This is a genomic window from Curtobacterium sp. MCBD17_026 (assembly GCF_003234895.2).
Lineage (GTDB): Bacteria > Actinomycetota > Actinomycetes > Actinomycetales > Microbacteriaceae > Curtobacterium > Curtobacterium flaccumfaciens.
This window is the reverse complement of record NZ_CP126281.1, coordinates 2,110,861-2,166,957: the sequence shown is the minus strand read 5'-3', so window position 1 is coordinate 2,166,957 and position 56,097 is coordinate 2,110,861. Positions and strand designations below refer to the sequence as shown.

The 56,097-nt window shown below is 71.6% G+C and carries 55 protein-coding genes and 1 riboswitch (2 of these 56 cut by a window edge); of the genes, 36 read left to right on the top strand and 19 right to left on the bottom strand.

Annotated elements, in window-relative coordinates; genetic code table 11:
• Together DEI85_RS10210 and DEI85_RS10205 are read left to right on the top strand one after the other, a co-directional pair.
• Window positions 1-1,071 carry the end of a proline dehydrogenase family protein gene (locus DEI85_RS10210; RefSeq protein ID WP_111123922.1) on the top strand. The gene continues 2,406 nt to the left of window position 1, outside the view, so only the last 1,071 of its 3,477 coding nucleotides appear in the window; its start codon lies off the left edge, out of view; the stop codon is at window positions 1,069-1,071.
• 50 nt (window positions 1,072-1,121) lie between these two features.
• The gene (locus DEI85_RS10205) at window positions 1,122-2,498 is read left to right on the top strand and encodes an RNA/DNA-binding domain-containing protein (protein ID WP_111123923.1); all 1,377 of its coding nucleotides are present in this window, start codon (window positions 1,122-1,124) and stop codon (window positions 2,496-2,498) included.
• 165 nt (window positions 2,499-2,663) lie between these two features.
• Here DEI85_RS10205 and DEI85_RS10200 read toward each other — a convergent pair whose 3' ends face one another.
• Both DEI85_RS10200 and DEI85_RS10195 read right to left on the bottom strand, forming a co-directional pair.
• Window positions 2,664-3,107 (bottom strand): acyl-CoA thioesterase, encoded by a 444-nt coding sequence (locus DEI85_RS10200; protein WP_111123924.1) that lies wholly within the window; start codon window positions 3,105-3,107, stop codon window positions 2,664-2,666.
• Entirely contained in the window at window positions 3,104-3,712 is a 609-nt protein-coding gene (locus DEI85_RS10195) for a QsdR family transcriptional regulator (protein ID WP_071247243.1), read from the bottom strand. Before DEI85_RS10195 ends, DEI85_RS10200 begins: the two co-directional genes overlap by 4 nt.
• 59 nt (window positions 3,713-3,771) lie before the next feature.
• Here DEI85_RS10195 and DEI85_RS10190 point away from each other — a divergent pair, with 59 nt between their 5' ends.
• Window positions 3,772-4,953, top strand: a complete 1,182-nt coding sequence (locus DEI85_RS10190) for an acyl-CoA dehydrogenase family protein (RefSeq protein ID WP_111123937.1) — start codon at window positions 3,772-3,774, stop codon at window positions 4,951-4,953.
• Window positions 4,954-4,983: 30 nt separating this feature from the next.
• On the opposite strand, the gene DEI85_RS10185 is transcribed toward DEI85_RS10190, so the two are convergent.
• Both DEI85_RS10185 and DEI85_RS10180 read right to left on the bottom strand, forming a co-directional pair.
• Window positions 4,984-7,038, bottom strand: a complete 2,055-nt coding sequence (locus tag DEI85_RS10185; RefSeq protein WP_111123925.1) for a S9 family peptidase — start codon at window positions 7,036-7,038, stop codon at window positions 4,984-4,986.
• The gene (locus tag DEI85_RS10180) at window positions 7,035-7,931 is read right to left on the bottom strand and encodes a patatin-like phospholipase family protein (RefSeq protein WP_111123926.1); all 897 of its coding nucleotides are present in this window, start codon (window positions 7,929-7,931) and stop codon (window positions 7,035-7,037) included. Before DEI85_RS10180 ends, DEI85_RS10185 begins: the two co-directional genes overlap by 4 nt.
• A 113-nt stretch (window positions 7,932-8,044) precedes the next feature.
• On the opposite strand from DEI85_RS10180, the gene DEI85_RS10175 reads away from it, so the two are divergent.
• Together DEI85_RS10175 and DEI85_RS10170 are read left to right on the top strand one after the other, a co-directional pair.
• Window positions 8,045-8,854 (top strand): GAF domain-containing protein, encoded by an 810-nt coding sequence (locus DEI85_RS10175; RefSeq protein ID WP_146249014.1) that lies wholly within the window; start codon window positions 8,045-8,047, stop codon window positions 8,852-8,854.
• A 41-nt stretch (window positions 8,855-8,895) separates the two neighbouring features.
• Entirely contained in the window at window positions 8,896-9,081 is a 186-nt protein-coding gene (locus tag DEI85_RS10170) for a hypothetical protein (RefSeq protein ID WP_027465208.1), read from the top strand.
• Between the two features lie 91 nt (window positions 9,082-9,172).
• Here DEI85_RS10170 and DEI85_RS10165 read toward each other — a convergent pair whose 3' ends face one another.
• Window positions 9,173-10,204, bottom strand: coding sequence for an NADPH:quinone reductase (locus DEI85_RS10165; protein ID WP_110862559.1), 1,032 nt, complete (start codon window positions 10,202-10,204; stop codon window positions 9,173-9,175).
• A gap of 49 nt (window positions 10,205-10,253) precedes the next feature.
• Window positions 10,254-10,616: a winged helix-turn-helix transcriptional regulator gene (locus DEI85_RS10160; RefSeq protein WP_111123928.1), complete on the bottom strand. Its 363-nt coding sequence runs from the start codon at window positions 10,614-10,616 to the stop codon at window positions 10,254-10,256.
• 108 nt (window positions 10,617-10,724) lie between these two features.
• On the opposite strand from DEI85_RS10160, the gene DEI85_RS10155 reads away from it, so the two are divergent.
• Entirely contained in the window at window positions 10,725-11,372 is a 648-nt protein-coding gene (locus DEI85_RS10155) for an NAD(P)-dependent oxidoreductase (protein ID WP_111123938.1), read from the top strand.
• A 177-nt stretch (window positions 11,373-11,549) separates the two neighbouring features.
• Here the strand turns inward: DEI85_RS10155 and DEI85_RS10150 are convergent, their stop codons facing one another.
• Window positions 11,550-12,872, bottom strand: coding sequence for an MFS transporter (locus tag DEI85_RS10150; RefSeq protein ID WP_111123929.1), 1,323 nt, complete (start codon window positions 12,870-12,872; stop codon window positions 11,550-11,552).
• 147 nt (window positions 12,873-13,019) lie between these two features.
• On the opposite strand from DEI85_RS10150, the gene DEI85_RS10145 reads away from it, so the two are divergent.
• Complete coding sequence (locus DEI85_RS10145; protein ID WP_111123939.1) at window positions 13,020-13,877, top strand: LysR substrate-binding domain-containing protein; 858 nt, start codon at window positions 13,020-13,022, stop codon at window positions 13,875-13,877.
• A 177-nt stretch (window positions 13,878-14,054) separates the two neighbouring features.
• Here DEI85_RS10145 and DEI85_RS10140 read toward each other — a convergent pair whose 3' ends face one another.
• The gene (locus DEI85_RS10140; protein ID WP_146244810.1) at window positions 14,055-15,275 is read right to left on the bottom strand and encodes a hypothetical protein; all 1,221 of its coding nucleotides are present in this window, start codon (window positions 15,273-15,275) and stop codon (window positions 14,055-14,057) included.
• Window positions 15,276-15,387: 112 nt separating this feature from the next.
• On the opposite strand from DEI85_RS10140, the gene DEI85_RS10135 reads away from it, so the two are divergent.
• Window positions 15,388-16,356 carry an aldo/keto reductase gene (locus DEI85_RS10135; protein ID WP_111091071.1) on the top strand — a complete coding sequence of 323 codons (969 nt, stop codon included), beginning with the start codon at window positions 15,388-15,390 and terminating at the stop codon, window positions 16,354-16,356.
• A 126-nt stretch (window positions 16,357-16,482) separates the two neighbouring features.
• Here the strand turns inward: DEI85_RS10135 and DEI85_RS10130 are convergent, their stop codons facing one another.
• Window positions 16,483-17,118: an NADPH-dependent F420 reductase gene (locus tag DEI85_RS10130; protein ID WP_111123931.1), complete on the bottom strand. Its 636-nt coding sequence runs from the start codon at window positions 17,116-17,118 to the stop codon at window positions 16,483-16,485.
• A gap of 77 nt (window positions 17,119-17,195) precedes the next feature.
• Here DEI85_RS10130 and DEI85_RS10125 point away from each other — a divergent pair, with 77 nt between their 5' ends.
• From DEI85_RS10125 to DEI85_RS10110, 4 genes are all read left to right on the top strand, one after another.
• Window positions 17,196-17,492, top strand: a complete 297-nt coding sequence (locus tag DEI85_RS10125; RefSeq protein ID WP_110862566.1) for a GNAT family N-acetyltransferase — start codon at window positions 17,196-17,198, stop codon at window positions 17,490-17,492.
• A gap of 22 nt (window positions 17,493-17,514) precedes the next feature.
• Complete coding sequence (locus DEI85_RS10120) at window positions 17,515-17,976, top strand: VOC family protein (protein ID WP_111123932.1); 462 nt, start codon at window positions 17,515-17,517, stop codon at window positions 17,974-17,976.
• 83 nt (window positions 17,977-18,059) lie between these two features.
• Window positions 18,060-18,530 carry a MarR family winged helix-turn-helix transcriptional regulator gene (locus DEI85_RS10115; protein ID WP_110862568.1) on the top strand — a complete coding sequence of 157 codons (471 nt, stop codon included), beginning with the start codon at window positions 18,060-18,062 and terminating at the stop codon, window positions 18,528-18,530.
• A complete protein-coding gene (locus DEI85_RS10110) occupies window positions 18,527-19,036 on the top strand; it encodes a metallophosphoesterase family protein (RefSeq protein ID WP_110862569.1) in 510 nt (169 codons plus the stop codon). Before DEI85_RS10115 ends, DEI85_RS10110 begins: the two co-directional genes overlap by 4 nt.
• 60 nt (window positions 19,037-19,096) lie before the next feature.
• On the opposite strand, the gene thiD is transcribed toward DEI85_RS10110, so the two are convergent.
• The 3 genes from thiD to thiM all read right to left on the bottom strand — a co-directional run bounded on the left by thiD (window position 19,097) and on the right by thiM (window position 22,223).
• The gene (gene thiD / locus DEI85_RS10105) at window positions 19,097-20,614 is read right to left on the bottom strand and encodes a bifunctional hydroxymethylpyrimidine kinase/phosphomethylpyrimidine kinase (RefSeq protein ID WP_111123933.1); all 1,518 of its coding nucleotides are present in this window, start codon (window positions 20,612-20,614) and stop codon (window positions 19,097-19,099) included.
• The gene (thiE, locus tag DEI85_RS10100; RefSeq protein ID WP_111123934.1) at window positions 20,611-21,360 is read right to left on the bottom strand and encodes a thiamine phosphate synthase; all 750 of its coding nucleotides are present in this window, start codon (window positions 21,358-21,360) and stop codon (window positions 20,611-20,613) included. Before thiE ends, thiD begins: the two co-directional genes overlap by 4 nt.
• A complete protein-coding gene (gene thiM / locus DEI85_RS10095) occupies window positions 21,357-22,223 on the bottom strand; it encodes a hydroxyethylthiazole kinase (RefSeq protein ID WP_181420169.1) in 867 nt (288 codons plus the stop codon). Before thiM ends, thiE begins: the two co-directional genes overlap by 4 nt.
• Window positions 22,212-22,307, bottom strand: a riboswitch (TPP riboswitch). Its footprint overlaps the gene before it by 12 nt.
• A 68-nt stretch (window positions 22,308-22,375) precedes the next feature.
• On the opposite strand from thiM, the gene DEI85_RS10090 reads away from it, so the two are divergent.
• The 5 genes from DEI85_RS10090 to DEI85_RS10070 all read left to right on the top strand — a co-directional run bounded on the left by DEI85_RS10090 (window position 22,376) and on the right by DEI85_RS10070 (window position 26,682).
• Window positions 22,376-23,332, top strand: coding sequence for an NUDIX domain-containing protein (locus DEI85_RS10090; protein ID WP_284183411.1), 957 nt, complete (start codon window positions 22,376-22,378; stop codon window positions 23,330-23,332).
• Window positions 23,333-23,439: 107 nt separating this feature from the next.
• Complete coding sequence (locus DEI85_RS10085; protein ID WP_110860110.1) at window positions 23,440-24,186, top strand: phosphotransferase enzyme family protein; 747 nt, start codon at window positions 23,440-23,442, stop codon at window positions 24,184-24,186.
• Window positions 24,183-25,259, top strand: coding sequence for a winged helix DNA-binding domain-containing protein (locus tag DEI85_RS10080; RefSeq protein WP_111123940.1), 1,077 nt, complete (start codon window positions 24,183-24,185; stop codon window positions 25,257-25,259). The genes DEI85_RS10085 and DEI85_RS10080 overlap by 4 nt, the downstream gene beginning before the upstream one ends.
• 113 nt (window positions 25,260-25,372) lie before the next feature.
• Window positions 25,373-26,308: a J domain-containing protein gene (locus DEI85_RS10075; protein WP_111091074.1), complete on the top strand. Its 936-nt coding sequence runs from the start codon at window positions 25,373-25,375 to the stop codon at window positions 26,306-26,308.
• Entirely contained in the window at window positions 26,308-26,682 is a 375-nt protein-coding gene (locus DEI85_RS10070) for a DUF6578 domain-containing protein (RefSeq protein WP_181430156.1), read from the top strand. Before DEI85_RS10075 ends, DEI85_RS10070 begins: the two co-directional genes overlap by 1 nt.
• Here the strand turns inward: DEI85_RS10070 and DEI85_RS10065 are convergent.
• Complete coding sequence (locus DEI85_RS10065; protein ID WP_111091075.1) at window positions 26,676-27,038, bottom strand: RNA-binding S4 domain-containing protein; 363 nt, start codon at window positions 27,036-27,038, stop codon at window positions 26,676-26,678. The two genes, DEI85_RS10070 and DEI85_RS10065, sit on opposite strands and share 7 nt — an antisense overlap.
• Window positions 27,039-27,071: 33 nt before the next feature.
• Between DEI85_RS10065 and DEI85_RS10060 the strand changes: the two genes are divergently transcribed.
• Entirely contained in the window at window positions 27,072-27,329 is a 258-nt protein-coding gene (locus tag DEI85_RS10060) for a hypothetical protein (protein ID WP_258370354.1), read from the top strand.
• Between the two features lie 114 nt (window positions 27,330-27,443).
• Window positions 27,444-28,601, top strand: a complete 1,158-nt coding sequence (locus DEI85_RS10055) for a hypothetical protein (protein WP_111123941.1) — start codon at window positions 27,444-27,446, stop codon at window positions 28,599-28,601.
• Window positions 28,602-28,620: 19 nt separating this feature from the next.
• Here DEI85_RS10055 and DEI85_RS10050 read toward each other — a convergent pair whose 3' ends face one another.
• On the bottom strand, window positions 28,621-30,105 hold the full coding sequence (locus DEI85_RS10050; RefSeq protein ID WP_258376374.1) for a trypsin-like peptidase domain-containing protein: 1,485 nt from the start codon (window positions 30,103-30,105) through the stop codon (window positions 28,621-28,623).
• Between the two features lie 159 nt (window positions 30,106-30,264).
• On the opposite strand from DEI85_RS10050, the gene DEI85_RS10045 reads away from it, so the two are divergent.
• The 5 genes from DEI85_RS10045 to DEI85_RS10025 all read left to right on the top strand — a co-directional run bounded on the left by DEI85_RS10045 (window position 30,265) and on the right by DEI85_RS10025 (window position 34,481).
• Window positions 30,265-31,299: a FecCD family ABC transporter permease gene (locus DEI85_RS10045; protein ID WP_110860120.1), complete on the top strand. Its 1,035-nt coding sequence runs from the start codon at window positions 30,265-30,267 to the stop codon at window positions 31,297-31,299.
• On the top strand, window positions 31,296-32,417 hold the full coding sequence (locus DEI85_RS10040) for a FecCD family ABC transporter permease (RefSeq protein WP_258376375.1): 1,122 nt from the start codon (window positions 31,296-31,298) through the stop codon (window positions 32,415-32,417). The genes DEI85_RS10045 and DEI85_RS10040 overlap by 4 nt, the downstream gene beginning before the upstream one ends.
• A 135-nt stretch (window positions 32,418-32,552) precedes the next feature.
• Window positions 32,553-33,032: an FHA domain-containing protein gene (locus DEI85_RS10035; protein WP_051596676.1), complete on the top strand. Its 480-nt coding sequence runs from the start codon at window positions 32,553-32,555 to the stop codon at window positions 33,030-33,032.
• On the top strand, window positions 33,032-33,736 hold the full coding sequence (ftsR, locus tag DEI85_RS10030; RefSeq protein WP_111123942.1) for a transcriptional regulator FtsR: 705 nt from the start codon (window positions 33,032-33,034) through the stop codon (window positions 33,734-33,736). The genes DEI85_RS10035 and ftsR overlap by 1 nt, the downstream gene beginning before the upstream one ends.
• 184 nt (window positions 33,737-33,920) lie before the next feature.
• Window positions 33,921-34,481: a MerR family transcriptional regulator gene (locus DEI85_RS10025; RefSeq protein WP_027465231.1), complete on the top strand. Its 561-nt coding sequence runs from the start codon at window positions 33,921-33,923 to the stop codon at window positions 34,479-34,481.
• 722 nt (window positions 34,482-35,203) lie between these two features.
• Here DEI85_RS10025 and DEI85_RS10020 read toward each other — a convergent pair.
• A complete protein-coding gene (locus DEI85_RS10020) occupies window positions 35,204-36,016 on the bottom strand; it encodes a ParA family protein (RefSeq protein WP_027465232.1) in 813 nt (270 codons plus the stop codon).
• Between the two features lie 60 nt (window positions 36,017-36,076).
• On the opposite strand from DEI85_RS10020, the gene DEI85_RS10015 reads away from it, so the two are divergent.
• The 3 genes from DEI85_RS10015 to DEI85_RS10005 all read left to right on the top strand — a co-directional run bounded on the left by DEI85_RS10015 (window position 36,077) and on the right by DEI85_RS10005 (window position 40,267).
• On the top strand, window positions 36,077-39,487 hold the full coding sequence (locus DEI85_RS10015; protein ID WP_110860125.1) for a pyruvate carboxylase: 3,411 nt from the start codon (window positions 36,077-36,079) through the stop codon (window positions 39,485-39,487).
• Between the two features lies 1 nt (window position 39,488).
• A complete protein-coding gene (locus DEI85_RS10010; protein WP_110860127.1) occupies window positions 39,489-39,992 on the top strand; it encodes a peptide deformylase in 504 nt (167 codons plus the stop codon).
• Window positions 39,993-40,135: 143 nt separating this feature from the next.
• Window positions 40,136-40,267: a hypothetical protein gene (locus DEI85_RS10005; protein WP_258369867.1), complete on the top strand. Its 132-nt coding sequence runs from the start codon at window positions 40,136-40,138 to the stop codon at window positions 40,265-40,267.
• A 187-nt stretch (window positions 40,268-40,454) separates the two neighbouring features.
• Here DEI85_RS10005 and DEI85_RS10000 read toward each other — a convergent pair whose 3' ends face one another.
• Window positions 40,455-42,440, bottom strand: a complete 1,986-nt coding sequence (locus tag DEI85_RS10000) for an AMP-dependent synthetase/ligase (RefSeq protein WP_111123943.1) — start codon at window positions 42,438-42,440, stop codon at window positions 40,455-40,457.
• 121 nt (window positions 42,441-42,561) lie between these two features.
• Here DEI85_RS10000 and DEI85_RS09995 point away from each other — a divergent pair, with 121 nt between their 5' ends.
• The 3 genes from DEI85_RS09995 (at window position 42,562) to DEI85_RS09985 (ending at window position 45,780) form a co-directional block, all read left to right on the top strand.
• Window positions 42,562-43,515, top strand: coding sequence for an ROK family glucokinase (locus tag DEI85_RS09995; RefSeq protein WP_017886608.1), 954 nt, complete (start codon window positions 42,562-42,564; stop codon window positions 43,513-43,515).
• A 50-nt stretch (window positions 43,516-43,565) separates the two neighbouring features.
• Window positions 43,566-44,291, top strand: a complete 726-nt coding sequence (locus DEI85_RS09990) for a lysophospholipid acyltransferase family protein (RefSeq protein ID WP_027465236.1) — start codon at window positions 43,566-43,568, stop codon at window positions 44,289-44,291.
• 103 nt (window positions 44,292-44,394) lie between these two features.
• Window positions 44,395-45,780 carry a class II 3-deoxy-7-phosphoheptulonate synthase gene (locus DEI85_RS09985; RefSeq protein ID WP_051596677.1) on the top strand — a complete coding sequence of 462 codons (1,386 nt, stop codon included), beginning with the start codon at window positions 44,395-44,397 and terminating at the stop codon, window positions 45,778-45,780.
• 98 nt (window positions 45,781-45,878) lie between these two features.
• Here DEI85_RS09985 and pknB read toward each other — a convergent pair whose 3' ends face one another.
• Complete coding sequence (pknB, locus tag DEI85_RS09980) at window positions 45,879-47,951, bottom strand: Stk1 family PASTA domain-containing Ser/Thr kinase (protein WP_111123967.1); 2,073 nt, start codon at window positions 47,949-47,951, stop codon at window positions 45,879-45,881.
• 82 nt (window positions 47,952-48,033) lie between these two features.
• Entirely contained in the window at window positions 48,034-49,320 is a 1,287-nt protein-coding gene (locus DEI85_RS09975; protein ID WP_258376376.1) for a LysM peptidoglycan-binding domain-containing protein, read from the bottom strand.
• Window positions 49,321-49,492: 172 nt separating this feature from the next.
• On the opposite strand from DEI85_RS09975, the gene DEI85_RS09970 reads away from it, so the two are divergent.
• Entirely contained in the window at window positions 49,493-49,849 is a 357-nt protein-coding gene (locus DEI85_RS09970; RefSeq protein ID WP_173033316.1) for an Rv2175c family DNA-binding protein, read from the top strand.
• 74 nt (window positions 49,850-49,923) lie between these two features.
• On the opposite strand, the gene DEI85_RS09965 is transcribed toward DEI85_RS09970, so the two are convergent.
• Window positions 49,924-51,042, bottom strand: coding sequence for a polyprenyl synthetase family protein (locus DEI85_RS09965; protein WP_111123944.1), 1,119 nt, complete (start codon window positions 51,040-51,042; stop codon window positions 49,924-49,926).
• A gap of 96 nt (window positions 51,043-51,138) precedes the next feature.
• Here DEI85_RS09965 and DEI85_RS09960 point away from each other — a divergent pair, with 96 nt between their 5' ends.
• The 5 genes from DEI85_RS09960 to DEI85_RS09940 form a co-directional block, all read left to right on the top strand.
• Window positions 51,139-51,534: an SCO2097 family morphological protein gene (locus DEI85_RS09960; RefSeq protein WP_111091079.1), complete on the top strand. Its 396-nt coding sequence runs from the start codon at window positions 51,139-51,141 to the stop codon at window positions 51,532-51,534.
• 980 nt (window positions 51,535-52,514) lie between these two features.
• Entirely contained in the window at window positions 52,515-52,946 is a 432-nt protein-coding gene (gene mraZ, locus DEI85_RS09955) for a division/cell wall cluster transcriptional repressor MraZ (protein WP_017886616.1), read from the top strand.
• A 106-nt stretch (window positions 52,947-53,052) separates the two neighbouring features.
• On the top strand, window positions 53,053-54,018 hold the full coding sequence (gene rsmH, locus DEI85_RS09950; RefSeq protein WP_110860137.1) for a 16S rRNA (cytosine(1402)-N(4))-methyltransferase RsmH: 966 nt from the start codon (window positions 53,053-53,055) through the stop codon (window positions 54,016-54,018).
• 1 nt (window position 54,019) lies between these two features.
• Window positions 54,020-54,751, top strand: a complete 732-nt coding sequence (ftsL, locus tag DEI85_RS09945; protein WP_111123945.1) for a cell division protein FtsL — start codon at window positions 54,020-54,022, stop codon at window positions 54,749-54,751.
• A 49-nt stretch (window positions 54,752-54,800) separates the two neighbouring features.
• Window positions 54,801-56,097 carry the 5' portion of a peptidoglycan D,D-transpeptidase FtsI family protein gene (locus DEI85_RS09940; protein ID WP_110860141.1) on the top strand. It continues 473 nt past the right edge of the window, so 1,297 of the gene's 1,770 nt are visible here — the first part of the coding sequence; it begins with the start codon at window positions 54,801-54,803; the stop codon falls past the right edge of the window.

Below are 56,097 nucleotides of genomic sequence, written 5' to 3'. Positions count from 1 at the left end.
CCGGCCTCGGGCAAGCTGCTCGACGGCCTGACGAAGCTCGGCGCGGGGGAGTCCTGGGCCGTCCAGCCCAAGCAGCTCGACGAGACCGGCAAGCTCTGGAGCCCGGGTGTCCGGCAGGGCGTCCGCCGTGGTTCGGAGTTCCACCGCACCGAGTACTTCGGCCCGATCCTCGGCATGATGACCGCCGGCTCCCTCGACGAGGCGATCGACATCGTGAACGAGGTCGACTACGGCCTGACCTCGGGCCTGCACTCGCTCGACCCCGCCGAGATCGGCACGTGGCTGTCACGGATCCAGGCGGGCAACCTCTACGTCAACCGCGGCATCACGGGCGCCATCGTCCGGCGTCAGCCGTTCGGCGGGTGGAAGAAGTCGGCCGTGGGTGCCGGCACGAAGGCCGGTGGGCTGAACTACCTGCTCGGGCTCGGTTCGTGGACGCCCGCTGCGGCAACCGCGTCGGCTGCTCCGTCCGCCCCGGTCCGGGCGTTCGCACGGGCCGCCGGCGTGACCTCGGAGGTGCTCGACCGTGCGCTGGCGTCGGACGAGCAGGCCTGGTCGACGCTGTTCGGCACGGCGACCGACGTGTCGGCGCTCTCCGCCGAGCGGAACATCGCCCGGTACCTGCCGTTCCCGTCGGTGCAGGTGCGGCTGGCCGCGGTTGCCGGCTCGGACACGGACCCCGACGCCTCGGTGGTCGAGCTCGTCCGCGTCGTCGCCGCTGCGCTCCGGGCCGGCACGACGATCGAGGTCTCCACGGCCGCGACGCTGCCGTCGTCCGTCGCCTCGGCGATCCGTTCGCTGCCGATCGTCCGCTCGCTGTCGCAGACGGTGTCCGACGAGGCCTTCGCGAGCTCGGTCGCCTCGGGTCCGTCGACCCGGGTGCGGCTCATCGGCGGGGACACCTCGGCGCTGTACTCGGCCGTCGGTGGACGTCCGGACGTCGCCGTGTACGGCGGCCCGGTGACCGAGGCCGGGCGGCTCGAGATCCTGCCGTTCGTCCGCGAGCAGGCGGTGTCGATCACGGCGCACCGCTTCGGCACGCCTAGTGCCCTAACCGTTGACCTCATCTGAGTCCATTCAGCACTAGGCTGAGCGCACTAGATGACGTTCCCGGGGGGACCATGGATACAACAACCATCTCTGACAAGCAGGCAGAGGATCTCGGCGCGATCGACGAGGATCACTTCTTTGACCGGAAGTCGAAAGACATTGCTCCCGGGAAGCTTACTAAGACTATCTCCGGCTTTGCCAATGCGGACGGAGGTGAGCTTTTCGTCGGAATTGAGGACGACGGTCTCTGGAAGGGGGCCGAGGATGTTGAGCAATTCAACGGTCATCTTCAGGCGTTTGAGGCGCTCTTTCCGTACGGGACTGAATTTGATTACGAATTCCTGCGGCACGCTTCACTCGGAACGATCGTGCTGCACGCGACCGTTCAGAAAAGTCGCGAAATCAAGAGAGCTTCGGATGGAAAGGCATACGTCCGTCGCGGTGCGCAGTCGGTTCCGGTCGATGATGAAGCCTCCCTTGCCCGTCAAAAAGGTCTGACAACACATGAGACCGAAGCCCTCAATTATTCGGTCCTCGATCTTATCGAATCGCCCATAATCGCGGGTTTCGTCGAAGGGGTTGTGCCCTCGAATACGCCGGAGAAGTGGCTTCGGAAGCAGCAGCTAATTCTGAATGACCTGCCGACTGTTGCGGGAACGCTATTGTTCCACGATGAGCCCCAGATTCACCTCCCCAAAGCAAGCGTCAAGCTCTACCGTTACACCACCAGCGATGCAGAGGGAAGTCGAGAGCACCTTGCATATCCGCCGATTGCGATTGAGGGGTGTCTTTACGACCAGATTGCCGATGCGGTTCACCAAACGACGGATCAGGTAGAGCAGATTCCGACGCTAGACGCTGAGGGCTTGACCAAGATCAAGTATCCGGAAACTACACTGCATGAAATCATTACCAATGCGGTGATTCATCGCGATTATGCAGTGAACGACGATGTCCATGTGCGCATCTTCGATAATCGGATCGAAGTGCAGAGCCCCGGCTCCCTCCCTGCAAATATCACCGCAAAGAACATTCTTACTGAGCGCTTTTCGCGGAACCCGTCGGTCGTCCGCCTGCTGAACAAGTTCCCTGATGCTCCAAACCAGGACGTCGGTGAAGGGCTCAACACGGCGTTTGCCGCGATGCGCGAACTGGATCTGCGTGATCCTGAGATCAAGGACACCGGTACTTCCGTTCTCGTGATCATTTGGCACGAGGCCCTTGCGTCACCCGAATCTCGAATTGCGGAGTATCTGAAGGTTCGGTCCTCGATCAACAATCGAGAAGCGCGTGCGCTACTCAATCGTCCAGAAGCTGACCGGTCAGTTCGTCGACTCTTCGAGAAGCTTGTCGACTCGGGCGTGATTGAGCGAGTGCCCGGAACGATTCGAGGCGGATCGCGATACAGGCTGAAGTCCGCTTCTGAACCGAGCGTCGCGGGCGAGTAGCTCACTCCGGCCGCTTCGGTACGCCGAACCACCTGACCGACGACCTGATCTGACCCCGGACCGCGGCGCTGGCGTTCGGGTCCAGCGCCGCTTGCACGACCGCAGTGCCCCCGAACCGCGCGATCGCGGGGTTCGGGGGCACTTCGGTTGTGCGAAGGGTCCCGGTCAGTCGGCGACGGCGGGCTGCGGCGCGACCATCGACCCGGTCACGAGCTCGCGGAGTTCGGCGGGCAGCGGGATCGGACGGCGGGCGCCCTCGCGGTCGATGATGACGTGCACGAACTCACCGGTGGCGAGCAGGGCGCCGTCAGACTGGCGGAACAGCCCGAACTCCCACGACAGGCTCGTGTTGCCGAGGTGCTTCGAACGCATCCCGACCTCGATGACGTCCGGCCAGACGGCGGACTCGACGAACCGGCAGCTCGACGACACCAGCACGGCGATCCACTCCGACGAGAACGGGTCGAGCCCGGCGACCTCGCGGAACCAGTACGTCGACGCGTTGTCCATCGCCGAGTAGTAGATCGTGTTGTTGACGTGCCCGAACATGTCGTTGTCGTTCCACCTGGTGGGGTAGGTCCGGCGGAACGGGTACTCGTCGATGGTCATCGGTCTCCGATCGGTGGTGCGGGTGTGGCGTGCACCGCGTCGGGCCGCAGGACGTACTCGAACGCCGCACGGGCCCGGTCGGGATCAGGGGTCTCACCGGAGATGAACTCGGCGTAGGTGAACGACTCGGAGATCCGGACGAGCAGCCGTGCGAGCTCCTCAGCCGACAACGGTGCCGGATCGAACGTACCGGACGACTCCTGCTGCTCGATGAGTGCGGTCACCCGGGCGACGAACCGGCTCTGCACGTCGCTGTCCGAGGTGGTGAGCAGACGCATCGCCCGAGCGGGTTCGCGGGTCAGGAACGCCCGGAAGTACGGGGCGTCGATCAGGTCGGCGGTGAACCGGTCGAGCACGACGACGAGCCGGGCTGCTCCGGTCGCCCCGATCTCGTCGGCGGCGTGGGTGGCCCCGTCGAGCGTCGGGACCGCGAGGGACCACAGGATCTCGGACAGCAACCGGTCACGGTTGCCGACCCAGCGGAACAGCGACGTGCGGTCGACGCCGAGTGCGGCAGCCAACGCCCCCATGTCGATCCGTGAGCCGGCGATGAAGGTGTGACGGGCCTCCCGGAAGGCGCGCAGCGCTGAATCCGATGTGTACACGCGATCCTCCCTTGCAACGTTTTCGAGAATGATGCATCGTGGTTCCCATGTCAACGACGATGCCCGCGACGCCCCTGCTCGAATCGGACTTCTACGGCTTCCAGCAGCAGCTCACGGAGCAGGAGCGCGCGTCGCTCGGGCAGCTCCGGCAGTACCTCGAGCGCGAGGTCGCGCCCATCGCCGACGAGTACTGGGCGCGCGCCGAGTTCCCGATCCAGGTGATCGCGCCGCTGGCCGAGCTCGGCATGTACGGGCCGGGCGTCCCGCTCGTGCGGCAGTTCGAGAACTCAGCCGTGTACCGCGGCTGGGCGGCCCTCGAACTCGGACGCGTGGACGCGAGCGTCGCCACCTTCATCGGCGTGCAGTCCGGCCTGGCGATGAACTCGATCGCGGTCGCCGGCAGCGACGAGCAGCAGCGCGAGTGGCTGCCGCGGATGGCCGCAGGTGAGATCGTCGGGGCGTTCGGGCTCACCGAGCCGTACTCGGGCAGTGACTCGGCGAAGGGTCTGCGCACCACCGCCCGGCGCGAGGGCGACGAGTGGGTGCTCGACGGCGAGAAGCGCTGGATCGGCAACGCCACCTTCGCGGACGTCGTCGTGATCTGGGCGAAGGACGTCGCCGACGGTCAGGTCAAGGGCTTCCTCGTCACCACCGACACCGCGGGCTTCACCGCGACCAAGATCGAGGACAAGATCGCACTGCGCGGCGTGCAGAACGCCGACATCGTCATGCAGGACGTCCGCGTGCCCGAGTCGCGTCGGCTGCAGAACGCGACGTCGTTCCGCTCGACCGCCGAGGTGCTCCGACTGACCCGTACCGAGGTCGCCTGGCAGGCCGTCGGCATCGCGGTCGGGGCGTACGAGGCCGCGCTGGCCTACGCCCGCGAGCGGATCCAGTTCGGCAAGCCGATCGCCGCACACCAGCTCGTCCAGGACCTGCTCGTCAAGTCGCTGTCGAACATCACGGCCTCGATCGCTCTGTGCACGCAGGCCTCGGCCATGCAGGACGCCGGCGTCGGTGGCGACGAGCACTCGGCGATGGCCAAGGCGTTCGCCACCGCGAAGATGCGGGAGACCGTCGCCTGGTGCCGCGAGGTGCAGGGCGGCAACGGCATCGTGCTCGACAAGGGGGTGGCCCGGTTCTTCGCCGATGCCGAGGCGATCTACTCGTACGAGGGCACGCGCGAGGTCAACACCCTGATCGTCGGGCGGGCGATCACCGGGCAGGCCGCGTTCGTCTAGCGGCCCGCCCCGGTTCGCCGAGCGGGTACGCTACCCGAGCAGGGCCGGCCGCTCCCACTCCTGGTCGAGCACGTGTTGCCCGAGGAACGCGAACACCGTCTCGTACCAGACCACGGCGTGCTGCGGGGCGAGCACCCAGTGGTTCTCGTCCGGGAAGTACAGGAACCGGTGCGGCATCGAGCCGTCCGACGCCGCGTGGTGCTCCGCGAGCTCGGACCAGAGCCGCAGCCCCTCACCGATCGGCACCCGGTAGTCCTTGTCGCCGTGGATCACGAGCATCGGTGACGTGATGTCGGCCACGAACCGGTGCGGATCGTTCGCCGCGATCCCGTCGGCGTCGAAGATCGAGGACCAGTACTGCGACATGTCCGTCGTGCCGTTGAACTGGTCGAGCGCCCACAGGCTGGCGTGGGTGACGATCGCGCGGAACCGGTCGGTGTGCCCGGCGACCCAGTTCGCCATGTACCCGCCGAACGACCCGCCCATCGCGGCGGTGCGGGTCGCGTCGATGTCCGCCCGCGCCTCGACCACGTCGGTGATCGCCATCAGGTCGGTGTACGGCGCCTGCCCCCAGGCGTTCCAGCCGCGGTTCACGAAGTCGAGTCCGTAACCGGTGGAGAGTGCGGGGTCCGGCAGCAGCACGGCGTAGCCCCGCGCGGCGAGCAGCATCGGGTTCCAGCGCCAGGACCACTGGTTCCACGAGTTGAGCGGTCCGCCGTGGATCCACAGGACGAGCGGGTGCGGCCCGTCGCCCTCGGGCACGACGAGCCAGCCGCGCACGCGGGCGCCGTCGGCTGCGGTCGTCTCGACCTCTTCCAGGTGGGCGGGCACGTCCGGCAGGGGCGCCGGCGTCGCCAACGGGGTCACCGTGCCGTCCGTCGCGATCCGCACCGGGTGCAGCGGGGCCGCCCAGGAGGCCCGGAGCGCCACGACCACGCCCGTCGCCGCCGCCACGCGCAGGCTCGAGTACGCCCAGTCGTCGTGCGTGAGCTGCTCGACGGCTCCGCCGTCGAGGGGGATGCGGAAGACCGGTGCGCGGCCGTCCTGGTCGGCGACCGCCAGGAGCGCGCGGTCGCCGTGTTCGAACACCAGCTCGTTCGGCCAGCGGTCCCAGTCGGTCGCGACGCGGCGAGCTTCGGAGCCGTCGATGCCGGCGACCCAGACCTCCTGCTGGTTCGCGCCGGCCGGGGTGGAGCGGACGGTGCGGACCCAGGCGATCGTTCGACCGTCGTGGCTGAGCGTCGGCATCTCGTGGTCGACGTCGACGTCGTCGAACAGCACCGTGCGGTGGCCGCTGGACAGGTCGATGGTGACGAGCGTCGAGCGATCTCCACGGGCCTCCCGGACGCCCACGGATGCCAACAGGACCGAGCCGTCGGGCGTGAGCGCCCCGCTGACGTGGTCGAGCGAGCGGCCCGGTGCCGGTGTTCGGTCGACGGGCTGGACGGGGCCGGCGCCGGCGACGGCGGCGTCGCTGTCGGTGTCGCTGTCGGCCGTGTCGATGGTCAGGACGTGCGTCTGTGCCGGGCCGAGGTCGTGGTCCCAGTACCGCACCGGGTAGGTCTCGTGCAGGATCGCCCGGACCTGCTTGTCCTTCCGGGTCTTGCGGAGCTCCGCGTCGGCCTCGAGCACGGCCGCCGGGTCGGACCCGGCCCCCGGCAGCAGGTCGGCGGTCAACGCGACGACGTCCGACGACGCCGCGGTGGCCAGGACCCCGCCGACGCCCCCGGCCAGGCGGGTGAGCGGACGGGCCTCGCCACCGGTCGCGGGCAGCACCCAGAGCTGGGCTGCCTCGAGGTCGGTGGCGTCGGCGTCGGGCCGGGCGGAGACGAAGAGCAGGTCACCGGTGCGGGTGAAGGCGGTGCCGCCCTCGCCCTTGGCAGAGCGTGTGAGGCGGACCGGGCGCGCGGCGGTGTCGGCGGTCGGCGTCGCGGGCACCTGCCAGATCGATCGGCGGTACCCGGTGCCGTCCGGGTCGAGGGCACTGACCGTCAGCGCGACGCGGGCGCCGTCGGGGCTGATGTTGATGCCGTTGACGCGGGGGAGCGCGATGTACTGGTCGAGGTCGGAGAACGGGGTGCTCATGCGTGCACGCTCGCCAGGTCCTCGGCCCAGAAGGCGGCGACCTGCTCGGCGACCGCGGTGCCCTGGGCGTGGCCGGCCTCGGCCGACGGCGCCTGCGTGGCGAGCGAGAGCGAGTTCGTGCCGAAGGCCTGCTGCGACGCGCTGTCCGCCACGACGACCTCGACCGATGAACCACCGGCACGCAGCGCCTCGACGGCGACGTCGAGCCAGGGCCCGCACGGCGACGGGCCCTCGGGGCCGCAGGCGATGACGAGCACCCGCTCGTACCCGGCGGCGGCGTCGGCGTTGGTGCCCGAACGGACGCCACCGTCGACGTACGGGCGGCCGTCGATGGCGACCGGTGTCCAGACGAAGGGCACCGAGCAGCTGGCTGCGACCGCACGGGGGAGCGGCACGCCGTCGGCCGCCGACAGCAGGCGGAAGGTGCCGTCGGTGGCGTCGACCGTGGTGACGGCGAGCGGCTTCTCCGGCCACTCGGTGGACGGGAGCGTCTCGCCGAAGGTCGCCGTGCGCTCGTCGTCGCTCTGCCCGCCGACGACCTGCTGCGCGGCCTGACCGAGTCGAGCGCGGGCGTCCTGCTCGCCGGTCGCGCCCTGCAGTGCTGCGCCGATGTGCTGCTGCACGGCTTCGACGTCGATGGGCGCCGGCTCTTCGTAGGTGGTCGGCGCCGGGGTGTGCTGCTGGTCGTAGGCCTGCTGGACGGCACCGTTCCGGACGAACGCGCCGACGACGCTGCCGGCGCTGGTGCCGACGACGAGGTCGGCGGCGTCGAGGTCGACGCCGGCTTCCTGCAGGGCGACGAGGACACCGACTTCCCACGCGATGCCGGCGACACCTCCGCCGCCGAGGACGAGGGCTCTGGATCCGGGAACGGGCGTGCTGACGTCGGTCATGGGTCCTGCTTACCAGCTGCGTGCGACGGGCCGGTGGAGGCCGTTGGATCCTGTGGAGAACCCGCCTGTGGACAACTCCGTCCGCGTCGGTGGCGTGACCTAGCGTCGTGGTCATGGGGCAACAGCGTTCAGGACGGGTCGGCACGGTCGTGTGGCCGATCGTGGTGGCCGCTGCGCCCACCGCGGCGTTCCAGCTGCCGAACCTGTTCGTCACGCCGGCGGTCCGACTGTCGCTCGTCGCGTTCGGGCTCGTCGTGCTCGTCGGCGCCGTGACGGTGCAGGTGGTCCGGACCCGGCGCAGCGACGCCGCACGGTCGGTGGCCGAGGACAACGCCACCGCGGCAGAGCTCGAGCAGTCGACGGCGGTCCGGTACGCGTTCGGCCAGATCGCCACCCGGCTCGTCCGGTTCACCGAGCTGCCCCGGTCCGATCGCCACGGCGAACTCTCGGTCGTCGCCGACCGCGTCGCCGTGGCCCTGGCGTTCTACCTGCTGCCGAAGGTGCCCGACGTCCGCGCGAACGTGTACCAGCTGTCCACCGACCTGCGGGCGCTCGAGCCGATCGGTCACGGTGGCGCCGGCGACACCGCCGGGGTCTTCCGCGCGGGCACGCCCTACGGCGACCGCAACCTCGAGTGGGTGCTGGTCGGGGGATCACCCCGGATCGTCGGTGACCGCTCCGCCGATGTGGACGGCGACCAGGACCTGCCGGGCTTCGAACCGCGGTACACCTCGTACGTCTCGGTGGTGATCCGGTCCGACCAGTACTCGTTCGGCATGCTCACCGTCGACTCCCCGGTCCCCGACGCCTTCACCGAACTCGACGCCAAGAACATTGCGATGATGGCGTCGTTCATGGCCGTCGCGTTCTCGTTGACCTACTCGTTCCCCGAGCGCGACCGCAATCCAAGGAAAGGCCCGTGATGCTCACACGCTCTGTCGGACGCTCGACGTACGATGCCCCCATGACGACCGTGAACCCTGCTCCGCCGTCGTTCGGGCGTGCCCGGATCTCCTCGCCGAACTGGAACGACACCACCACCGACGCCGACTACGAAGACCTCGACGTCATCGCCGCCAACATCGAACGCGAGCGCGTTGCAGCCCGGCTCCGGGTCACCGCAGCCATCGCCGCGCGTCTGGGTCGCTGACCCCTCCCGCATCGTCCACGACGAACGGCCCCCACGCGTGCGCGGGGGCCGTTCGTCGTCTGCGGAGGCCGAGCCGGATCCGCTGTCGCGGCTACCGCGCCTCGGGCACGTCGATGAGCACCTTGCCGACCGTGTCCTGCTCGACCGCGTCGTGCGCCTGGGCGGTCTGCTCGAGCGCGAACCGGGTGAGCGGGAGACCGGCGTCCTCGCCGACCGGCAGCACGCCGTCGTGCAGCGCCTCGGTGAGGTCCTCGGCCGCCGCGGACAGTGCCTCGTCGCCGATCGTGTAGAGCAGCAGGAACTGGTAGCGGGCGTTCACGCTCATGTTCGGGCGGATCGGCAGGGTCGCCTCGTCACCGCCGTTGTTCGCGTAGATCGACACGACGCCGTGGTTCGCCAGCACGTCGGCGACCAGCGCGGCGTTCTGTGGGATCGACACCTCGACGACGATGTCGACACCGTCCGGCGCGATCGACCGGATGCGCTCGGCGGCGTCCTCTTCGCGGTAGTTCACGACGTGGTGGGCGCCGGCCGCAGTCGCCAGTGCCGCCTTCGCGTCCGAGCTGATCGTCGTGATGACCGTCGCTCCGGCCCAGCGGGCGAGCTGGATCGCGGCGTGCCCCACGGCACCGGCGCCGCCGGCGACGAGCACGGTGAAGCCGTCGAGGGCTCCGGGGCCCAGGCGTGCGGGGCCGTCCTCGTGCGTGGTGAGGGCCCGGTGCGCCGTCATCGCGGGGACGCCGAGCGAGGCGCCGACGTCGAACGAGACGCCATCGGGCAGCGGGACCACGCGCGACTCGGGCACGACCGTGTACTCCTGCGCGGTGCCGGTCGGCCGTGACGCCGCCGCCATGAACAGCCAGACGCGGTCGCCGACGGTGAGCCGTTCGACTCCGGGACCGACGGCGTCGACGACGCCTGCGCCGTCCTGGTTCGGCGTGATCTCGGGGAACGGCAACCCGTCCCCGTAGGTGCCGCCGGCGCGGGCCTTCCAGTCGGTCGGGTTGACGCCGGAGACGACGACGCGGACGCGGACCTCACCGGCACCGGGCTCCGGGATCTCCCGCTCGACGAGTTCGAGGACGCTACTGGCACCGGGCTTCGTGTAGACGATCGATCGCATGTCCCCAGGCAACCACTCGTCGCCGTCGGGGATTCCGAGTGCGGGGTGCTCAGCGCGCGTCGTACCCCTCGCGCGCCTCGGCGACGTCGGGCATGTGCGAGGTGGCCCAGTCCTCCAGCGGCACGAGCACCGTGCGCAGCGACCGCCCGAGCTCGGTCAGTTTGTACTCCACGTGCGGCGGGATCTCGGGGAACACCGTCCGCGTCACCATGCCGTCACGTTCGAGCGCCCGCAGCGTCTGGGTGAGCATCTTCTGCGAGACCCCCTGCACCCGGGCCGCCACCGCCGAGTACCGTGCGGGACCGTCGGCGAGGGCGCCGATCGTCAGCACGCTCCACCGGTCGCCGATCCGGTCGAGCAGCTGCCGACTGGGGCAGTCCGCCGCGTAGGGGCTGTACTCGAGTGCTGACATGGTGTCCTCCGCAACGCACCGCCAGGTGCCTACTTACTCAAAGAGAGTAACTCTTGTACGGTGACTGTCAACGTCACCGACGCCCGTGACGTCCACGAAGGGAACACCATGACCAACATCGTCGTCTTCGGAGGCACCGGCTACGCCGGCTCCGCCATCACCCACGAGGCACTCTCCCGCGGCATCACCGTCACCGCGGTCGCCCGCGACACGAGCAAGCTCGAGCCGGCCGAGGGCCTGACCCTGGCGCAGGGTGACGCGTTCGACGCCGACTTCGTGTCCGAGGTGACGAAGGGTGCCGACGTCGTCATCGTCTCGCTCCACGCCGTGCAGGCGGACGGCAGCGAGCTGAAGGACAAGTTCCAGCACTTCGTCGACGCCGCCGCAGCAGCGGGTGCGCGTCTCGGCATCGTCGGCGGCGCCGGTTCGATGCGCGTGACCGAGGACGGCCCCCGCCTCTTCGACACCGACGGCTTCCCGGACGCCTTCAAGGGCGAGGCGAAGAGCCACGCGCAGATCCTCGACGCCCTCCGCGCCTCGGGCACCGAGGTCGACTGGTTCTACGTGAGCCCCGCCGCGGCCTTCGGCAGCTACAACCCGGGCGAGCGTCGCGGCACCTACCGCGTCTCCGACGAGGTCCTGCTCGCCGACGCCGAGGGCAACTCGGACATCTCCGGCGCCGACTACGCGATCGCCTTCGTCGACGAGATCGTCACCCCGGCGCACCACCGGACGCGCTTCGGCGTCGCCTACTGAGGCACTGCCCCTCGCGGGACACCGGTGTTCGCGCAACACACCGCGGGATCCTGCGGCGTCGAGCGTGAGCACCGGTGTCCCGCGTACGACCCGGCGCGACCAGCGGGCGGACGGGAGGCGCGGGACGGGACCGCCACGTGCCTCCAGGCCGGCGGGTGGTCACCGCCAGGGCCCCCGCTAGTGGGCGACGATCGCCGGCACCGGCAGGTGGTGGCGCATCCGCACCGCCAGGTGCAGGCCGCCCCGGCGAGCGAGCACGAGCGCGATCACCGCGGCGGCAGCTGCCGGCACCCCACCGGCGACCATCATCCCCACGTGCGCACCGAAGTGGTCGACGACCTGTCCCATCAGGGGCCCGCCGATCGCCTGCCCACCGAGCAGCACCAGGACGTAGAGCGACATCACCCGGCCGCGGATCGCCACGTTCGACGACAGCTGCACGAGCGAGTTCGACGCGGTCTGGAACAGCAGCTGCGACATCCCCACCGCCACGAGCGCGACGGTGAACGGTGCGATCGCCGGGATCGACCCCGAGACGACGAGCAGCACGCCCGTCCAGAACACCCCGCCGACGATGGTGCGGAGCCGGACGACGGCCCGGCGGGTGGACAGCAGCGCGCCGACCAGGGCGCCGATCGCCACCGCGGAGTTGAAGACCCCGTAGCCGCCGGCACCGACGTCGTACACCTGTGACGCGAAGGCGGACAGCAGCACGGGCATCGTCAGTGCGAACACCGAGAAGAACGCGACGAGGATCACCGGCACGATGATCGTCGGCTTGTGCACGGCGTAGCGGAGGCCCTCCACGAGCTGCCCCTTGCCACGCGGAGTCGGGGGCGTGCGGTGGAGTTCGGAGACCTTGAGGAACCCGAGCGTCACGACGACGGCGACGCAGGCGATCGCGTTCACGCCGAACGACCACCCGGCGCCGACCGCGACGAGCAGGGCCCCGGACAGCGCCGGACCGATCATGCCGCCCAGCTGGAACACCGACGAGTTCACGCTGATGGCGTTCCGCAGGTGCTTGTGCCCGACGATCTCGGTGACGAACACCTGCCGTGCCGGGTTGTCGATCACGGTGACCATGCCGACCAGGAACGCGATCACCCAGATGTGCCACGCCTCGACGACGCCGGCCAGCGTCAGGACGGCGAGCAGCGCGGACAGCACCGCGAAGGCTCCCTGCGTGATCATCATGAGCGCGCGCTTCGAGAACCGGTCGACCAGGACGCCGCCGAGCAGCCCGAACAGCAGCATCGGCGCGAACTGGCACGCGACCGTGATGCCGACCTGCGCGACCGACCCGGTCAGCTGCAGCACGAGCCAGTCCTGGGCGATGCGCTGCATCCAGCCGGCGGTCATCGCCACCAGATTCGTCGCCGTGAACAGCCGGAAGTTCGGCACGGACAGGGCGATGAGCGTGTGGCGCCACGGCGGTCGCGTGGCCTGGATCGGGAGCGGTTCGGTGGGTGGGGGGAGGGTCGTCGGTGACGCGCTCACGGTGCGGGGTTCTCCGGACGTCGGTGTGGATCTGGTACCCCAACGAAACTACGTGGCGCCGGCCCATTCGATACCCGTATGGTGGCTATCACTCCATTGCGATGTCGAATGACCCCGCGAACGGCCGCGCGAACGAACGAGGTGCCCGTGCTCGATCCGGTCCTGTTGCAGACGTTCCTGGCCGTGGCGGAGACCGGCAGCTTCACGCAGGCCGGCACCCGGCTCGGCATCAGCCAGCCGACGGTGTCGCAGCACGTCCGGCGCCTGGAGACCGCGGTGGCGCGCACCCTGGTCGCCCGGGACACCCGCGGCGTCGCCCTGACCGACAACGGGGACGCGATGGCCGGGTTCGCGCGGACGATCCTCGCGGCCCACGCCACCGCCGACGCCTACTTCTCCGGCGCGGCCACCCGCGGACGGCTGCGGTTCGGGGCGGCGGACGACCTCGCCATCACCCAGCTGCCGCGGATCCTGCGGGACTTCCGACGACTGCACCCGCAGGTGAACCTCGAGCTCACGGTGAACCAGTCGTCACCGCTGCTCCGCCGGGTGCACGCCGGCCAGCTCGACCTGGTGTTCATCAAGCAGACGGCGGGGGAGTCCGCCGAGGGCACCCGGGTGGCCACCGACCAGATGGTGTGGATGGCGCAGGACGGCATCGCCCTGGAATCCGGCGAACCCGTCCCGCTCATCGCGTACCAGGCGCCGAGCATCAGCCGGCAGATGGCGATCGACGCCCTCGAGGCCGCCGGCCGCACCTGGCGGATCACCTGCAACACCCGCGACGTCAACGGGGTGCTCGCCGCGGTGCGCGCGGGCATCGGCGTCGCGGTGTTCCCGCACTCGCTGATCCCGGCGGACCTGGTGAAGGTGTCGCAGCGGCTCGGGCTGCCGGACCTGCCGGCGGTGGACTACGTCCTCATCGCGAACCCGACGGTGCAGCGGGAGCCGATCGACGCGCTGACGAACGCGATCCTGTCCCGCGGGGTCGTCCGCGCCGTCTGAGCTCGTGCATCGGCGGCCAGACGCCGGCGTGTTCGGGCTGGTGGGCGCGGCGAGACGCCGGCGTGTTGTCTCGACGCCGCCGAGCCGTCGAGACGCCGCGACTTTCGGGGGCGTCTCGACGTCGACGCGGCGTCCTGCCGAGACGACGGCGTCTGAGCGCTCGCGGCGCTCGCTGCGCTACGGGGCGAGCGTCGGGGTCGTGCCGGTGCCGGTGACGTCCGGCAGCGTCACCCCCGCGAGCGGCAGCAGCGCCGCCGCGACCGCCCACAGCAGCACGACCGTGCCGACACCACCGAGCACGGCGCCGAGCAGCGCGACCGGCCGCTGCCACGTGGCCGTCCGGTCGCGCAGCGTCACGATCGAGAGCACCAGCGCGAGCAGTCCGAGCACCACGCCGACACCGTGCACGGTCGCGGGCGCGGTGAACCACCAGGCCGCCAGACCGATCGTCGCGATCCCGGCGACGGCACCGAGCACCGCACCGGCGGTCGCGCCGAGCGCACGACGTGGCTCCGGCACGGCGGCTGCGGCCACGGGCTGGTCGAGCAGTTCCGTCGGGAGGCCCGCCTCGCCCCCGCCCGCACCCTGCGGCGCCGGGGTGGGTGCGACCACGGCCGTGGTCGTCGGGGCGTCCGGGGTCGCGACGGCGGGGCTGCCGGGAGCGGCAGCAGCCGGCGCCGCGTGCAGGACGGCGTCGAACGACCGTGCGGCTGCGACTGCGACTGCGGGAGCGGGTGCGGGTGCGGCCGACCGTGCCGCGGCCTGCTGTTGGGCGAAGCGTCGGGGCGTCCGGTAGCCGATCGGGCCGACGGGCTCGGGTTCGGTGCCCTCGACGACCACGTGCTCGAGGCCGGGCACCGAGAACCGGGGCTGTCCGGCGACGGGCACCGCGGGCGCGGCGGGCGGCGGTGCCGGGAAGGCCTCCGGTGACGGGGTGGTGAGCGGGGTGGCGTCCGCCGAGGCGGGTGCGGCGGCGACCGGGGAGACCGGCACCACGAGCCCGGATGCGGGGACGACCGACGACGGCGGCACCGCCGGGGTCTCGAACGGCACGGTGTGCACGTTCGGCGACGTCGGGGCCGGGGGCAGCAGCTCCTGCTGCGGCGGGAAGTCGGGCACCGGGGCGTCGGCCTCGACCAGTGCGGCGATCGACGCGGGCTCGGCGGCCGGTGCGTGCGCGGGTGCGTGCGCGGCGGGCACGTTCCCGGCCGGGGTGACCGTGGTCGGTGGGACCGGCGCCGCGTGGGCGGCGCGTGACGAGGCGGGGGTGGGGCGGGCCTCCCGGTCGGAGGCGTTCACGTGACCGACGGCGGCGACCCGCTCGGGCGCGACCTCGTCGACGGGCGGCGCGGTCACCCAGGCCGGTACGGGCCGACGGGGCCGGTCCGATTCGGGCATGCGATGCGCTGCCACTGCGGCGCTCCTTCCGTCGACTGATCCATGCTCAGTTGTAGCGGCAACCGCTGGGTGGATCGCAGCCCCAGTTCGGGGTCGCCGGTACGGTCGGGTGATGACCGGAATCGAACACCGTCCCCTGGGCCCCTCGGGGCTCGTCGTCTCCACCGTCGGCCTCGGCTGCAACAACTTCGGGCGGCGGGGAACCGCGTCCGAGTCGCAGGAGGGCACCGACGCCGTCGTCGCCGCGGCCCTGGACGCCGGGGTGACGCTCTTCGACACCGCCGACATCTACGGCGGCGTGCCGGGCATGTCCGAGGAGATGCTCGGACGCTCGATCCGCGGCCGCCGCGACGAGATCGTCCTCGCCACGAAGTTCGGCATGGACATGCAGGGCGCGAACGGCCCGGACTGGGGCGTCCGCGGGTCCCGCCGGTACGTGCGGCTCGCGGTCGAGTCGTCGCTCCGGCGTCTCGGTACGGACTGGATCGACCTGTACCAGATGCACCGGCCCGACGACGTGACACCGATCGAGGAGACCCTGTCGGTGCTCGACGACCTGGTGCGCGAGGGCAAGATCCGGTACGTCGGCCACTCGAACTTCGCGGGGTGGCAGATCGCCGAGGCCGAGCTCACGGCGTCGATCGCCGGCACCACCGCGTTCGTGTCCGCGCAGAACGAGTACAGCCCGCTCGCCCGGGATGCCGAGGCCGAGGTCCTGCCGGCCGTGCGGGCGTACGCGCTCGGGTTCCTGCCGTTCTTCCCGCTCTACAACGGGCTGCTCACCGGCAAGTACACGAAGGCGGGCGGCCCGGCCGACGGGCGGCTGACGACCTCGAAGCCGCAGGTGCTCGAGGACGCCCCGTGGGACGTGCTCGACGACTACCAGCGGTTCTGCGACGACCGGGGCGTGACGATGCTGCAGGCGACGTTCGCGTGGCTCCTGGCACAGCCGGGGCTGTCGAGCGTCATCGCGGGGGCGACGAAGCCGGAGCAGATCACGCAGAACGTCGCGGCGGGCACGACATGGGCGCCGACCGAGGACGACATCGCCGACATGACGACGATCTTCGACCGGGCCTGAGCGGGCGCGCTCGTTCCGCCCTGGCTCGTTTCGCGCTGAGCGACAGGTCACGGGCTGCGGAGCCCGTGAGGTGTCGCTCAGCGCGAAACAGCAGCGGTGGGTGCCGGTGCTGCGCGGCGCGGCGGACTAGCGCGTCGCTGCGGCCAGGGCGTCGCGCAGTTCGGCGGCGGTCATCCGCGGGCCGTAGCCGGGGGTGTCCCGCTGGATGCGCCAGCCCTCGGCGAGGGGCCCGGCGTCGACGACGTCGAAGCCGAACGCGTCGATGAGCTCGGAGACGGTCTGCTTGGCGGAGTCGTCGTCGCCGGCGATGACGAGGGCACGACGGTCCGGGGTGCCGGCGGGCGTCGCATGGCCGGTCAGGTCGTCGGCGCCGATGTGGTTGAACGCCTTCACGACGCGGGCGCCGGGCAGGTGGTCCTGCAGCAGCTCCGCGGTGGTCGTGGACTGGTCGTCGAGGGCGGCGATGTGGCCGTCGCGCTCCCAGTAGTAGTTGTTCGTGTCGATGACGACCTTGCCGACGAGCGGTTCGACGGGGATCGTCTCGATCGCGGCGAGCGGCACCGTCACGACGACGATCTCGCCCGCTGCGGCTGCCTCGTCGCGGGTCGCTGCGCGTGCGCCGTCGCCGAGTTCCGTGACCAGGTCGGTCAGGGTCTCCGGGCCGCGGGAGTTCGCGATGACGACCTGGTGGCCGTTCCGTACCGCGAGTCGTGCGAGCTGGGATCCGATGTTGCCGGCGCCGATGATTCCGATGGTTGTCATGGTGTCCCTGCAACGCTGCCCGACGTCGTGCATTCCCCGGGCGGCACGAACGCCCTTCCGGGAGCATGATGGCGGGCATGGACCACGAGTTCCGCGACGAGACCGACCAGGACCGCTACGCGATGTACGTCGGCGGCGAGCTCGTGAGCGTGCTCGACTACCGGGTGAACGGTGACGCGGTGGCGTTCCCGCACACCTACACGGTCCCGAAGCACCGCGGCCACGGCTACGCGGCCGAACTCGTCGAGTACGCCGTCGCCGATGTCGAGTCGTCGACCACGAAGCGCATCGTGCCGATGTGCTGGTTCGTCGGGAAGTGGTTCGACGAGCATCCCGAGAAAGCCGACCTGCTCAGCCGCAGCGCCGCGGACTGAGCACCGAACGAAGGGGCTCCCCGTGCCCACCATCACCCCGTTCCTGTGGTACGACGACCAGGCCGAGCAGGCGGCCGAGTACTACGTGGGACTGTTCCCCGACAGCCGCGTCGACAGCGTCAGCTGGATGCCCGACGGCCGTGCCCTCGTCGTCGAGTTCACGCTGCTCGGCAAGCCGTACCGCGCGATGAACGGTGGCCCCGGCCACCCGCACACCGACGCGGTGTCGTTCCAGATCGACGTGGACACGCAGGACGAGCTCGACCGCCTGTGGGACGCGCTGCTCGCCGACGGCGGGAGCCCGATGGCGTGCGGGTGGTTGACCGACCGCTGGGGTCTGGCGTGGCAGGTGACCCCGTCGATGCTGGGGGAGCTGATGAGCGGATCGGGCGACCCGGAGGCCAACGCCCGGGTCTTCGAAGCCATGATGCAGATGATCAAGCTCGACATCCCCGCGCTCCGGGCAGCGGCAGCCGCCCGCTGACCCCACACCAGGCGTACCCGCCGGTATGGTGACGGGACGAGAAGACCGCCGGCCGGCGCCGGCGCAGACAGGCTGGAGCCATCATGGACCACCCGAGCTCCAAGGTCCGGAACAGCGACATCAGCCGGGCGTACACCGAGCTCGCCCGCATCACCCGTCGGGCGAGCATCCGTGCCCGTGGCTCGGATCAGGTCCTGAGCGTCGTCGACCAGTCCCTCGTCGACTTCGTCGTCCAGCACCCGGGCTGCATGGCCATCGACATCGCCCGCTACCTGCGGCTGAACCGCTCCACGATCTCGCGGCAGCTGTCCGGGCTCCTCGCGACCGGGCTGGTGCGGACGACCGACGGCGGCAGCGGGAACGCGAAGCCGCTCGAGGCGACCGACGCCGGCCGCGCAGCGCTCGAGCGGTCGGTGCAGCTGCACCGCGACGCGCTCGACGAACGGCTCGCCGACTGGTCCGACGACGACATCGCACTGCTCGCCGGGCTGCTGGAGCGCCTCGGCGCCTCGGACGAGGCCGGGCTCCCGATGCCGGCACCCACCGAGTCGTGACGACGTCGTTCGTCCTGCTGTCCGACACGCACCTGCCCAAGCGCGCGAAGGACCTGCCGCCCGGGCTGTGGGCCGACATCGACGCCGCCGACCTCGTGGTGCACGCGGGGGACTGGGTCGACCTGGCCACCCTCGACGCCGTGCAGGCGCGGTCCAGCCGCTTCGAGGGCGTGCGGGGCAACAACGACGGTGCGGAGTTCGACGACCGGCTGCCGCTCGTCGCCCGGTTCGGCGTCGAGGACCTGCGCTTCGCCCTGGTGCACGAGACCGGGGCGTCGACCGGTCGGGAGCGGCGGATGGACGCCGAGTACCCGGACACCGACGTGCTCGTCTTCGGCCACTCGCACATCCCGTGGGACACCGTGGCCCCGTCGGGGATGCGCCTGCTGAACCCCGGTTCGCCGACCGACCGCCGTCGTCAGCCCGACCACACGTGGATGCGCGGCACGGTCAGCGGTGCCGAGCTGTCCGTCGAACTGGTCCGGCTGCCGCCGGTCGCCCGCTGATCCCCGCCGAGACTCGGCCCGGAGGACAGTTCTCGGGTGAGCCAACCCGAGAACCGTCCCTCAGCGCGAGACTCGGGCGTCGCGTGCCTCCGTCGGCATCCGGAAGAACGCGAGCTCCCACTCCACCGAACGTCGGAACGCCCGCGCCATCCGCCCTCGCTCGTCGGGTGTCGCCGCACGGGCCACCTCCTCGACGAGCCGGGTCGCCTCGGCACTCGACGCCGCGAACCCCGGGTCCCCGTACGCCGTGATCCAGTCGGCGAAGGCATGCCCGTCCGGCGCGACCCCGAGCTGCGACCCGACCCAGGCGTAGACCCGGAAGCACGGCAGCACCGCGGCGGCGAGCACCGCCGGGGAGCCGGAGTCGGCGGCCTCCTGCAGGTGTGCGAGGTACCCGGCGCACGTGGGGTGCACGGGATCGTCGGCGTGCGAGCCGGCCAGCCGACGGTGGTGCAGGTCGCGCGCCTCGTCCGCACACCCCTGCGCAGCCGCCGCCCAGAACGCAGCAGCAGCGCCGGCACCATCACCCGAACCGACACCGGGGGCACCGACCCCGAGCGTCGCCAGGTGCCGCTCGTACGCCCGCAGGTAGTGGACGTCCTGCGCCAGGTAGCCCGCGAAGACCTCCGGCTCGAGCGTCCCGTCCCCGAGCCCCACCAGGAACGCGCAGTCGATGGTCTCCTGCAGCACCGAAGCCGCGTCCGTCCACCACACGTCCGTGTACGACAGCGCTGGCAGGGCTGCCCGCGCCTGCGCTCCGTGGTCGACCGGGCCGTTGCCGCTCCCGACCGACAGCGCGTCCGCCCCGCGCAGCGCCGCCGTCAGCCACTCCTTCGCCACCCCGACCGCGAGTTCCCAGTCGCCGTGCCGCGCGGCGAGCGTCGCGATCGCACTGGACAGCGAGCACCCGGTGCCGTGCGTGTTCGTCGTCGCGACGCGGGGACCGGTGAACACCCGCACGGTTCCGTCCGGTGCCACGAGCACGTCATCGGAGGTCGGCCCTTCGTCGTGGCCGCCCTTCGCCAGCACCAGGACGTCCCACCGCGCCGCCACGGCACGCGCGGCATCCAGCGACGAAGCCGACGACGACGAAGCCGACGACGGCGCACCGGAACCAGCCGCACCCGCGCCGGCGAGCTCCGCCAGCACCACGAGCTCGGCCCGGTTCGGCGTCACCAGGTCGGCGAGCGCGAACAGCGCCCCCATGGCCGACGCCGCGTCCTCGTCGAGCAGCCGGTCCCCGCTCGTCGCCACCATCACCGGGTCGACGACGACCACCGGCGGCTGGTGCTCCCGCAGCCAGTCCGTCACGACCCGCACGACGTCGGCGGTGCCGAGCATCCCGATCTTCACCGCGTCGACCACGACGTCGTCCGACACCGCGTCGAGCTGCTCCCGCAGGAACCCGACGTCCGGCAGGTGCACCGACCGCACCCCGTGCGTGTTCTGCGCGACGAGCGCCGTCACGACCCCCATCCCGTACCCGTCGTGCGCGGCGATCGCCTTGAGGTCCGCCTGCATCCCGGCCCCGCCCGTCGGGTCGGTCCCGGCGATGCTCAGCACCCGTGGGACGCTCATGCGTCCGCCCCGTGGTGCGTGGCGTCGGCCTGGAGGCGTGGATCAAGGTCACCGGATCGTCCGGCCTCCGCCCCGTGGCCGGGTCCACGGCCCCACGCGGCCACGTACGCCGCCGCGGCGGACCCGGGGTCGGCCGCGGCGCAGATGCCCGACACGATCGCGACGCCCGCGGCACCGGCTGCCCGGAGCGGCACGACGTCGTCGAGGGTCACCCCGCCGATCGCCACGCACGGCAGGTCGGTGGCGGCGGCCAACCGGGCGAACCCGTCGTGGCCGAGGGCCGGCGGGTGGTCGGCCTTCGTCGCCGTGGGGTGCACGACCCCGACGCCGAGCAGGTCCACGGTGCCGCGGGGGAGTCGCTCGACGGCAGCCAGGTGCGCGAGCGTGTTCGCCGTGAGGCCCACGTGGGCGTCCGCTCCGAGCAGGGCGCGAGCGGCCGTGACGGGGACGTCGGACTGGCCGAGGTGCACGCCCGCGACCCGGTGTCCCGCGTGCCGTGCGGCGAGGACGACGTCGAGCCGGTCGTCGACCACCACCCTCGCGCGCTCCCCGACGGCGTCGGCGACCGCGGCGGTCAGGGCGAGCAGGTCACGCGCGGAGGCGTCCTTGTCCCGCACCTGCACGATCCGGACCCCGGCGTGCACGGCGGCGCGGACGACCCCGAGCACCCCGATGCCGTGCCGGTCGGCCAGGGCACCGTCGGTCACCAGGTAGACGCCGAACCCCGCAGACTGCAGCCCGCTCACGCCGACACCGCCCGGGCGTCGACCGCGGGAGCGGCCTCGAGGGTGATCCGGGCCTCGCGGACGACGTCCTCCGGCGTCAGCGACGCCAGCCGGTCGAGGAACAGCGGCTGGAAGGTCCCCGGTCCGCCGGCCTCCCGTGCCGCGAGCTCGGCGGCGATCGTGTGCACCGCGGTGGCGGCGACGGCAGCGGCCCCCGCGTCCTCCGGCGCGACCGACGTGAACGCGGCGACGACCGCGCCGAGCGCGCACCCGCCTCCGGTGATCCGCGTCAGCAGGTCGGTGCCGTTCGCGACCCGGACCACACCGATGCCGGGCGCGACCAGCAGGTCGACCGCACCCGACACGGCCACCGCGGCCACGAGCCTCCCGTCCGAAGCAGCGACCGACGCGACCCGAGCGTCCTCCGTGCCCACGGTGCTGTCGACCCCGCGGCCACCGGCCGAGTCGCCGAGCAGGGCGAGCACCTCGGAGGCGTTGCCCCGCAGCACCGTCGGGCGCAGCGCGAGCAGGTCACGCGCCAGGGCGGTCCGCACCGGCAGCGAGCCGACGGCCACCGGGTCCAGGACCCACGGGGTGCCCGCGTCACGGGCGGCGTGCACGGCCTCGAGCGCGGCGACCCGCGGTTCGGCGTGCGGGGTGCCGGTGTTCACCAGCAGGGCGTCCGCGACGCGGGCGAACGGCCCCGCCTCGGTCGCCACGTCGACCATCGCGGGCGAGGCCCCGAGCGCGAGCAGCACGTTCGCCGTGACGTTCTGCACGACGGTGTTCGTGATGCACTGCACCAGCGGGGCCCGGGCACGCACGGCCTCGAGCAGTTCGGCGGTTCGGTGGGCCCAGGCAGGGGAGGGCGCAGCGGTTTCCATGGACGATCCCTTCGCGAGTACGAGCTCGAGCAGGTTCGACGGGTGTGATCTCAGCCGCTGGATGCGGCACCCCGTGTCTCGAGCGACACCGTACACGACGCCCGGTGACCACTTCGAGGCCCGCTCCGGGCACCGTGTGCCAGGGTTGGACCGTGCCAGATGCAACGCCCCCCGGGCCCCCACCCGGCCCCCGCGACCCCGGCGACGCCTGGGCGGTCGGCCCCGACGGCACCAAGGCATGGGGACGCTTCGGCGCCGCCGGCCTGCTCGTCGACGACGGCGCCGGCCGCGTGCTCCTGCAGCACCGCGTCGAGTGGAGCCACCACGGCGGCAACTGGGGCATCCCCGGCGGCGCACGGCACCAGGGCGAAGCAGCCGTGACCGCCGCCCTCCGCGAATCCGCCGAGGAAGCCGGTGTGCCCGACGACGCGATCGCCCTGCGCCACACGGCACTGCTCGACCTGGGGTTCTGGACCTACACGACCGTCGTGGGGCGCGCCTCCCGACCCTTCGAACCCGTCATCGCCGACCGCGAGAGCCTCGCCCTGTCGTGGATCCCGATCGACCAGGTCGACGACCTGCCCCTGCACCCCGGCTTCGGCAGGTCCTGGCCGGCGCTCCGTGCCACCGTCGCGACCACGCCGCACGTCGTCGTCGACGCGGCGAACGTCGTCGGCAGCGTGCCCGACGGCTGGTGGAAGGACCGAGCCGGCGCTGCGTCACGCCTGCTCGCACAGGTGTCGGCGCTCGCCGCGGGCGGGGTGTCCGCGTCGTTGCTCGACCTGCCGTTCGCGCGGTGGTGGCCGCGGTGGACCGTGGTGCTCGAGGGGGAGGCCCGGGCCGCTGCGGACGGTGGGGGCGCGAGCGTCGAGCGCGGTGCCGACGGAGACGCCGTAGCCGCCGCAGACCGCGGTGCCGCCACCGGCGCTGTAGACGTCGTCCGTGCTCCGGCCTCCGGCGACGACGCGATCGTCGAGTCCGTGCGGGCCGCGGTGCAGGCCGGCGAAGGGCCGGTCGTCGTCGTGACGGCCGACCGCGAGCTCCGCGACCGCGTCGAGGCCCTCGGCGCGACCGTCCACGGGCCGTCCTGGTTGCGCGACCAGCTGTAGTCACCGCGCTGGGGCCGATCGTGTTCCGGATGGACTGGGACGCATGCCGGTCCTGATCGGTACGCTGGCCCTTCGTCAACGGAGACGCAACACGCAGGAGGTTCCCCTTGGAGCGCATCACCAGGGCCGACGACCGAGTCCACCGCCCCGCCGGGCCGTGGACCCCCACGGTGCACCGGCTGCTCGCCCACCTGCACGAGCAGGGGTTCGTCGCAGCCCCCGAACCGATCGCCCTCGGTGACACCCTCGAGACGGTCTCGTTCGTCCCGGGCGTCGCTGGGGAGTACCCCTGGACCGAGGACATCGCCAGCGAGGCAGCCCTCGTCACCAGCGCCCGCCTGCTCCGCCAGTTCCACGACGCCGGTGCCAGCTTCCCGCGCAGCGCCGCCGACGACCTCTGGTCGCAGGCCGAACGTGCTCCGGTCGAGACGATCGTGCACGGCGACTTCGCCCCGTACAACTGCGTCTACGACGGCATCGCCGCCGTCGGCCTGATCGACTTCGACACCGCACACCCCGGTCCCCGCGTCTGGGACGTCGCGAGTGCCGTCTACCGGTTCGCGCCGTTCACCACCGGCGCTGTCGAGGGATCGACCGCCCCCGACCTCGACGATCGGCTCGCACGTGCCGCCGAGTTCTGCCGCGCCTACGCGCTCGACGACCGCTCCCGCAGCGTCCTGGCCGAGACGATGATCGCGTCCCTCGTCGCGCTCGTCACGACGATCGAGCACGAGGCCGCCGCCGGCAACCCGAAGTTCGTCAGCGACCTGCAGCACGGCCACGCCGACCTGTACCGCGCCGACGTCGCCTACCTGGAGCAGCACGCCGACGCCGTCACCGCCGCCGTCGCGTGACCACCAGCCCCGCGCGGCTCCGCTCGGCGCGGTTCGCGGCGCAGGGCATCGCGGCGCCCGGGCTGCGCCCCACGGAGGTCGTCGAGCGGATGCTGGGGGTGCAGGGGCAGGACCTCGGCCAGGTGCTCTGGGCCATCGGGGTCCGCGCTCCCGGGTCGACGCGGGACGACGTCCGCGGGGCCTTCGACCGCGGGGAACTCGTCCGCTCGTGGTCGATGCGCGGCACCCTGCACGCCCTGCGCCCCGACGACCTGCGCCTGCTGCTCTCGCTCACCGCTGAGCGGACCCTCCGCACGATCGCCCGACGCGCCGCCGAGCTCGGCATCGACGACGCCCTGCTCGGCCGGGCCCGTGAGGCGACGATCGCGGCCCTCGAGGGCGGCCGTGCGCTGGTCCGGGACGACCTGTTCGCGGCGTACCGCGCTGCCGGCATCGACCCGGCCGGAGGTCGCGGCTACCACCTGGTCCTGCAGCTCGCGCAGGAACGCCTCGTCGCCTGGGGTCCCACCGCCCGCGTCGGGCAGGGGCTCGTGCTGCTCGACGAGTGGGCACCCGCCACCGCTGAGCCGCCGGACCGCGACGAGGCCCTCCGCCGGGTCCTGCTCGGGTACCTGCGCGGCCGTGGCCCCGCGACCGAGGCCGACGCCGCGAGCTGGACGAAGCTGCCGCTCAGTGACCTCCGCCGGGCCCGGGCCGTGGCGGGGGACGCGGTCGAGGACCTCGGCGACGGGCTCCTCGCCCTCGCCGACCGGCCGACGGCCGCGCGCGTCCCCACCGGGCACCTTCTCCCCGGCTTCGACGAGTACCTGCTCGGGTACGCCGACCGGTCCGCGCAGCTCGACCCCGCCCACGCCGACCGCGTCAGCCCCGGAGCCAACGGCGTGTTCCTGCCGATGGCCGTCGTGCGGGGTCGCGTCGTCGGCACCTGGAAGCGCACCGAGCGCCGGGCCGAGCACCTCGTCACCGTCGCACCCTTCGGCACCCTCGACGCGTCGTCCGTCCGTGCGCTCGAGGCTGCGGCCGCGCGGTACGCGGCGTTCCTCGGAGCGCCGGTCGTGACCACGGTGGTCTGACGCGACCACCTGCGGACCGTGTGCCGAGGCAGCCCGGCCGCACCGCTCCTCCAGAGTGCACCCAGCAACCATGCGGCGGACTCCGACACTGCCTCCGGTAATGTCGCAGGGCCATGACGGACAGCCCGGCCGACGCCACCCCCTACGAAGTCCTCGGCGTCCCCGCGACGGCTGACGACGACGCGCTCCGCCGCGCCTACCGGCGGGCGGCCCGCGAGACGCACCCCGACCTCGGCGGCGACGCCCAGCGCTTCCGCCAGGTCCAGATCGCATGGGAGCGCATCGGCACGCCGGAAGCCCGGCGCGCGTACGACGTCGGGTCCCGCGCGTCCGGTTCGTTCGGTGCTTCCGGCTCCACCGGCAGGGGTGGCACCGGTCGCGACGCCTACGCACCCCCGGCAGCGCGTCGCGACACGCGCCCCCGGGCGCGGTCCCACGGACACCCCGGCGGTCGGTCGCGCGAGGTCTTCCTGCAGGCCGAGCGCGAGTGGGTCGGCCTCGGCGACCCCATCGAGGACCCCTACGACCCCACGCTCATCCGCTCCGCGCCCCGACACATCCGGCGGCTGCTCGCCGAAGCCCTGGCCGAAGAGGCAACCGCCCTGATCGTCTCCGACATGGGGATCGGCGTCACCGTGTGGCACGATCTCGACGCCGGGGCCGAGGGCAAGCTCGACCACGCCGTCCTGACCGCGAGCGGACTCTGGGCCGTCGAGTCCATCGACTGGGGCGCTCCGGTCCGCGTCGAGCACGGCGAGATCGTCGGCGAGACGCTCGCGCCGGGGGAGCGACCCGTCAAGGAACTCGTCCGCGCCGCCCGCGCCGTGCAGAAGCAGACCCGGGTGCGGTTCTCCGGCCGGCTGCTCGTCGTGCCGGACGCCGCCGTCACCGAGGACGTGCAGCTCGTCGGCTCCCCGAAGAAGCCCACCGCGCTCGTCGTCCGCCGCAGTGCGCTCGCCCAGGTGCTGGGCGGCGTCTGGTCGCCGGCCGGTTCGGTCGACGTGTTCGAGATCCGCGACCGCCTGCAGCAGACCGTCCGTTTCGTCTGATGTCCGCGTTGCACGTCGTGGTCGAGATCGGGGGCTGGGAGCACGAGTGCTGCGGCCCGGCGGTGGAGATCGGCGACGTCGTCGAGTACTGGGTCGTCTCCGCGGACGGAGCACGGCGGTTCGGCGAAGTCCGACACGACTCGGCGCGGACGCAGGCGATCCGTGGACGGGTCGTCGAGCTGTACGCGGTCGGCCGTGACGGACGGGTGGCGATCGAGCGGGTGCCGAGCGGTTCGGCCCTGTGCGGCTCCGACGAGGACGACGACGGTCACCTCGAGGCCCGCTGGACCGGGCAGCCGGTCACCGTCGAGTGGGACGGCGAGGCCGAGTTCGAAGTCGTCATCGACCCCTACGGCAAGCCGAAGCGTCAGTAGCCGCGGAGCTTCTCGAGGTCGCGACGCTCCCGCTTGCTCGGCCGTCCGGCACCGCGCTCGCGCATCGGGACGAACCCGGCCTCTTCCTTCGACAGCCGCGGCGGGGTCTTGTCCTCGAAGTGCTTCGCGGCCTCGGGGGCGCTCGTCCGCTTCAGGATGATGCCGGTCACCACGACGACGCGGTCGAAGCCGTTCTGGCGCACCCGCACCTCGTCACCGGGGCCGATCGGCTGCGCCGGCTTCGCGCGCTCCCCGTTCACCCGGACGTGACCGGCCTTGCACGCGGCAGTCGCGGCCGACCGGGTCTTCGTGATCCGGACGGCCCAGATCCAGCTGTCGACCCGGGCCTTCTCCATGTCGACACTCTAGGCGGCCCGTACCCTGGGGTGGTGCATGCGGACGAACAGGCGGTGATCGCCCGGGCCCGTGCGCTCGGGGTGCTGCACGACGCCGCGCTCGGCGACCGCCTGGTGGTCCGGGCGCACCACGGGGACGGCGCGCAGGACGCCCTCGGTGACCTGGTCGCCCGGACGCCCGACGCCGTGACGATCGCGACCCGCCGCGGCCCGGTCGAGGTCCGGCTCGACGACGTCGTCGCCGCGAAGCCCGTCCCGCCGCCCCCGCCCGCGCGGCCTGCTCGGCGCTGACACACGGTGCGAGCCCAGCACCTCGCACGGTGCGAGCCCAGCACCTCGCACGGTGCGAGCCCAGCCCGGCGAGCCGCAGGCCCCGGCACCCCGCTCCCGACATACGCTCATCCCATGGCAGTCCCCGTCCCGCTCGGCACCGAGGACCGCACCGCCCGCCTCACCCTCCGCCGCCCGGACTCCTGGCGCCGCGAGGACACAGCCCAGGCGGACCTGCGCGTCACCGGCGACGACGTCGTCCTCACCGTCCGATCCCGACCCAGCGACCGCGCGATCGGCGACGAGAACACCGGCCTGCTCGCGCGGCTGCCCGGCTCGGTCGAGGGCCTGCTGCTCGTCGGCTGCGACCCGTGGACCACCGCCGGCGCCCCGGCCCGGCTGGTCGAGTACGTCCGGCCCGACGAGCACGGCGACGTCGCCGGCACCCACCTGCTCTTCGTGACCGGTCGGCACCGCGTCGACCTGACGATCGAACGCCCGCTCGCCCGGCTGCTCGAGACCGACGACCTCGTGCTCGCCGTCCTCGAGAGCGTCCGCGCCACCGAGACGGTCCCGGTCCGCCCCGAGCGCGACCTCGAACCCCTGCCGGCCGCTGCCCCGACGACACCGCTCGAGGGCCCCCGGCTGAGCACGGACGCGATCGGCACCCTGCAGAGCCTCGCCGGACGCCGGTGGAACCCCACGCTCCTCCGCACCGCGGCGGGTCGCGAACTCATCGAGGCGGGCCTCGTCGGTCGGCTCGGCACGCTGCCGGAGTCGACCCAGGCCCTGCTCGAACCCTGGCAGGGCGATGCCCAGCCGGTCACGCTGGAACAGCACCTGCCCGACGGGGGCGAGTCGCGCCTCCAGGCCTGGTCGCAGACCGTCGTCGACGGGACCGACGCGGCGGGCGCCGTGGTCGCGTCCGTCACGCCCGACCGGGCCGTCGCGTTGATGGCCGGGAGGCTCGGCATCGGTCCGACGTGGACCTTCCCGTTCCGCACGGGGTCGCTCCCAGGGCACCTGCTCGGCCGCAAGCTGGCCGGCGGTCCGGACGCACCGGACCTGCCGGAGGCCCTCGCCGAGGCGGACCCGCGCCTCGCGCGGTTCTGGGCTGCGCCGTGGACCGTCTCGTACCTGCGTCGACCGGGCAAGCCGAAGCCGATCACGATCGTGCAGGCCGAGGGACACGGATTCGCGCGCGTGGGCACGACGAAGGCCGGGGAGACCGCCTTCCGGACGGACTCCCCGGCCAATGTCTACCGGTCGGTGGTGCGGGCGCTGCTGGGCTGAGCGCGCCTGCGTTCTCCCGCTACGCGGCGGGGCCGGCGGTCAGGGTGACGGTGACGGTCTTCGCGGCGCCGGTGCTGTCGGTGTAGCGGACACTCACCTTGTCACCCACCGAGTGCGACTGGACGACCTGCGTCAGCTGGTCCGAGCTCGTCACGGCGGTGCCGCCGATGCTCGTGATCGTGTCCCCGGCGGCCAGGCCGGCGCTCGCGGCGCCGGAGCCCTCGACCGTGCCGGCGACGGCGACGCCGCCCGTGGTGCCGGTGGTGTTGCTGACCTGGACCCCGAGGAACGCGGGCAGCCCGATGGTGATCGTGCCCGACGACTCACCGTCGAGGATCTTCTCGGCGATGGTCTTCGCGGTGGTGATCGGGATGGCGTAGCCGGTGACGTCGGCCGTGCCCGAGGACGCTGCCGTGGCCATGCCGACGACCTCGCCCTCGCTGTCCAGCACCGGTCCGCCGGAGTCACCGGAGACGATGTCCGCCGAGATCTCGATCAGGCCGGTCAGGGACTCGGTGCCGGTGCCGGACTCGCTCTGCACCTGGATGTCCTGGTCGGTCGCGGTGACGGTGCCCTCGGCGGCGACGAGGTTGCCGGTGCCCTCGGCGTTGCCGACGTCCTTGACGGTGTCACCGGTGCTCGGCTCGCCGTCGTCGTCCAGTGTGACGGTGGACAGCCCCGAGGCGTTCTCGAGCTTCAGCACGGCGACGTCGTTGGTGGCGTCGGCCCCGACCACGTCGGCCTTGTACTCCTTGCCGGTGGTCTCGTCGGTGACGGTGATGCTCGTCGCGCCCTGGATCACGTGGTTGTTCGTCAGGATCGTGCCGTCGGAGGTCAGGACCATGCCGGTGCCGGCCGCCTGCGACGACTCGTCGTAGTTCAGGACGGTGTTGATCGTCACGACGCCCTTCTTGTCGGCGGCAGTCGCCGCGGTGGCGGGGGACTGGGTCGTCCCGGTGCCGCTGTCGCTGCCGCTGTCGCTGCCGTCGCCGGGCACCGTGAAGCCGTTCGTGCCGTCGCTGCTGCCGGTGCCGCCGGTGCCGTCGGTGCCGGATCCGGTGCCGGGCAGCGTGGTGGTGCCCTGCGACTGGCTCGACGTCGTGGTCGTCCCCTGCGAGGACAGGCCGAGGGCGGTGCCGCCGGCCGCACCGACGATGGCGAGTGCGGCGATGCCGGAGCCGATCATCAGTCCCAGGCGACGTGGGCGCTTCGTCGTACCGGGGTGGTTCGCGGTCGCCGCCGAGGACGCCCAGGCGTGGTTCGCGCCGGCGAGGGCGGGGCTGCCGATCAGGTACGGGCCGCGGCCGTCCGGCGTGTAGGCGTAGGGGCCGGAGCCGTCGGGACCGTAGAGGTAGGGACCGGAGCCGTCGAACGCGTACGCCGGGCGCAGGGAGGCCGGGTCGGCGTGCGGCGCCTCCCAGTGCATGCCCGGAGCCTGCTGCTGCGCGGCGGGGGTGCCGTTCTCGTCGTGGTCGGCGGCTGCGGGGTTCGGGGTCTCGTTCATCGGTGCTCTCCGGTCGTCCCTCGACGGCCCGGTCGGGCGTCGATGGAGACCAGTACAGAGCGCTTCCCCATGACGAGCCTATGAACGAACCCTGCGCACGCTCCGGGCTTGCTCGGGGGACGCCGAGTGGGGCTCCGGCGTTAGGGTGGCCTTACTTCCATGTCTCCGTCGACGTCCACGCCCCCGGCTCCCAGCTCCGTCCCCCGACTCGTCGGTGCGACCGTGCTGGCGGTCGTCGTCCTCGCCGTGGCGTGTTCGCTGTCGATCGCGTACGGCTCGCGGCCGATCCCGCTCGGCACCGTCCTGGACACCGTCCTGCACCCCGGGCGGAGCGACGAGGTCGGGCTCATCGTGCTCGGCAACCGGGTGCCCCGCACCGTCGTCGGACTGCTCGCCGGGGCGGCGCTCGGGGTCGCCGGGGCGGTCATGCAGGGCGTGACACGGAACCCGCTCGCCGACCCGAGCGTCCTCGGCATCAACTCCGGTGCGACCCTGGCCGTGGTGGCCGGGATCGCGGTCTTCGGCGTGAGTGGCACGGCCGCCTACCTGCCCTTCGCGTTCGTCGGGGCCGCCCTCGCCGCACTGCTCGTGTACGGGATCGCGACCGTCGCCCGTCGCGGCCTCTCACCGGTCGGACTCGCCCTCGCCGGAGCCGTGGTCGCCGCAGCGCTGTCGTCCGTCACCACCGCGGTGCTCGTGACCGACCAGAGCCTGCTCGACCAGCTGCGGTTCTGGCAGGTCGGTGCCCTCGCCGGCAAGGACCTCGGCACGGCGGGGATCATCACGGCGCCGGTGCTCGTCGGGCTGGTGATCGCGTTCGGTCTCGGTCGGTCGCTGAACACCCTCGCGCTCGGGGACGAACTCGCGGCGTCGCTCGGGCAGCGGGTCGTGCTCGTCCGCGCGGTGGGCGGTCTGGTCGCGGTGCTGCTCGCCGGGTCCGCGGTGGCCGCCGCCGGGCCGATCGCCTTCGTCGGACTCGCCGTTCCGCACGCGGTCCGTCGGTTGAGCGGCCCCGACCACCGCTGGACCATCCTGCTGTCGGCGATCGTCGCCCCCGCGCTCCTGCTCGTCGCCGACGTCATCGGCCGCGTCGTGGCGTACCCGGGGGAGCTGCAGGTCGGCATCGTCACGGCGCTCATCGGAGCGCCGGTGTTCATCGCGCTCGTGCGCTCGAGGGTGGTGCGGGGACTGTGAGGCAGCTGTTCGGCTCCTCGCGTCCCCGGTCGGCCGGGCTGCGCCGCTCGGCCGGCATGCGCCGTTCGGCCGGGGTGCGCCGTTCGGCCGGGCTGGGCCGGTCGGCCGGGCTGGGCCGTTCGGCCGGGCTGGGCCGCTCGGCCGGGCTGCGCCGTGAGGTCGCGGTGCTCGTCGCCGTGGTCGTGGTCGTCGTGGTGCTCGTCCTGGTCGGGCTCGGCGCCGGTTCGATCCCGCTCACCCCGGGCCAGGTGCTCGCCTCCCTGTTCGGCCAGGGGGACCGGATCTCGGACTTCGTGATCGGGCAGCTCCGCGGGCCGCGGGTGCTCGGTGCCGTCCTCGTCGGCGCCAGCCTCGGCGTCGCCGGCGCGATCGTGCAGAGCGTCGTGCGGAACCCGATCGCGAGCCCCGACGTCATCGGGATCACCTCGGGGGCCAGTGCCGCCGGACTCACCGCCATCGTGCTGTTCGGTGCCAGCGGTGGCACGCTCTTCTCGGTCGTGCTCGTCGGCGCAGTGGTGGTCTCGCTCGTCATCGCCGGGCTCGCCTGGCGACGGGGGATCACCGGCAACCGGGTCGTCCTCGTCGGCATCGGTGTCGCGGCGATCTGCCTGAGCATCACCGGCTGGATGCTCACGAGCGGCACCGTCACCCAGGCCGGCGCCGCGCTGCTCTGGCTCTCCGGCAGCCTGAACGCCGTCGACCGCGACCTGGTCGGGGTGCTCGGCGTCGCGTTCGTCGTGCTCGGCGTGCTCGCGCTGCTGCAGTCCGCCCGCCTGCAGGTGCTGAGCCTCGGGGACGACGTCGCCGCCGCACTCGGACTGCGGCCGGACCGGGCGAAGGTGCTCCTGCTCCTCACCGCCGTGTGCCTGACCGCCGCAGCGGTCGCCACGGCGGGGCCCGTGTCGTTCGTGGCGCTGATGGCCGCGCCGATCGCTCGACGACTGGTCGGCGGCGGACGGGTCGCACTCGCGCCGGCCGCAGCCGTCGGTGCCGCGATCACGCTCGGCAGCGACCTGCTCGCCCAGTTCGCCATCCCCGGCAACGCGCTGCCGGTGGGGGTCGTGACGGGTGTCGTGGGGGCGCCGTACCTGCTCTGGTTGCTCGCGCGGGGTCGGTGACGCCGGGTCGCACGGGTCGCTGACGCCGCTCCCGCGTTCGCGGATCGCGGAAGTCCCTCCACAGTCCCAGATCGGGGCTGCCGCTCGGGCCTTCGTTTCCGATACGCTGATGGGCCAAGAGGAGGAGGTCCACCGATGCCAGATCCAGTGGTCCCGCAGCCGGGCGGTCAGAAGACCCCGGAGCAGCGGCTGGTCGACACCACGCTGACCTTCAGCATGGACATGGGCGCGGCGCTCACCGCCGAGTCCGGTGTCTCGACCGAAGAACGTGAAGCCGTCAACGCCCTGCCCTCCGGGTCGGCGTTGCTCGTGGTCCGTCGTGGCCCCAACGTGGGTGCGCGGTTCCTCCTCGACTCCGACGTCACGACGGCCGGTCGACACCCCGACGCCGACATCTTCCTCGACGACGTCACCGTGTCGCGCAAGCACGCGCAGTTCCTTCGCCACGGCACGAGCTTCAGCGTCAAGGACAACGGCTCCCTGAACGGCACGTACTTCGACGGTGTCCGCATCGACGAAGCGCTGCTCACCGACGGGGCCGAGGTCCAGGTCGGCAAGTTCCGCCTGACGTTCTACGCATCTCGGGTCGACCTGGCGCGCCTGGCGAACGCGTAGTGGCCGCACGGTCCGCTGCGGCCCGGGCGGGGTCCGCGGCACCGGACCTGCTCACCATCGGGCAGGTCCTCGCTCGCCTCAAGCCCGAGTTCCCGGACCTGTCGAGCTCCAAGCTACGGTTCCTCGAAGAGCGCGAGCTCGTCACCCCGATCCGCACGGCCAGTGGGTACCGCAAGTTCTCCGCGGCCGACGTCGAGCGGCTCCGTGTGATCCTCGGGCTGCAGCGTGACCACTACCTGCCGCTCAAGGTCATCAAGGACTACCTGGCCGACCTCGATGCCGGGCGCGAACCCGTCCTGCCCGGCGGTGGAGACGCACCGAAGCCGTCGATCCTCGGACGCGAGCGCCGGTACACCCGCGACGAGACGGTCCGGGCAGCCGGCGCCTCACCGATGCTCCTCGCCGACGCGGTCTCGGCCTCGCTGCTGCCGGCCACCGACACCTACGGCGACGACGGCGTCTCCGTGCTGAAGGCCCTGGTCGAACTGCAGCGCACCGGTATCGAGCCGCGACACCTCCGCACGCTGCGCAGCACTGCCGAGCGCGAGGTCGGTCTCATCGAGTCCGCCCTCATGCCGGTCTCACGCCGGGGCGACGCGACCTCGCGGGCAAAGGCCACCGAGCTCGCGCGCGAGATCGCCGGGCACCTCGAGATCATCCGGTCGAACCTCATCCGCCAGGCCATCGGCCGTCTCGACGCATGACACCGTCCGGTGCTCCGACAGGGCTTGTGTGTCAGTGGCCGAGGCGTATCCTCGACACGCCGGACGCGCCGGGTCGGATGTCCCGCGCGGGAGCGGTCGGAGTCGCTACCGTGGACCTCGGAACAACTCTCAACCCGTCGTTGAAGCTTCGGGTGGGAGCTCGATCGTCGTGGAAGGCAAGCTCATGAGTGGGAACGACACCCCTGGCACCGAGTCTGATGTGACCCGGTACGACCTCGGGCTGCTCTTCACCGATGGTCTGCCCGAGCACGACGAGCAGAACGGCTACCGCGGCACCGTCGCCGCACGGGCAGCCGGCATCTCGTACCGACAGCTCGACTACTGGGCCCGCACCGAACTCGTGCAGCCGACGATCCGTGGGGCGGCCGGCTCCGGTTCTCAGCGCCTGTACGGGTTCCGCGACATCCTCGTGCTCAAGCTCGTGAAGCGGCTGCTCGACACCGGCATCTCGCTGCAGCAGATCCGCACCGCCGTCAACCAGCTCCGTGAGTCCGGCGTCTCCGACCTGGCACAGACCACGCTGATGTCCGACGGCGCCTCGGTGTACCTCTGCACCTCCGACGACGAGGTCATCGACCTCGTGTCCCGCGGCCAGGGTGTCTTCGGCATCGCGGTCGGCAAGGTCCTGCGTGAGGTCGAGAGCTCCCTGGTCGAGCTCGACGCCACCGCGGCGGCCGATCCCTCCGACGAGCTCGCCGCTCGTCGCGCTTCCCGCGCTTCCTGACCATCCGGGTTCGGGTCCAGTGGTCGTGACCCGTCGCCTGCGCGTCGCCGAGTGGTCCCGAACTGTTGCCTGCGACGTTGCCGGCCGACAGTTCGTGACCACTCAGCGGACGTGAGCGGCATGTTGTGACCGTTGGGCGAGCCGGAGCCGGGCGTGTCGAGCGGGGCGTGTCGAGCGGGGCCGGGGTGGGCCTCCCGGCAGTCGGCGCGTGGTCGTGACCCGTCGCCTGCGCGTCGCCGGGTGGTCACGAACTGTTGCCTGCGACGTTGCCGGCCGACAGTTGGTGACCACTCGGCGGACGTGAGAGGTGTGTTGTGACCGCTCGGCGAGCCCCGGCCGGGCGTGTCGCGGGGCCGGGATGAGCCTCCCGGCAGTCGCCGCGTGGTCACGACCTGCCGCCTGCGTCTCGCCGTGTGGTCACGAACTGCCGGCTGGGACGCTGCCGGCCGACAGTTGGTGACCACTCGGCGGATGTGAGCGGTGTGTTGTGACCGCTGGACGAGCCGGAGCCGGGCGTGTCGAGCGGGGCCGGGGTGCGCCTCCCGGCAGTCGCCGCGTGGTCACGACCTGCCGCCTGCGTCTCGCCGAGTGGTCACGAACTGTCGCCTGCGACGCTGCCGGCCGACAGTTGGCGACCACTCGGCGGACGTGAGCGGTGTGTTGTGACCGCTGGGCGTGAGCGGCATGTCATGCGACCGCTCCGCGACCGCACGAGCACCGACCTACGCGGCGCCACCCTCGGCGTACGGACCGATCTTGCCGGTGCGCATGATGCGCTCGAGCAGCTGGTCGAAGTTCTTCGCCATCTCCTGCGCGGACTCGCCGGGCCACACGTGCAGCGGCTTCGCCGCACCCTGCGCCTGCTGCAGCGACGTGCGCTCCGGCAGCTGTGGGGAGAGCACGAGCGGGCCGAACATGTCGCGGAGTTCCTTGATGCGGAACTGGTGCTCGAGCGACTGCACGCGGGCACGGTTGACGATGATGCCGAGGGGCTGCAGGCGCGGGGAGAGCCCGCGGCGGATCTCCTCGATGGCGCGCAGCGCACGGTCGGCGGCGGCGACGGAGAACAGGCCGGGCTCGGTGACGACGGTGACGCGATCGGACGCGGCCCACGCGGTGCGCGTCAGGGCGTTCAGCGACGGCGCACAGTCGATGAGGACGAGTTCGTAGTCCTGCTCGACGTTGGCCAGGGCCTCTTCGAGCTTCCAGATGTCGCGGATCGACGGGTGCGGCCCGTCGAAGTTGATGGCGGAGGGCGACCCGACCATGACGTCGATCTTGCCCTGCGACCCCTTCGTCCAGCCCGAGGGGGCGATCGCCTGACGGACGATCTTCTCCTTCGGGTTCTCGAGGACGTCGGCGACGTTGAGGTGGCCGGCGAGGTTGATGTCGAGGCCCGTGGAGACGTCGGACTGCGGGTCCAGATCCACCACCAGCGTGCGCAGTCCCTTGGCGAACGCGGCCGAGGTCAGGCCGAGCGTCACCGTCGTCTTGCCGACACCACCCTTGAGGGAGCTCACGCTGAGTACATGCACGTTGAGCAACGTTACCGCCACTAGGGTTGTCTCACCTCAACCCGGGCTGAAAGGGACGTCGTGTTCACGAAGATCCTCGTTGCGAACCGTGGCGAGATCGCCATCCGCGCGTTCCGTGCCGCGTACGAGTTGGGGGCCCGTACGGTCGCCGTCTACCCGTACGAAGACCGGAACTCCCTGCATCGTCTCAAGGCCGACGAGGCCTACCTGATCGGGGAGCGGGGCCATCCGGTCCGGGCGTACCTGGACGTCTCCGAGATCATCCGCGTCGCCCGCGAGTCGGGGGCCGACGCGATCTACCCGGGGTACGGGTTCCTGTCCGAGAACCCGGAGCTCGCCGCGGCAGCAGCCGCGAACGGCATCACCTTCATCGGTCCGGGCGAGCACGTGCTCGAGATGGCCGGCAACAAGGTCACCGCGAAGGAGCACGCGATCGCGGCCGGCGTCCCGGTCCTCGCGAGCACCCCGGCGAGCCGCGACATCGACGAACTGATCGCCGGCGCCGATGCGATCGGGTTCCCGGTCTTCGCCAAGGCCGTCGCCGGTGGTGGTGGCCGTGGCATGCGCCGTGTGGAGACGAAGCCCGAGCTGCGCGACGCCCTCGAAGCGGCCATGCGCGAGGCCGACAGTGCGTTCGGCGACCCGACGATGTTCCTCGAGCAGGCCGTCATCCGTCCGCGCCACATCGAGGTGCAGATCCTCGCCGACGCGACCGGCACCGACGCGGGCACGATCCACCTGTTCGAGCGGGACTGCTCGGTCCAGCGGCGCAACCAGAAGGTCGTCGAGATCGCGCCGGCGCCGAACCTCGACCCCGCGGTCGCGCAGGCACTGCACCGCGACGCCGTGGCCTTCGCCCGGTCGATCGGGTACGTCAACGCCGGCACCGTGGAGTTCCTGCTCGACACCGAGGGTGAGCGTGAGGGGCAGCACGTCTTCATCGAGATGAACCCGCGCATCCAGGTCGAGCACACGGTCACCGAAGAGGTCACCGACGTCGACCTGGTGCAGTCGCAGATGCGCATCGCCGCGGGGGAGACCCTCGCCGGCCTCGGCCTGTCGCAGGACACCGTCGCCGTGCACGGCGCCGCGCTGCAGACCCGCATCACGACCGAGGACCCGACGCAGGGCTTCCGTCCGGACACCGGCCGGATCAGCACCTACCGCAGCCCCGGCGGCGCGGGCGTCCGGCTCGACGGCGGCACGGTCGCCACCGGCGCGCAGATCAGCCCGCACTTCGACTCGATGCTCGCGAAGATGACGTGCCGCGGCCGCGACTTCCCGGCGGCGGTGTCCCGGGCCAAGCGTGCCCTCGCCGAGTTCCGCATCCGCGGCGTCAGCACGAACATCCCGTTCCTGCAGGCCGTGCTCGAGGACCCGGACTTCGCCCGCGGCGACGTCTCGACGAAGTTCATCGAGGAACGCCCGCAGCTCTTCGGCGGCCACGTCTCGAAGGACCGCGGCACGAAGGTGCTCACCTGGCTCGCCGACGTCACGGTGAACAAGCCGAACGGTGAGCGGTCGCCGCTGGTCACCGACCCGGCCGACAAGCTCCCGGCCACCGACCTGACTGCGCCGGTGCCCGAGGGGCAGCGCGACCGCCTGCTGGCGATGGGGCCGGCCGAGTGGTCGAAGGCCCTGCGCGCCCAGACGGCCCTCGCCGTGACCGAGACGACGATGCGGGACGCCCACCAGTCGCTCCTCGCCACCCGGGTCCGCACGAAGGACCTCGTCGCCGTCGCACCGCACGTCGCACGGCTCACTCCGCAGCTGCTCAGCGTCGAGGCCTGGGGTGGTGCCACCTACGACGTCGCACTCCGGTTCCTCGGTGAAGATCCTTGGGAGCGCCTGTCCTCGCTGCGCGAAGCCATGCCGAACATCCCGATCCAGATGCTGCTGCGCGGCCGTAACACCGTCGGGTACACGCCGTACCCGACCGAGGTCACCGACGCCTTCGTCGACGAGGCGGCTCGGTCGGGCGTCGACGTCTTCCGCGTGTTCGACGCGCTGAACGACGTCAGCCAGCTGCGTCCCGCCCTGGAGGCCGTGCTCGCGACCGGCACGGCCGTCGCCGAGGCGGCGCTCTGCTACACCGCCGACCTCCTCGACCCCGCCGAGGACCTCTACACGCTCGACTACTACCTCCGCCTGGCGGAGCAGATGGTCGAGGCCGGCGCGCACGTCATCGGCATCAAGGACATGGCGGGGCTGCTCCGTGCCGGTGCGGCCGAGAAGCTCGTCACCGCCCTGCGCGAGCGCTTCGACCAGCCGGTGCACGTGCACACCCACGACACCGCCGGCGGTCAGCTCGCGACCCTGCTCGCCGCCTCGCGCGCCGGGGCCGACGCCGTCGACGTGGCCGCCGCACCCATGGCCGGCACGACCAGCCAGCCGAGCATGTCCGCCCTGGTCGCAGCCCTGGCCCACACCGAGCGCGACACCGGCCTGTCCCTCGACGCCGTCGGGGACCTCGAGCCGTACTGGGAATCGGTCCGTCGCGTGTACGCCCCGTTCGAGTCCGGGCTCGCCGGGCCGACGGGGCGTGTCTACAAGCACGAGATCCCCGGTGGTCAGCTGTCGAACCTCCGGCAGCAGGCGATCGCCCTCGGGCTCGGCGACCGGTTCGAGCAGGTCGAGGACTGGTACGCCGAGGCGAACCGGATCCTCGGTCGGCCGACCAAGGTCACGCCGTCGTCGAAGGTCGTCGGCGACCTCGCGCTGCAGCTCGCCGCGGTCGGTGCCGACCCGGTCGACTTCGAGCAGAACCCCGACAAGTACGACATTCCGGACTCCGTGGTCGGGTTCATGGCCGGCGAGCTGGGCGACCTGCCCGGCGGCTGGCCCGAGCCGTTCCGCTCGAAGGTCCTGGCCGGTCGCGACGTCCGACTCGAGATCACCCCGGTGCCCGCGGACGAACGCGCGCACCTCGAGACCCCCGGACCCGAGCGCCAGCAGGCCCTCAACCGCCTGCTCTTCCCGCAGCCGACGCAGCAGTTCCAGCGCGTGCGGGAGCAGTACGGCGACCTGTCCGTCGTGCCGACCGTCGACTACCTGTACGGGCTGCGACCCGGGCAGGAGCACAGCGTCCCGCTCGGCAAGGGCGTCGACCTGTTCGTCGGGCTCGAGGCGATCGGCGAGGTGGACGCCAAGGGCATCCGCACGGTCATGGCGACGATGAACGGGCAACTCCGCCCGGTCGCCGTCCGCGACCGTTCGGTCGAGGTCGAGACGAAGGCGGCCGAGAAGGCCGACGCGTCCGACCCCAAGCACGTGGCCGCGCCGTTCTCCGGCGTGGTGACGCTCAAGGTCGCCGTCGGTGACGTCGTCGAGGCCGGTACGCCGGTGGCGAGCATCGAGGCGATGAAGATGGAAGCGGCCATCACGGCGCCCGTGGCGGGCACCGTCGGCCGACTCGCGATCCCGGTGACCCAGCAGGTGGACGCCGGCGACCTCCTGGTGGTGCTGCAGTAAATTGACCGTTCGTCCCATCCGCCTGTTCGGCGACCCCGTCCTCCGTTCGCCGGCCGACCCGATCCGCCCCGAACTGCTCGGGAGCGCCGGGGTCCGTGACCTCGTGCAGGACCTCATCGACACCGTCAAGGAACCCGGTCGTGCCGGAGTGGCCGCGCCCCAGATCGGCGTCGGGCTCCGTGCGTTCTCGTACAACGTGGACGGCGAGGTCGGCTACGTCCTCAACCCCGAGATCGTCGAGGTCTCCGGGCAGCCCGAGCTCATGGAGGAAGGGTGCCTCTCCGTCCCGGGGCTCGGCTACCCGACCCGTCGGTACCCGTACGCGAAGGTCCGCGGCGTCGACGTCGACGGCGACGAGGTCGTCCTGGAGGGCACCGGCCTGATGGCCGAGGCGCTCCAGCACGAGTGCGACCACCTCGACGGAACCGTCTACGTGATGACGCTCGACCCCGAGGTCCGCCGTCAGGCCCTGCGCGACATCCGTGCGCAGGCCTGGTTCCACTGAGCGCTTGCACAGGCCCGGGTTCGCGGGCTGTGAACAGTGGTGTGACACCCCCACGGGGGATTGTCGCTTTGTCCTGACGAGGAGGTACCGTGCTGCTGTCGGCCTCCCACCGACGACCATCCCATCCCCCCCAGGACTCCCGCATGACCAGTCAGAACGACGAGCTCAGCTCGCACCGCACCCGCACCAACCGTCGACCTGCCGAGACCACCGTCGCGACCGGTTCGACCGCCGTCCTCGACGCCCCCGCGACGGAGCAGTCGCAGGAGGCCTGAGCCCCGCAGGCGCCCCCGGCGCCCGCTGAACGGCCTGGAGGCCCGGATCGCGTCCGACGGACGTGATCCGGGCCTCCAGGCTGTTGCGTCCACACCCGCGCGCACCTGCCGGAATCGGGCGTACCTGGTCGGAAGAACCGACCTGGTACGCCCGAATCAACCCGGTACGCCCGGAACGACCAGGCGGCTACGAGCGGTTGCGCCGCCGACCCTCGATCACCGGGGTCGCCGTCGTCTGCACCTTTGACCCGGAGTAGATGTGGTCGATGTCCGCGGCGAAGTCCTTCAGGATCACCGACCGCTTGATCGTCAGCTTCGGCGTGAGGTGCCCGGAGGCCTCGGTCAGGTCCGTGTCGAGGATCGTGAACGACCGGACCGACTCGGCGCGGGAGACCCGGCCGTTGGCAGCGTCGATGGCCTCCTGGACGGCGGAGAGCACGCGCTCGTCGTACGCGGCCTCGTGCCCGCTCAGTGCCGGGGTGATCCCGCGGGACTCGCACCAGCCGGGCAGCATCTCGCGGTCGAGCGTCACGAGCGCGGCGACGAACGGCTTGCCCTCACCGACGACCACGACCTGGCCGATGAGCGGGTGCTCGCGGATGCCGTCCTCGAGCGGCGCCGGGGCGACGTTCTTGCCGCTCGCGGTGACGATGAGCTCCTTGGCGCGTCCGGTGACCGTGAGGACCCCGTCGGCGTCGAGCCGTCCGAGGTCACCGGTGCGGAACCAGCCGTCGGCGAAGGCGTGCTCGGTCGCCTCGTCGTTCCGCCAGTACCGGTCGAAGACGTCGACGCCGCGGATCAGGATCTCGCCGTCGTCGGCGATCCGGACCTCGATGCCGGGCAGCGCGCGGCCGACGGTCCCGATGCGGAGTTCGCGGGCGCGGTTGACCGTGGCGGGTGCCGTGGTCTCGGTCAGGCCGTAGCCCTCGAGGATGAGCACCCCGATCGAGCGGAAGAAGTGCGAGAGCCGCGGGGAGAGGGGCGCCGAACCACTGACGGCGTACCCGACCCGCCCGCCCAGGGCGTCCCGGAGCTTGGCGTACACGAGCCGGTCGAACAGCTTGAACTTCAGCCCGAGCAGGAACGGCACCCTGCCGGCCGCGAGCGCCTCGGAGTGGGCGACCGCGGTGTCGGCCGCCGCGCGGAAGATCCTGCCCTTGCCACCGAGGTCGGCTTTCTGCTCGGCGGAGTTGTAGATCTTCTCGAACACCCGGGGGACCGCGAGCAGGAACGTCGGCTTGAAGGTCGACACCGCGCGCATCAGGTCCTTGGTGTCCGGCTCGTGACCGACGAGGACGCCGGCGGACACCGACATCGCGGCGATGAACCGGGCGAAGACGTGGGCGAGCGGGATGAACAGCAGGGTCGAGGCGCCGTCGGCGACGACCTCGGGCATCGCCTCGCTCGCGCCCTCCACCGTGGCGGTGAAGTTGTCGTGCCGCAGGACGCAGCCCTTCGGCCGACCGGTGCTGCCCGAGGTGTAGATGATCGTGGCGTCGTCGTGGCCGTGCACGTTCGCGGTCCGGGCATCGAGTTCGTCGTCGGTGACGTCCTCGCCGAGCCGGGTCAGGTCGTCGAGGCCGCCGCCGTCGATCGTCCAGTGCTGGCCCAGGGAGGGCAGGTCGGGCGCGATGGAGGCGACGCGGCGCGCGTGCTCCTCTTGTTCGACGACGATCGCGACCGACTCGGAGTCGGACAGGATCCAGCGCACCTGGTCGGGGGAGCTCGTCTCGTACACGGGCACGGAAACCAGGCCGGCTGTCCACACGGCGAAGTCGACCAGGGTCCACTCGAGCCGCGTGCGCGACAGGATCGCGACGTGCGCGCCCGGTTCGAGCCCGGCGGCGACGAAGCCCTTCGCGATGCCGCGCACCCGGGCGAGCGTCTGGGCCGCGGTGAAGGTCGTCCAGGTGTCGCCGTGGCGCTGGGCCAGGATCGGACGGTCGGGCGTCAGCCGGACGCGGTCGCCGAGGAGCCGCGCCGCCGAGCCGTGGTCCGGGGCGACGGGACCGCCGTGGCCCGCGGAGACCGGGCGGCCCTGGGCCGGAGCGGCCGGGCCGGCGCCGCGCGGTGTGGCGTGCCTGCCGGCCGACGGCGTGGTCCCGGTGGCGGCGCTGCCAGCGGTGGACGTGTCGGTGGAGGCGCTGCTGCGTGCAGGACGCTGATCGTTCACGGTGACTCCCTTGTCTGCCGGTTCGACTCGAGTGCGCCTCAACACCGAGGCGACACCGCCAGCATAGGACGCGTCACCGGGCGTTCCGTGACTTCGCGGCGAACCGGTAGGCTCGTTGCTCGTGCACGCCATCGGAATCGACATCGGGGGCACCAAGATCGCGGGTGCGGTCGTGACGGAACTCGGCGAGATCGTCGCCGAGGACCGCGTGGCCACCAACGCTGCGGACCCGAACGCCATGCTCGACGACGTCGTCTCGATGGTCGAGCGACTCAGCTCGCTCCACCAGGTCGGCGCCGTGGGGGTCGCCGCCCCCGGGTTCATCGACGCCTCGCAGTCGATCGTCTACTACACGCCGAACATCCGGTGGCGGAACGAACCGCTCCGGCAGAAGCTGCAGCAGCGCCTCGGCGACCTGCACATCACGGTGGACAACGACGCGAACGCCGCCGGCTGGGCCGAGTTCCGGTTCGGCGCCGGTCGGCTCGTGTCCGACATGACGATGCTCACCATCGGCACGGGCGTCGGCGGTGCCATCGTGACCGAGGACCGCCTGTTCCGCGGGGGCTTCGGAACGGGCGGCGAGATCGGCCACCTGCGCATCGTCCCGAACGGGCTGCCCTGTGGCTGCGGTGCCCGCGGCTGCATCGAGCAGTACGGCTCGGGTCGTGCCCTGCAGCGCATGGCGAACGACGTCGCCGACGCCGGTGGCATCGGCTCGGCCCTGGCCGACGCCCGCGCCGACAACGGCGGCCAGCTCGACGGCAAGATCGTCGGCGACCTGATCCTGGCCGACGACCCGGGTGCCCTCGCGGCCCTCCGTCGGCTCGGTCGGCACCTCGGCGAGGCGTGCGCGTCGCTGTCCGCGGTGCTCGACCCGCAGCTCTTCGTGTTCGGCGGCGGCGTCGCCAGTGCGGGAGACCGGCTGCTCGACCCGATCAAGCAGGCGTACCTCAACAACCTGCCGGCCCGCGGGTACCACCCCGAGCCGGACTTCGTGATCGCCGAACTCGTCAACGACGCCGGCGTCGTCGGTGCCGCCGACCTCGCCCGCATCCACGCCCGCACGGCGTAGGGTCGGGCCACCCACCCGGGCCACCACCTTCTCACCACCTGGAGTCGTCGATGACCTACTGGCTGCTGAAGAACTTCGTGCTCGGCCCGCTCATCCTCACCCTGTTCCGGCCGTGGGTCGTCGGCCGCGAGCACGTGCCCGCCAAGGGCCCGGTCATCTTCGCGTCGAACCACATCTCGTTCATCGACTCGGTGATCCTGCCGGCGGTGCTCGACCGTCGACTGTCGTTCCTGGCGAAGAGCGACTACTTCACCGGCCGCGGGCTGAAGGGCTGGGCGACGAAGACATTCTTCAACGCCATCGGCCAGCTGCCGATCGACCGCTCCGGCGGCAAGGCGTCCGAGGCATCGCTGCGCACCGGCCTGCAGGTCCTGGCGCGCGGTGAGCAGCTCGGCATCTACCCCGAGGGCACCCGCAGCCCCGACGGCAAGCTCTACCGCGGCCGCACCGGCATCGCCCGGATGATCCTCGAGGGGCGCGTGCTCGTCGTCCCCGTCGCCATGGTCGGCACGCGCGAGGTGCAGCAGATCGGGCAGCGCTTCCCGAAGATCAAGCGCGTCGGGGTCGTGTTCGGCAAGCCGCTCGACTTCTCGCGGTTCCAGGGGTTCGAGACCGACCGCTTCATCCTGCGCAGCGTCACGGACGAGGTCATGCACGAGCTCGCCGGCCTGAGCCGACAGGAGTACGTGGACGTCTACGCCACCAGCGTGAAGGAGCGGGCGAGCTCCGCGCGCGAGGCCGTCATGCGGGAACGGAAGTCGACGCCTGCACGTTAGGCTCTGATGGTCCCGGCACCCCGCCAGGACGCCCATCGACGACGCGCGGCCTGGTGCCGGTGGCGTCGTCGGGCCGCCCGCACAGAACACCGAGGTAACGCCCTTGTTCGAGTCGACCGACTTCGTCGCCCTGCAGGATCCGGACGTCATCGAGGGGCTCGACTATTGGCGGACGCTCCCGATCAAGCAGCAGCCGACCTGGCCGGACGCCGCCGCTGCTGAGGCCGCGTCGGCCGAGATCGCCACGCTCCCGCCGCTCGTGTTCGCGGGCGAGGTCGACAAGCTGCGCGAGCGGCTCGCCGCGGCCGCCCAGGGCAAGGCCTTCCTGCTGCAGGGCGGTGACTGCGCCGAGACCTTCGCCGGTGCCACCGCCGACTCCATCCGCGACCGGGTCAAGACGATCCTGCAGATGGCCGTCGTGCTGACCTACGGCGCCTCGATGCCCGTCATCAAGATGGGGCGCATGGCCGGGCAGTTCGCCAAGCCCCGCTCGAGCGACTTCGAGACCCGGGGCGACGTCACGCTGCCCGCCTACCGCGGCGACATCGTGAACGGCTACGACTTCACGCCGGAGAGCCGGACGGCCGACCCGCGCCGCCTGGTGCAGGGGTACCACACCGCTGCTTCGACGCTGAACCTCGTCCGGGCCTTCACGCAGGGGGGCTTCGCCGACCTGCGGCAGGTGCACTCGTGGAACAAGGGCTTCGCCTCGAACCCCGCGAACGCCCGCTACGAGCACCTCGCCAAGGAGATCGACCGCGCGATCCGCTTCATGGACGCCTGCGGTGCCGACTTCGAGGCGCTCAAGCACGTCGAGTTCTACGCCTCGCACGAGGGGCTGCTGATGGACTACGAGCGCCCGATGACCCGCATCGACTCGCGCTCCGGTCTGGCGTACGACACCTCCGGTCACTTCATCTGGATCGGTGAGCGCACGCGCGACCTCGACGGCGCCCACGTGGACTTCCTGTCGCGGGTGCGCAACCCGATCGGCGTGAAGCTCGGCCCGACGACGAGCGTCGATGACATGAAGGCGCTCGTCGACAAGCTCGACCCGAACCGTGAGCCGGGTCGCCTGACCTTCATCACGCGGATGGGCGCGGGCAAGATCCGCGACGAGCTGCCCAAGCTGCTCGAGGCGATCAAGGGCATGGACGCCAACCCGCTGTGGGTCACCGACCCAATGCACGGCAACGGCCTGACCACGCCGACGGGCTACAAGACCCGCCGGTTCGACGACGTCGTGGACGAGGTCCTCGGCTTCTTCGAGGCGCACCGCCAGGTCGGCACGTACCCGGGTGGCATGCACGTCGAGCTCACCGGTGACGACGTCACCGAGTGCCTCGGCGGCTCGGAGCACATCGACGAGGCCACGCTCGCCACCCGCTACGAGTCGCTGTGCGACCCGCGCCTCAACCACATGCAGTCCCTCGAGCTCGCCTTCCTGGTGGCCGAGGAACTCGGCGCGCACCAGCCCGACCGCTCGTAACGCAGGAACCCCCGGACAGGAGGCCCGGTGCCAGCTGGCACCGGGCCTCCTGTCCGTCGTGTCCACACGTTCCGGGCCGCGGGAACTGCCCGGCGGAACTACTGGTCGTAGGACAGGGTGACCGTGTCGCCGCGGTGGACCGTGGCACCGACGCCCGGGTCGGTGCCGGTGACCGGCAGCTTCGACTTCCAGTCGTAGAAGCCGCAGAGGATGTTCGTGCAGTCGGGCACGGAGACCTTCAGCCCGAGGTCCTCGAGGGTCTTCGTCGCCTCGTTGATCGTCGCCCCGACGACGCCGTCCTCCGGCACGGTGATCGGCGTCGGACCCTTCGACACGACGACGTCCACCGCCGACCCGCGCACGGCGGGGGAGTCCTGCACGGCGGCGGAGACGATCTGGCCCGCGGGCACGCTCTCGCTGTACTCCTCGGTCCGGGCGCCGAGGATCAGTCCGACGTCGTCGAGTGCGGCGGAGGCCTCGTCGACCGTCTTGCCGACCACGTCGGGCACGGGGCCGAGCGAGACGGTCAGCGTGACCGGCCCGGTCTCGCCGTAGGCCTTCACCGTCGTGAGGTCGAGCGGCTTGCCGCCGGACACCCGACCGGTCGCCGCGACCACGGTGTCCTTCGGGGCGTCGGCGGAGAACTCGTACCGGTCGTCCTGCAGCTCGAAGTCGTCGTCGAGCGCGGCCGTCACGGTGGAGAGCGGCTGGCCGACGATCGCCGGCAGCGGGATCATCCGGGGGCCGTTCGACACGACGATCTGCACCGCCGTGCCCTTCTGCACCTCGCGCTCCGCGGCCGGCTTCGTCGTGGAGACCTGCCCCTTCGCGACGACGGCGTCGAACCGTGTCCCGGTCTTCGACGCCGCCTGCAGGCCCTGTGCTTCGAGCAGCTGCCGGGCCTGCGAGACCGACTTGCCCGTGACTTCCGGGATCCGCACGTTGCCACCCGGCCCCGGGCCGAAGTACCAGCCGAAGCCGGCTCCGATCAGCGCGAGCACGACGACCACGGACAGCAGGATCCAGCCGCGCTTCCGGCGCTTCGCCGACTGGTCGGCGAGCCGCTGTCCGGCGGGGGAGAGCACGCCCGGCTGTGCCCCGGTCCGACGGGGGCCCGGGGCGTTGCCGCGCGCACGGGCGGGTGCTCGACCGCGGTCGCCGGTGTCCCGGTCGCCGGACCGCTCGATGATGGCGGTCTCGTCGGCGGCTCCTCCGGCGGCCCCGACGGATGCTGCGGCCGCTGCGGCGCCGAGCGTGCCCGCGCCACCGGAGGGCAGGATCGCGGTCCCGTTCTCGGGGCGCAGCACGGCGGTGCGGTACTGGCCGGTCGCACGCTGCTGGTTGCCCGACATGTGGTCGAGCATCTCGCGGGCGTCGCGGGGACGGTCCTCGGGATCCCGTGCGGTCGACCAGGCGACCAGCTCGTCGAGCTCCGGCGGCACCCCCGACACGGCGGCACTCGGTGCCGGCACGGAGTCGTTGGCGTGCTGGTAGGCGATCTGCATCGGCTGCTCGCCCTTGTAGGGCTGCTCGCCGGTGAGCATCTCGTAGAGCATGATGCCGAGTGCGTAGATGTCGCTGCGCGAGTCGGCGGCGCCGCGGGTCACGAGCTCGGGGGACAGGTAGGCGATCGTGCCGAGCAGGGCCGCGCCGGTCGCCGTGTTCGCGGTCGTGGCACGGGCCAGGCCGAAGTCGCCGAGCTTGATGCGGCCGTCGTCGGCGAGCAGGACGTTCTCGGGCTTCAGGTCGCGGTGCACGATGCCGGCGCGGTGGGCCGAGGCGAGTCCGGCGAGCACGGCGCGCAGGATGTCGGTCGCCTGCTCGGGCGTCAGGGCGTGGTGCTCCTGCAGCAGGTCCCGCAGCGTGATGCCGGGGATGTACTCCATGACGATGTAGGCGATCTCGCCCTCGGCACCCTGGTCGTAGACGCCCACCAGGTTCGGGTGCGACAGCCGGGCCGCCGACCGGGCCTCCTGGATGAAGCGCTCACGGAAGGCCTGGTCGTCGGCCAGGTGCCCGTGCATGATCTTGATCGCGACGCGTCGCTCGAGGCGCACGTCGGTCGCGAGGTAGACGGTCGCCATGCCCCCGCGCGCGATGCGGGAGCGGACGCGGTACCGCTGATCGATCATGCGACCGATCATCGGATCCGTGGCGGCGTTGGTGGTCATCGGCGGCATTCTACGAATCGGAACCGCACTCGGGCGCACCGGCGCACCGCCCGTGACCCAATCTCGATCTTCCGGATGAGGCTCAGAGGGTCGCCAGCCAGCCCTGGGCGGCGCTCGCCCAGTTGGCGTAGGCCTTCGGGTAGGCGGAGAGCTGCACGGCCTGGGCCGCGTCGGTGATGCTCATCGAGGACCAGCCGGGCACGTCGAGCAACCCGCGGGTCTTGCCGGCGTTCGGGTTGTTCCGCCCGCCGAAGAACAGCGCGGTGGCGTGCGCCGGGTCCTGCAGCTTCGCCGCGCTGCCCCAACCCTGGCTCGGACGCTGCTGGAACAGGCCGACCGAGTCGCGGTCGCCGTGCGGCAGGTTCCGGAGGCTCGACTCCTGCATCGCGGCGGCGAGGGCCACGACGATGCCGCGGTCGGGGACGCCCAGGGATCGACCGACGGAGACGATGGTCGCCGCGTTCTGGCGCTGCTCGGCGCTCAGGCCGACGGCACCGCTGACCGCCGCACGCGCGGGGACCGCAGGCGCGGCGGTGGCGTTCGACGACGGGATGACGAGCGTCTTGCCGGCGTAGATCGTGCTCGTGTACGACAGGCCGTTCGCCGACAGGAGCGACTTGACGGAGACGTGGTGGGCGGCGGCGATCGAGGCCACGGTGTCGCCGGCGCTGATCTTCAGGCTCGTCTTCGTCGACGGGGCCGAGGCGATGGAGACCGACGGCGTCGAGGACGAGCCGTGCGGCACCCGCAGCGTCTGCCCCGGGTAGATGACGCTCCGCTGCGACAGCTTGTTCGCGCTGAGGAGCGCCGTGGTCGACACGCCGACGCGGGACGCGATGCCGGAGACGGTGTCGCCCTGCTTCACGTGGTAGCTCGAGGTGTCCGAGCCGGAGCCGCCGGTCGACCCGGAGGTCCGCACCGCGGCGGTGGTGACGGCGGGCGTCGATGCCAGGTGGAGCGTCTGCCCGGGGTGGATGATCGTGTTCCAGCCGAGGCCGTTGCGCACGAGGATCTCCTGCGCCGACAGGCCGAAGCGGGCGGCGATGCCCGAGACCGTGTCGCCATGGTGGACGGTGTAGTTCGTGGGCACAGCCGTGGTGGTGGCCGTCGTGGTGGCGGCGACCGTCCGCACGACGGTCTGCGTCGGCCGCGCGACGGCGGTGCCGAACACCGGACGGTCGGTCACGGCGCGGTCCTGGTCGACGTGGCGCTTGTGGTTCGCGTCGGCGTCGTCGTGCCGCGGCTCGGCGTGGGCGATCGGGCCGGTGAGCCCGGCGGTCACGGCGATCGTGCCCGCGAGGACGATGGGCATGGTGGCGAACCGGGCGGATCGTGCGCGCCGGGCGACTTCGTCTGCAGCGTGGTCCACGGGTTTCTCCTGATCTCGACTGAGCCGTGCGCACGCATGCGCGCACTCACAGGTGCCACAACGCTGGCACGGCCTGATTCTCAAGTCAACCAGAGAGTCGGATGGGGTGGATGTGACGAATGTGACGAACGAGGCGCATTCACTCCGGCGGTCACTCTGGCACCATGGGCGTGTGAGTGCCGCACCCGCCGACGACCTGTCCCTCTCCGAACGCTGGCTGACCGTCCCCGAGCTGGTGGACATGTTCAGCACGAGCCCCGGACGGATCCACCGACTCTTCGAGCAGAAGACCCTGCTGGCAGCCCGCGTCGGCGGTGTGCTGCGCGTGCCGGTCGAGTTCCTCGAGGACGGGGAGCCGATGCCCGAACTGCGTGGCACGCTGATCGTGCTCGGCGACAACGGCTTCACCGACGACGAGGCGGTGCGCTGGATGCTCACCGTCGACGACGCGATGGGCACCACGCCGATCGCGGCGCTGCGCGCCGGTCGCAAGGCCGAGGTGCGTCGCGTCGCCCAATCGCTGCTCTAGACGCGTTCCGGACGGACAGGAGGCCCGTGGCGGTGTCGCCACGGGCCTCCTGGCGCGCCCTGTGTGGAACGCGTCTAGGACGTCCGGCGGCTGACCGTGTCGGCCAGCGACGCGAGCTGCTCGCGGGCCGACGGTGTCAGCGGCGAGGCGTCGAGCGCCGCCTTGGCGCGCTGGACGTGCCGCTCGATCGACCGCTCCACGGCGGCCACGGCGCCCGACTCGGTGAGGGTCGCGCGGAGCATCTGCACCTGCTCCTCGTCGAGGTCGGGGTCTCCGAGGAGCTCGTCCAGGAGCTGCCGCGGGCCGTTCGCCAGCGTCTTGCGCGCCGAGGCGATGAGGACGGTCCGCTTGCCCTCGCGCAGGTCGTCGCCGGCCGGCTTGCCGGTGACCTCGGGATCGCCGAAGACCCCGAGCATGTCGTCGCGCAGCTGGTACGCCACGCCGAGGGGGAGTCCGAAGGCGCGGAGGCCCTCGAGCTGGGAGTCGCTCGCGCCGGCGACGAGGGCACCGATGACCAGCGGGGCCTCGATCGAGTACTTCGCCGACTTGAAGACGATGACGCGCTGGGCACGGAGCAGGTGCTCGGACTCGTCGATGACCGGCCAGGCGGTCTCCTCGTGCACGTCGAGGTACTGCCCCGCCGTGACGTCGAGGCGCATCGCGTGGAACTCCTGACGGACGATGCGGGCCCGCACCGGGTCGAGGAGCGCGAGGCCCTCGTCGAAGACCGAGTCGCTCAGCGAGAGCAGCAGGTCGCCGAGGAGCAGCGCGGAGTTCGTGCCGTACTGCCCGCGGTCGCCGACGAAGCCGGACTCCTCGTGCAGGGACTCGAAGCGGCGGTGCGCGGCCGGACGCCCACGGCGGGTGTCCGAGCGGTCCATGATGTCGTCGTGCACCAGGGCGGCGGCGTGGAAGACCTCGAGCGCGGCGGCGACCGTGACGATCGCCTCGGCGGTGGTCTGCCGGGACCCCTCGGCCAGCGGGTCGAACGAGCCCGAACGGCCCGCCACCGACTGCCATCCCCAGTAGCAGAACAGTGCCCGGAAGCGCTTGCCGCCGGACAGCAGGTCTCGGGCGTACCGGTCGAACGGCGCGAGGTCGGGGCTGATCGCGAGGAGCCGTTCACGCTGCTCGTCGAGTGCCCGGTCGATACGCGCCGATACGAGGTCCACTAATCGCGTACTCTCAGCCACGATCCCTACCCTAGTGGAGTGGTCGAGGCATAGAATCGGTCCACTCAACCCGCGTTTTTCAACCCCGCGTCGATCCCAGGAACAGAGGGAACCAAGATGCCGCTCTCGGAACAGGAGCAGCGCCTTCTCGAAGAGATGGAGCGCAGCCTCTACCAGAACGATTCCGATTTCGTGGCTCGTGTCACACGTCGACAGGGTCGTCCGACGTACACAGCCATCACACTCGGGGTCCTCGGCGCACTCGCCGGGGTCGCCATCGTCATCGTCGGCCTCGTCATCAAGGCGCCGCTGTTGGGCATCCTCGGCTTCGTCGTGATGCTCGCCGGTGTCCTGTTCGCGTTGCGCCCGGGTATGCGTGCCCCGAAGGCGAAGCCCGCTCGGCCGGGCAAGCCCGCATCCGGTGGGTCGGCGCGTCCGTCCACCGGTGGCGGCGGGTCCTTCATGGACCGGATGAACGAGCGCTGGGACAAGCGCAACGACCAGAGTCAGTAGCTGACGGGAGTCATCAGGACTCCCTCCACACTCCTCCACGGGGTCGACCTTCGGGTCGGCCCCGTTTCGTGTTTCCGGGGGCGGGGGCTCTTGTTGCGGCGTCCGGGCGTGGTCGTGCCCGCGCGAGTGGTCACGACATGCCGCGTGCGGGTCGCCGAGGGTGCAGGAGCTGTCGGCTGGGGCCCGCGCGAGCGACGGTTCGTGACCACTCGGCGTCGCGGCGGCGGCACGTCGTGACCGCGCGCTGACTGGCAGCCGGGGGCGTGGTGGAGCCGACCATGCGCCCGCGTGAGGGCCGCGGCGGCGGTGGGGCGGGCCTCCAGGCCCGGGCGTGGTCGTGCCCGCGCGAGTGGTCACGACATGCCGCGCGGTGGATGCCGAGGGTGCAGGAACTGTCGGCTGGGGCCCGCGCGAGCGACGGTTCGTGACCACTCGGCGTCGCGGCGGCGGCACGTCGTCACCGTGCGCTGACCGGCGGCCGGGCGTGGTGGAGCCGACCGTGAGCCCGGGTGAGGGCCGCGGCGGCGGTGGGGCGGGCCTCCAGGCCGGGGTGGGCCGTCGCCGGTTGTGCCCGCGCGAGTGGTCACGACATGCCGCGCGGTGGATGCCCAGGGTGCAGGAACTGTCGGCTGGGGCCCGCGCGAGCGACGGTTCGTGACCACTCGGCGTCGCGGCGGCGGCACGTCCTGACCGTGCGCTGACTGGCAGCCGGGCGTGGTGGAGCCGACCGTGATCCCGCGGCGCGCCCTGACGTGCTCCACCGGCTGCGAAAGTCCTCCACTTTCCTCCACGCAGCCCTCGGCGCTGTCGAACCGCATGATTCCGGGCCTGCGAGGTCATCGCTGCGGAGTGCATTCCAGTCTGCATGCCCCCAGTAGGGGTGTCGCGGGCCGAAAAGGGAGTGGAATCCTGGGCGCGGGGAGGGGAGTGGAGTAAAGTGGGGCTCGCAACGGTCCGGTGGAGCGGAGGGGAGGCCCGACGTGCTGCTCGGTACTCATGCCCCGAAGCTCGACGAGAAGGGTCGCGTGATCCTCCCCGCCAAGTTCCGGGACGAACTGTCCGGCGGGCTCGTGATGACCCGCGGCCAGGAACGCTGCGTCGTGGTCTTCAGCGCCCGGACGTTCGAGGAACTCCACGAGCGCATCCGGACCGCCCCGATGACGTCGAAGCGCACCAGGGACTACATGCGTCTGTTCCTCTCGGGGGCCAGCGCCGAACAGCCCGACAAGCAGAACCGCGTGACGATCCCGCAGAACCTCCGCGAGTACGCGGGGCTCGAGCGGGACCTCACGGTCATCGGCAGCGGTGACCGTGCCGAGATCTGGTCCACCCCCGCGTGGGAGGCCTACTACGCCGAAGCCGAAGAGGCATTCGCCGACAACGACGAGGAGGTGATCCCGGGGATCTTCTGATCCGCGGATCGGGACTCCCAGCCGTGAAGCCCTGACGCCACTTCCCCGGTGTCAGGTCGCATGGATGGGGATCCGGACCCACGGCCCAGGAGACGAGGGGCTGCACATGGCCGACAACGACAACGAGACGCCACGCTTCCCGCACACGCCGGTGATGCTCCAGCGCATCGTCGACCTGTTCACGCCGACGCTCGAGGGCCCGGGCAAGGTCGTCGTCGACGCCACGCTCGGCATGGGCGGCCACTCCGAGGGCCTGCTCGAGCGCTTCCCGGAGCTCACGCTCATCGGGCTCGACCGCGACACCGACGCACTCGGCATCGCGGGGGAGCGCCTGGCCCGCTTCGGCGACCGGGTCCGGCTCGTGCACACCGTGTACGACGGCATCGTCGACGCGATCGAGGGCGAGGGCTTCACGAAGGTCGACGGCGTGCTCTTCGACCTCGGCGTGAGCTCGCTGCAGCTCGACCGGGCCGAGCGCGGGTTCGCGTACAGCCAGGACGCCCCGCTCGACATGCGGATGGACCGGACCGAGGGGCAGACCGCCGCCGACGTCCTGGCCACCTACGACGAGGGCGAACTCCGCCGCATCTTCCAGCGCTACGGCGAGGAGAAGCTCGCCGGCCGCTACGCCCGAGCGATCGTCGAGCGGCGGGAAACGAAGCCGTTCGAGATGTCCGGCGACCTGGTCCAGGTGCTGCACGACGCGACCCCGGTCGCCATCCAGCGCCAGGGGCACCCTGCCAAGCGCGTCTTCCAGGCACTCCGCATCGAGGTCAACGCCGAACTGAGCGTGCTCGAGCGAGCCATCCCGGCGGCGCTCGACGCCATCGCGGTCGGCGGTCGGATCGTCGTCGAGTCGTACCAGTCCCTCGAGGACCGCATCGTCAAGCGGGCACTGGTGGAGCGCACGAAGTCGAGCGCTCCCGCCGGCCTGCCGGTGGAGCTGCCCGAGCACGCCCCCACCTTCTCCCTGATCGTCAAGGGCGCCGAGCTGGCCGACGAGGCCGAACGCGCCGCCAACCCCCGAGCAACCCCCGTGCGCCTGCGCGCGGCCGAGCGGATCCGGAACTGACATGAGCACGAACCTCGCACTCGTCGACCCCGCGGTCGTCCCGTCGCGGGCCCCGCGCCCCGACCGTCAGCGCCGCCCCGAGCTGGTCGAGGTCACCCCGACCGCGGCCCAGCGTCGGGCACGCCCCCGCATCGGGTACGCCGTCGTGGCCGTCGCCGCGCTCGGGATCCTGCTGCTGGCCCAGCTCGGCATCAGCATGGTGCTCAGCCAGGGCGCCTACACGCTCAACTCGCTGTCCGCCGAGCAGACGAACCTGTCCCGCACGCAGCAGTCCCTGTCCGAGCAGCTCCGGGTCCTCGACTCGCCGCAGAACCTGGCACGCAACGCCCAGTCGCTCGGCATGATCGCCAACTCGACGCCGGTGTACCTCGACCCGAAGACCGGTCGGGTGTACGGCACGCCGACCCCGGCGAAGCCCGACGAGGCCACGGCGTCCACCGAGAACCAGGTGCCGAACTCACTGCTGAACGACGTGCCGCTGGCCACGAAGCCGGGCGACACGTCGACGAGCAAGGAGACGGGCACGACGGGCACGTCGAGCGCGAAGGACACGTCGGGCACCAAGGACACGTCGAGCACGAAGGACTCGTCGGGCGCCGCGGGCACCACGGGATCCACCGACGGCACGGCCGCGTCTGAGAAGACGAGCGGCGCCAGCGCGTCGGACCAGGGGACGGCGAAGTCGTCCGTAGAGTCCGACGCGAACCCGCTCCAGGCGCCCTCCACCCGGTGACCGGCGGGTCCGCCGCACCCTCAGCACCGCCCGGGAAGGACCGCACCGCGTGACGAAGACGATCCGCAACCGACGCCTGCGCTACAGCATCGTGATGCTCGCCGTGATCGCCCTCGTCGGGGTGTTCGTGGTGCGGCTCGTCGACATCCAGGTCGTCCAGGCGTCGGAGCTGAACAAGGCGTCGGCCCAGAAGCGCAGCATCCCCGTGACCATCTACGGCACCCGCGGGTCGATCGTGGACCGCAACGGCACCGAACTCGCCGACAGCGTCACGCGCTACAACATCACGACCTCCCCGCGCCTGGTGAAGGGCTTCAAGGGCAAGCTCGGCGGCACCCGCATCAAGGACGTCAGTGTCGGCACCGCCCTGAGTGCGCTGGCGAAGGCGTCCGGCGGTGACGTCGCGACCATGCGGAAGAACATCGCCGCGAACCCGAAGTCCGACTTCGCGTACCTGGTCAAGGGCCTCGACGTGCAGCACTACGAGGCCGTGCGTGCACTCGGCATCCCCTGGCTGTACCCGGAGCCACAGGCGGCGCGGGTGTACCCGACGGGTGCGACGACGGGCAACCTGACCGGCTTCATGGGCACCGACGGCGCCCAGGCCGGCCTGGAGTACTCCTACAACCAGTGCCTGGCGGGCACCAACGGCTCGGAGACCTACGAGCGCGGCGAGGACGGCGTGCAGCTCCCGGGCAGCACCGTGACGACGAAGAAGGCCAAGGACGGCGGCACGCTCGAGACGACCATCGACAGCGACCTGCAGTACATGGCGCAGCAGACCATCGCGTCCGCCTCCAAGACCCTGCAGGCGGAGTCCGCGACGGCGACGGTCACGAGCGTCAAGACGGGTGAGCTGCTGGCGGTCGCCGACTACCCGACGGTCGACCCGAACGACGTCGACGCCACGACCGACAAGGGCGCCTTCGGTTCCCGTGCCCTGACGGCGTCGTACGAGCCGGGCTCCACGATCAAGGCCGCCATCGCCGCCGCGCTGCTCGACCAGGGCAAGTCGAGCCCCACCGACCAGGCCGTCGTGCCGTACTCGCGCACGTTCCCCTGGGGCGGCACGATCCACGACTCCGAGTTCCACGCCACCGAGAACCTCACGCTCACCGGCATCCTGCAGAACTCGTCGAACGTCGGCATCACCGAGCTCGGCGCGCGGCTGACATCCCAGCAGCGCTTCGACTACATGAAGAAGTTCGGGCTGTTCGAGCCGGAGACGGCCATCGACTACCCGGGCCAGCCCTCGATGGACTACGGCACCAGCCCGAACTGGGACCAGCAGACGAACATCAACTCGATGTTCGGTCAGGGCATCTCGACGACAGCGGTGCAGGTCG

Bases quoted from the DNA above. Each gene is read 5' to 3' on its own strand.
- DEI85_RS09990 (WP_027465236.1), top strand. From the start codon at position 43,566: ATGACCTACTGGCTGCTGAAGAACTTCGTGCTCGGCCCGCTCATCCTC.
- DEI85_RS10200 (WP_111123924.1), bottom strand. From the start codon at position 3,107: ATGACCATCGACGAGTACCCGTTCCGCCGGACCTACCCCACCAGGTGG.
- DEI85_RS10160 (WP_111123928.1), bottom strand. From the start codon at position 10,616: ATGTCAGCACTCGAGTACAGCCCCTACGCGGCGGACTGCCCCAGTCGG.
- DEI85_RS10205 (WP_111123923.1), top strand. From the start codon at position 1,122: ATGGATACAACAACCATCTCTGACAAGCAGGCAGAGGATCTCGGCGCG.
- ftsL (WP_111123945.1), top strand. From the start codon at position 54,020: ATGAGCACGAACCTCGCACTCGTCGACCCCGCGGTCGTCCCGTCGCGG.
- DEI85_RS10050 (WP_258376374.1), bottom strand. From the start codon at position 30,105: ATGAACGAGACCCCGAACCCCGCAGCCGCCGACCACGACGAGAACGGC.
- DEI85_RS10175 (WP_146249014.1), top strand. From the start codon at position 8,045: ATGGGGCAACAGCGTTCAGGACGGGTCGGCACGGTCGTGTGGCCGATC.
- DEI85_RS10065 (WP_111091075.1), bottom strand. From the start codon at position 27,038: ATGGAGAAGGCCCGGGTCGACAGCTGGATCTGGGCCGTCCGGATCACG.
- thiD (WP_111123933.1), bottom strand. From the start codon at position 20,614: ATGAGCGTCCCACGGGTGCTGAGCATCGCCGGGACCGACCCGACGGGC.
- DEI85_RS10130 (WP_111123931.1), bottom strand. From the start codon at position 17,118: ATGACAACCATCGGAATCATCGGCGCCGGCAACATCGGATCCCAGCTC.
- DEI85_RS10165 (WP_110862559.1), bottom strand. From the start codon at position 10,204: ATGCGATCGATCGTCTACACGAAGCCCGGTGCCAGTAGCGTCCTCGAA.
- DEI85_RS10045 (WP_110860120.1), top strand. From the start codon at position 30,265: ATGTCTCCGTCGACGTCCACGCCCCCGGCTCCCAGCTCCGTCCCCCGA.
- DEI85_RS10075 (WP_111091074.1), top strand. From the start codon at position 25,373: ATGACGGACAGCCCGGCCGACGCCACCCCCTACGAAGTCCTCGGCGTC.
- DEI85_RS10155 (WP_111123938.1), top strand. From the start codon at position 10,725: ATGACCAACATCGTCGTCTTCGGAGGCACCGGCTACGCCGGCTCCGCC.
- DEI85_RS10070 (WP_181430156.1), top strand. From the start codon at position 26,308: ATGTCCGCGTTGCACGTCGTGGTCGAGATCGGGGGCTGGGAGCACGAG.
- pknB (WP_111123967.1), bottom strand. From the start codon at position 47,951: ATGACCACCAACGCCGCCACGGATCCGATGATCGGTCGCATGATCGAT.
- DEI85_RS10180 (WP_111123926.1), bottom strand. From the start codon at position 7,931: ATGACCGACGTCAGCACGCCCGTTCCCGGATCCAGAGCCCTCGTCCTC.
- rsmH (WP_110860137.1), top strand. From the start codon at position 53,053: ATGGCCGACAACGACAACGAGACGCCACGCTTCCCGCACACGCCGGTG.
- DEI85_RS10025 (WP_027465231.1), top strand. From the start codon at position 33,921: ATGAGTGGGAACGACACCCCTGGCACCGAGTCTGATGTGACCCGGTAC.
- thiM (WP_181420169.1), bottom strand. From the start codon at position 22,223: ATGGAAACCGCTGCGCCCTCCCCTGCCTGGGCCCACCGAACCGCCGAA.
- DEI85_RS10170 (WP_027465208.1), top strand. From the start codon at position 8,896: ATGACGACCGTGAACCCTGCTCCGCCGTCGTTCGGGCGTGCCCGGATC.
- DEI85_RS10190 (WP_111123937.1), top strand. From the start codon at position 3,772: ATGCCCGCGACGCCCCTGCTCGAATCGGACTTCTACGGCTTCCAGCAG.
- DEI85_RS10135 (WP_111091071.1), top strand. From the start codon at position 15,388: ATGACCGGAATCGAACACCGTCCCCTGGGCCCCTCGGGGCTCGTCGTC.
- DEI85_RS10125 (WP_110862566.1), top strand. From the start codon at position 17,196: ATGGACCACGAGTTCCGCGACGAGACCGACCAGGACCGCTACGCGATG.
- DEI85_RS10185 (WP_111123925.1), bottom strand. From the start codon at position 7,038: ATGAGCACCCCGTTCTCCGACCTCGACCAGTACATCGCGCTCCCCCGC.
- DEI85_RS09960 (WP_111091079.1), top strand. From the start codon at position 51,139: ATGCCGCTCTCGGAACAGGAGCAGCGCCTTCTCGAAGAGATGGAGCGC.
- DEI85_RS10115 (WP_110862568.1), top strand. From the start codon at position 18,060: ATGGACCACCCGAGCTCCAAGGTCCGGAACAGCGACATCAGCCGGGCG.
- DEI85_RS10035 (WP_051596676.1), top strand. From the start codon at position 32,553: ATGCCAGATCCAGTGGTCCCGCAGCCGGGCGGTCAGAAGACCCCGGAG.
- DEI85_RS10140 (WP_146244810.1), bottom strand. From the start codon at position 15,275: ATGCCCGAATCGGACCGGCCCCGTCGGCCCGTACCGGCCTGGGTGACC.
- DEI85_RS10005 (WP_258369867.1), top strand. From the start codon at position 40,136: ATGACCAGTCAGAACGACGAGCTCAGCTCGCACCGCACCCGCACCAAC.
- DEI85_RS10055 (WP_111123941.1), top strand. From the start codon at position 27,444: ATGGCAGTCCCCGTCCCGCTCGGCACCGAGGACCGCACCGCCCGCCTC.